Origin of the sequence: Paenibacillus dendritiformis, assembly GCF_015845845.1 — a bacterium.
Classification (GTDB): Bacteria; Bacillota; Bacilli; order Paenibacillales; family Paenibacillaceae; genus Paenibacillus_B; species Paenibacillus_B dendritiformis_C.
Genome location: NZ_LDIG01000218.1, coordinates 1 through 56124 on the forward strand (window position 1 = coordinate 1; position 56124 = coordinate 56124).

The 56124-nt window shown below is 53.0% G+C and carries 60 protein-coding genes and 5 pseudogenes (1 of these 65 only partly in view); 53 read left to right on the forward strand and 12 right to left on the reverse strand.

Going from position 1 to position 56124, the window contains the following annotated elements; genetic code table 11:
• Nucleotides 1-296: transposase (locus tag ABD76_RS21835; protein ID WP_197253959.1), on the reverse strand; the 296-nt coding region annotated here is incomplete at its 3' end.
• A gap of 514 nt (nucleotides 297-810) precedes the next feature.
• On the opposite strand from ABD76_RS21835, the gene ABD76_RS21840 reads away from it, so the two are divergent.
• The 4 genes and pseudogenes from ABD76_RS21840 (at nucleotide 811) to ABD76_RS21855 (ending at nucleotide 4060) form a co-directional block, all read left to right on the forward strand.
• Nucleotides 811-2136, forward strand: a complete 1326-nt coding sequence (locus tag ABD76_RS21840; RefSeq protein WP_197259198.1) for an anaerobic C4-dicarboxylate transporter family protein — start codon at nucleotides 811-813, stop codon at nucleotides 2134-2136.
• A gap of 41 nt (nucleotides 2137-2177) precedes the next feature.
• Nucleotides 2178-2516 (forward strand): annotated as a pseudogene (locus ABD76_RS21845) (transposase); the annotation flags it as partial.
• Between the two features lie 14 nt (nucleotides 2517-2530).
• Nucleotides 2531-2721 (forward strand): annotated as a pseudogene (locus ABD76_RS21850) (tyrosine--tRNA ligase); the annotation flags it as partial.
• 388 nt (nucleotides 2722-3109) lie between these two features.
• Nucleotides 3110-4060, forward strand: a complete 951-nt coding sequence (locus tag ABD76_RS21855; RefSeq protein ID WP_197259199.1) for a GNAT family N-acetyltransferase — start codon at nucleotides 3110-3112, stop codon at nucleotides 4058-4060.
• An 89-nt stretch (nucleotides 4061-4149) separates the two neighbouring features.
• On the opposite strand, the gene ABD76_RS21860 is transcribed toward ABD76_RS21855, so the two are convergent.
• Nucleotides 4150-4425: a histidine phosphatase family protein gene (locus tag ABD76_RS21860; RefSeq protein WP_275100846.1), complete on the reverse strand. Its 276-nt coding sequence runs from the start codon at nucleotides 4423-4425 to the stop codon at nucleotides 4150-4152.
• 4 nt (nucleotides 4426-4429) lie between these two features.
• On the opposite strand from ABD76_RS21860, the pseudogene ABD76_RS21865 reads away from it, so the two are divergent.
• Nucleotides 4430-4876, forward strand: a pseudogene (locus ABD76_RS21865) (LysE family translocator); the annotation flags it as partial.
• 5 nt (nucleotides 4877-4881) lie between these two features.
• Here the strand turns inward: ABD76_RS21865 and ABD76_RS31040 are convergent.
• Nucleotides 4882-5381: pseudogene (locus tag ABD76_RS31040) on the reverse strand (GlcG/HbpS family heme-binding protein).
• Between the two features lie 169 nt (nucleotides 5382-5550).
• Nucleotides 5551-6219, reverse strand: a complete 669-nt coding sequence (locus ABD76_RS21875; protein ID WP_197259200.1) for a DJ-1/PfpI family protein — start codon at nucleotides 6217-6219, stop codon at nucleotides 5551-5553.
• 144 nt (nucleotides 6220-6363) lie between these two features.
• On the opposite strand from ABD76_RS21875, the gene ABD76_RS21880 reads away from it, so the two are divergent.
• On the forward strand, nucleotides 6364-7254 hold the full coding sequence (locus ABD76_RS21880; RefSeq protein WP_197259201.1) for a LysR family transcriptional regulator: 891 nt from the start codon (nucleotides 6364-6366) through the stop codon (nucleotides 7252-7254).
• Nucleotides 7255-7344: 90 nt separating this feature from the next.
• Here ABD76_RS21880 and ABD76_RS21885 read toward each other — a convergent pair whose 3' ends face one another.
• Nucleotides 7345-7575, reverse strand: a complete 231-nt coding sequence (locus ABD76_RS21885; protein ID WP_242069731.1) for a dihydrodipicolinate synthase family protein — start codon at nucleotides 7573-7575, stop codon at nucleotides 7345-7347.
• Between the two features lie 397 nt (nucleotides 7576-7972).
• On the opposite strand from ABD76_RS21885, the gene ABD76_RS21890 reads away from it, so the two are divergent.
• Nucleotides 7973-9049 (forward strand): bifunctional 3-deoxy-7-phosphoheptulonate synthase/chorismate mutase, encoded by a 1077-nt coding sequence (locus ABD76_RS21890; RefSeq protein WP_197259202.1) that lies wholly within the window; start codon nucleotides 7973-7975, stop codon nucleotides 9047-9049.
• Nucleotides 9050-9325: 276 nt separating this feature from the next.
• Entirely contained in the window at nucleotides 9326-9874 is a 549-nt protein-coding gene (locus ABD76_RS21895) for a GNAT family N-acetyltransferase (RefSeq protein ID WP_197259203.1), read from the forward strand.
• Between the two features lie 229 nt (nucleotides 9875-10103).
• Here ABD76_RS21895 and ABD76_RS21900 read toward each other — a convergent pair whose 3' ends face one another.
• Nucleotides 10104-11594, reverse strand: a complete 1491-nt coding sequence (locus ABD76_RS21900; protein ID WP_197259204.1) for a sensor histidine kinase — start codon at nucleotides 11592-11594, stop codon at nucleotides 10104-10106.
• Nucleotides 11591-12274, reverse strand: coding sequence for a response regulator transcription factor (locus ABD76_RS21905; RefSeq protein ID WP_197259205.1), 684 nt, complete (start codon nucleotides 12272-12274; stop codon nucleotides 11591-11593). Before ABD76_RS21905 ends, ABD76_RS21900 begins: the two co-directional genes overlap by 4 nt.
• A gap of 208 nt (nucleotides 12275-12482) precedes the next feature.
• On the opposite strand from ABD76_RS21905, the gene ABD76_RS21910 reads away from it, so the two are divergent.
• From ABD76_RS21910 to ABD76_RS22000, 20 genes are all read left to right on the forward strand, one after another.
• Nucleotides 12483-12674: a hypothetical protein gene (locus tag ABD76_RS21910; RefSeq protein ID WP_197259206.1), complete on the forward strand. Its 192-nt coding sequence runs from the start codon at nucleotides 12483-12485 to the stop codon at nucleotides 12672-12674.
• 52 nt (nucleotides 12675-12726) lie between these two features.
• Nucleotides 12727-13314, forward strand: coding sequence for a hypothetical protein (locus tag ABD76_RS21915; RefSeq protein ID WP_197259207.1), 588 nt, complete (start codon nucleotides 12727-12729; stop codon nucleotides 13312-13314).
• A 68-nt stretch (nucleotides 13315-13382) separates the two neighbouring features.
• Nucleotides 13383-13709, forward strand: coding sequence for a four-helix bundle copper-binding protein (locus tag ABD76_RS31435; protein WP_478354328.1), 327 nt, complete (start codon nucleotides 13383-13385; stop codon nucleotides 13707-13709).
• 544 nt (nucleotides 13710-14253) lie between these two features.
• Complete coding sequence (locus ABD76_RS21920; protein WP_197259208.1) at nucleotides 14254-15291, forward strand: UDP-N-acetylmuramate dehydrogenase; 1038 nt, start codon at nucleotides 14254-14256, stop codon at nucleotides 15289-15291.
• Nucleotides 15292-15366: 75 nt separating this feature from the next.
• The gene (locus ABD76_RS21925; RefSeq protein ID WP_197259209.1) at nucleotides 15367-16656 is read left to right on the forward strand and encodes an amidohydrolase; all 1290 of its coding nucleotides are present in this window, start codon (nucleotides 15367-15369) and stop codon (nucleotides 16654-16656) included.
• Between the two features lie 245 nt (nucleotides 16657-16901).
• Nucleotides 16902-17903 carry a helix-turn-helix transcriptional regulator gene (locus ABD76_RS21930; protein ID WP_197259210.1) on the forward strand — a complete coding sequence of 334 codons (1002 nt, stop codon included), beginning with the start codon at nucleotides 16902-16904 and terminating at the stop codon, nucleotides 17901-17903.
• Nucleotides 17904-18071: 168 nt separating this feature from the next.
• Nucleotides 18072-18533, forward strand: coding sequence for an ABC transporter substrate-binding protein (locus ABD76_RS21935; RefSeq protein ID WP_338125172.1), 462 nt, complete (start codon nucleotides 18072-18074; stop codon nucleotides 18531-18533).
• A gap of 151 nt (nucleotides 18534-18684) precedes the next feature.
• Nucleotides 18685-19083 carry an NUDIX hydrolase gene (locus tag ABD76_RS21940; RefSeq protein ID WP_242069715.1) on the forward strand — a complete coding sequence of 133 codons (399 nt, stop codon included), beginning with the start codon at nucleotides 18685-18687 and terminating at the stop codon, nucleotides 19081-19083.
• Between the two features lie 402 nt (nucleotides 19084-19485).
• A complete protein-coding gene (locus ABD76_RS21945; RefSeq protein ID WP_197259211.1) occupies nucleotides 19486-19989 on the forward strand; it encodes a MarR family transcriptional regulator in 504 nt (167 codons plus the stop codon).
• Between the two features lie 19 nt (nucleotides 19990-20008).
• Nucleotides 20009-20464, forward strand: a complete 456-nt coding sequence (locus tag ABD76_RS21950) for a CBS domain-containing protein (protein WP_197259212.1) — start codon at nucleotides 20009-20011, stop codon at nucleotides 20462-20464.
• 278 nt (nucleotides 20465-20742) lie between these two features.
• The gene (locus ABD76_RS21955; protein ID WP_197259213.1) at nucleotides 20743-21165 is read left to right on the forward strand and encodes a hypothetical protein; all 423 of its coding nucleotides are present in this window, start codon (nucleotides 20743-20745) and stop codon (nucleotides 21163-21165) included.
• Nucleotides 21166-21540: 375 nt separating this feature from the next.
• A complete protein-coding gene (locus ABD76_RS21960; protein ID WP_197259214.1) occupies nucleotides 21541-22422 on the forward strand; it encodes a CPBP family intramembrane glutamic endopeptidase in 882 nt (293 codons plus the stop codon).
• 220 nt (nucleotides 22423-22642) lie between these two features.
• On the forward strand, nucleotides 22643-22780 hold the full coding sequence (locus tag ABD76_RS21965; protein ID WP_197259215.1) for a hypothetical protein: 138 nt from the start codon (nucleotides 22643-22645) through the stop codon (nucleotides 22778-22780).
• A 54-nt stretch (nucleotides 22781-22834) separates the two neighbouring features.
• The gene (locus ABD76_RS21970) at nucleotides 22835-23287 is read left to right on the forward strand and encodes a helix-hairpin-helix domain-containing protein (RefSeq protein WP_242069716.1); all 453 of its coding nucleotides are present in this window, start codon (nucleotides 22835-22837) and stop codon (nucleotides 23285-23287) included.
• 6 nt (nucleotides 23288-23293) lie between these two features.
• Complete coding sequence (locus ABD76_RS21975; protein WP_197259216.1) at nucleotides 23294-23674, forward strand: VOC family protein; 381 nt, start codon at nucleotides 23294-23296, stop codon at nucleotides 23672-23674.
• A gap of 57 nt (nucleotides 23675-23731) precedes the next feature.
• The gene (locus ABD76_RS21980; RefSeq protein ID WP_197259217.1) at nucleotides 23732-24220 is read left to right on the forward strand and encodes a GNAT family N-acetyltransferase; all 489 of its coding nucleotides are present in this window, start codon (nucleotides 23732-23734) and stop codon (nucleotides 24218-24220) included.
• Between the two features lie 2 nt (nucleotides 24221-24222).
• Nucleotides 24223-24603, forward strand: coding sequence for a hypothetical protein (locus ABD76_RS21985; RefSeq protein WP_197259218.1), 381 nt, complete (start codon nucleotides 24223-24225; stop codon nucleotides 24601-24603).
• 45 nt (nucleotides 24604-24648) lie between these two features.
• Nucleotides 24649-24948 carry a hypothetical protein gene (locus ABD76_RS21990; protein ID WP_197259219.1) on the forward strand — a complete coding sequence of 100 codons (300 nt, stop codon included), beginning with the start codon at nucleotides 24649-24651 and terminating at the stop codon, nucleotides 24946-24948.
• A 43-nt stretch (nucleotides 24949-24991) separates the two neighbouring features.
• Nucleotides 24992-25210 carry a hypothetical protein gene (locus ABD76_RS21995; RefSeq protein WP_197259220.1) on the forward strand — a complete coding sequence of 73 codons (219 nt, stop codon included), beginning with the start codon at nucleotides 24992-24994 and terminating at the stop codon, nucleotides 25208-25210.
• A 116-nt stretch (nucleotides 25211-25326) separates the two neighbouring features.
• Nucleotides 25327-26355: a Gfo/Idh/MocA family protein gene (locus ABD76_RS22000; RefSeq protein ID WP_197259221.1), complete on the forward strand. Its 1029-nt coding sequence runs from the start codon at nucleotides 25327-25329 to the stop codon at nucleotides 26353-26355.
• A 69-nt stretch (nucleotides 26356-26424) separates the two neighbouring features.
• On the opposite strand, the gene ABD76_RS22005 is transcribed toward ABD76_RS22000, so the two are convergent.
• On the reverse strand, nucleotides 26425-27006 hold the full coding sequence (locus ABD76_RS22005) for a manganese efflux pump (RefSeq protein ID WP_197259222.1): 582 nt from the start codon (nucleotides 27004-27006) through the stop codon (nucleotides 26425-26427).
• A gap of 425 nt (nucleotides 27007-27431) precedes the next feature.
• Here ABD76_RS22005 and ABD76_RS22010 point away from each other — a divergent pair, with 425 nt between their 5' ends.
• Both ABD76_RS22010 and ABD76_RS22015 read left to right on the forward strand, forming a co-directional pair.
• A complete protein-coding gene (locus ABD76_RS22010) occupies nucleotides 27432-27617 on the forward strand; it encodes a hypothetical protein (RefSeq protein WP_197259223.1) in 186 nt (61 codons plus the stop codon).
• 73 nt (nucleotides 27618-27690) lie between these two features.
• Nucleotides 27691-28260, forward strand: coding sequence for a YdcF family protein (locus ABD76_RS22015; RefSeq protein WP_197259224.1), 570 nt, complete (start codon nucleotides 27691-27693; stop codon nucleotides 28258-28260).
• A 19-nt stretch (nucleotides 28261-28279) separates the two neighbouring features.
• On the opposite strand, the gene ABD76_RS22020 is transcribed toward ABD76_RS22015, so the two are convergent.
• Complete coding sequence (locus ABD76_RS22020; protein WP_197259225.1) at nucleotides 28280-28774, reverse strand: nitroreductase; 495 nt, start codon at nucleotides 28772-28774, stop codon at nucleotides 28280-28282.
• A 233-nt stretch (nucleotides 28775-29007) separates the two neighbouring features.
• Between ABD76_RS22020 and ABD76_RS22025 the strand changes: the two genes are divergently transcribed.
• From ABD76_RS22025 to ABD76_RS22055, 7 genes are all read left to right on the forward strand, one after another.
• Nucleotides 29008-29622 carry a superoxide dismutase gene (locus ABD76_RS22025; RefSeq protein ID WP_197259226.1) on the forward strand — a complete coding sequence of 205 codons (615 nt, stop codon included), beginning with the start codon at nucleotides 29008-29010 and terminating at the stop codon, nucleotides 29620-29622.
• A 25-nt stretch (nucleotides 29623-29647) separates the two neighbouring features.
• On the forward strand, nucleotides 29648-30301 hold the full coding sequence (locus ABD76_RS22030) for a helix-turn-helix transcriptional regulator (protein ID WP_197259227.1): 654 nt from the start codon (nucleotides 29648-29650) through the stop codon (nucleotides 30299-30301).
• 333 nt (nucleotides 30302-30634) lie between these two features.
• Nucleotides 30635-31318 (forward strand): response regulator transcription factor, encoded by a 684-nt coding sequence (locus tag ABD76_RS22035; RefSeq protein ID WP_197259228.1) that lies wholly within the window; start codon nucleotides 30635-30637, stop codon nucleotides 31316-31318.
• A complete protein-coding gene (locus ABD76_RS22040; protein WP_197259229.1) occupies nucleotides 31315-32781 on the forward strand; it encodes a sensor histidine kinase in 1467 nt (488 codons plus the stop codon). Before ABD76_RS22035 ends, ABD76_RS22040 begins: the two co-directional genes overlap by 4 nt.
• 117 nt (nucleotides 32782-32898) lie before the next feature.
• A complete protein-coding gene (locus ABD76_RS22045; RefSeq protein ID WP_197259230.1) occupies nucleotides 32899-33612 on the forward strand; it encodes a VTC domain-containing protein in 714 nt (237 codons plus the stop codon).
• Nucleotides 33612-34304: a DUF4956 domain-containing protein gene (locus ABD76_RS22050; protein ID WP_197259231.1), complete on the forward strand. Its 693-nt coding sequence runs from the start codon at nucleotides 33612-33614 to the stop codon at nucleotides 34302-34304. The genes ABD76_RS22045 and ABD76_RS22050 overlap by 1 nt, the downstream gene beginning before the upstream one ends.
• A gap of 19 nt (nucleotides 34305-34323) precedes the next feature.
• The gene (locus ABD76_RS22055) at nucleotides 34324-36138 is read left to right on the forward strand and encodes a CotH kinase family protein (RefSeq protein WP_242069717.1); all 1815 of its coding nucleotides are present in this window, start codon (nucleotides 34324-34326) and stop codon (nucleotides 36136-36138) included.
• Here ABD76_RS22055 and ABD76_RS22060 read toward each other — a convergent pair.
• On the reverse strand, nucleotides 36117-36365 hold the full coding sequence (locus tag ABD76_RS22060) for a hypothetical protein (protein ID WP_197259233.1): 249 nt from the start codon (nucleotides 36363-36365) through the stop codon (nucleotides 36117-36119). The genes ABD76_RS22055 and ABD76_RS22060 overlap by 22 nt on opposite strands.
• A gap of 925 nt (nucleotides 36366-37290) precedes the next feature.
• Between ABD76_RS22060 and ABD76_RS29785 the strand changes: the two genes are divergently transcribed.
• The 3 genes from ABD76_RS29785 (at nucleotide 37291) to ABD76_RS22070 (ending at nucleotide 40953) form a co-directional block, all read left to right on the forward strand.
• Nucleotides 37291-37623, forward strand: a complete 333-nt coding sequence (locus ABD76_RS29785) for a hypothetical protein (protein ID WP_242069718.1) — start codon at nucleotides 37291-37293, stop codon at nucleotides 37621-37623.
• Nucleotides 37624-37814: 191 nt separating this feature from the next.
• Nucleotides 37815-40361: an ATP-binding protein gene (locus ABD76_RS22065; protein WP_338125173.1), complete on the forward strand. Its 2547-nt coding sequence runs from the start codon at nucleotides 37815-37817 to the stop codon at nucleotides 40359-40361.
• A gap of 250 nt (nucleotides 40362-40611) precedes the next feature.
• Nucleotides 40612-40953 (forward strand): DUF6508 domain-containing protein, encoded by a 342-nt coding sequence (locus ABD76_RS22070; RefSeq protein WP_197259234.1) that lies wholly within the window; start codon nucleotides 40612-40614, stop codon nucleotides 40951-40953.
• Nucleotides 40954-41125: 172 nt separating this feature from the next.
• On the opposite strand, the gene ABD76_RS22075 is transcribed toward ABD76_RS22070, so the two are convergent.
• Entirely contained in the window at nucleotides 41126-41884 is a 759-nt protein-coding gene (locus tag ABD76_RS22075; RefSeq protein WP_197259235.1) for a class I SAM-dependent methyltransferase, read from the reverse strand.
• Between the two features lie 545 nt (nucleotides 41885-42429).
• Here ABD76_RS22075 and ABD76_RS22080 point away from each other — a divergent pair.
• The 11 genes from ABD76_RS22080 to ABD76_RS22120 all read left to right on the forward strand — a co-directional run bounded on the left by ABD76_RS22080 (nucleotide 42430) and on the right by ABD76_RS22120 (nucleotide 53708).
• Nucleotides 42430-43545 (forward strand): saccharopine dehydrogenase family protein, encoded by a 1116-nt coding sequence (locus ABD76_RS22080; protein WP_242069719.1) that lies wholly within the window; start codon nucleotides 42430-42432, stop codon nucleotides 43543-43545.
• Nucleotides 43542-44234 (forward strand): MFS transporter, encoded by a 693-nt coding sequence (locus ABD76_RS30260; protein ID WP_275100847.1) that lies wholly within the window; start codon nucleotides 43542-43544, stop codon nucleotides 44232-44234. Before ABD76_RS22080 ends, ABD76_RS30260 begins: the two co-directional genes overlap by 4 nt.
• Nucleotides 44235-44251: 17 nt before the next feature.
• Nucleotides 44252-44968: an MFS transporter gene (locus ABD76_RS30265; protein ID WP_275100848.1), complete on the forward strand. Its 717-nt coding sequence runs from the start codon at nucleotides 44252-44254 to the stop codon at nucleotides 44966-44968.
• Nucleotides 44969-45463: 495 nt separating this feature from the next.
• Nucleotides 45464-47140 carry a proline--tRNA ligase gene (locus ABD76_RS22090; RefSeq protein ID WP_242069720.1) on the forward strand — a complete coding sequence of 559 codons (1677 nt, stop codon included), beginning with the start codon at nucleotides 45464-45466 and terminating at the stop codon, nucleotides 47138-47140.
• A gap of 125 nt (nucleotides 47141-47265) precedes the next feature.
• Nucleotides 47266-47817 carry a hypothetical protein gene (locus ABD76_RS22095; RefSeq protein ID WP_197259236.1) on the forward strand — a complete coding sequence of 184 codons (552 nt, stop codon included), beginning with the start codon at nucleotides 47266-47268 and terminating at the stop codon, nucleotides 47815-47817.
• Between the two features lie 439 nt (nucleotides 47818-48256).
• On the forward strand, nucleotides 48257-48535 hold the full coding sequence (locus ABD76_RS22100; RefSeq protein ID WP_197259237.1) for a GNAT family N-acetyltransferase: 279 nt from the start codon (nucleotides 48257-48259) through the stop codon (nucleotides 48533-48535).
• A 304-nt stretch (nucleotides 48536-48839) separates the two neighbouring features.
• On the forward strand, nucleotides 48840-49115 hold the full coding sequence (locus tag ABD76_RS29790) for a hypothetical protein (RefSeq protein WP_242069721.1): 276 nt from the start codon (nucleotides 48840-48842) through the stop codon (nucleotides 49113-49115).
• A complete protein-coding gene (locus ABD76_RS29795; RefSeq protein ID WP_242069722.1) occupies nucleotides 49112-49369 on the forward strand; it encodes a hypothetical protein in 258 nt (85 codons plus the stop codon). Before ABD76_RS29790 ends, ABD76_RS29795 begins: the two co-directional genes overlap by 4 nt.
• An 18-nt stretch (nucleotides 49370-49387) precedes the next feature.
• Nucleotides 49388-49750, forward strand: coding sequence for a VOC family protein (locus ABD76_RS22110; RefSeq protein ID WP_197259238.1), 363 nt, complete (start codon nucleotides 49388-49390; stop codon nucleotides 49748-49750).
• A gap of 25 nt (nucleotides 49751-49775) precedes the next feature.
• Nucleotides 49776-50240 (forward strand): aminoacyl-tRNA deacylase, encoded by a 465-nt coding sequence (locus ABD76_RS22115; protein WP_197259239.1) that lies wholly within the window; start codon nucleotides 49776-49778, stop codon nucleotides 50238-50240.
• A gap of 330 nt (nucleotides 50241-50570) precedes the next feature.
• Nucleotides 50571-53708 carry a DUF4855 domain-containing protein gene (locus ABD76_RS22120; protein WP_197259240.1) on the forward strand — a complete coding sequence of 1046 codons (3138 nt, stop codon included), beginning with the start codon at nucleotides 50571-50573 and terminating at the stop codon, nucleotides 53706-53708.
• Nucleotides 53709-53773: 65 nt separating this feature from the next.
• On the opposite strand, the gene ABD76_RS22125 is transcribed toward ABD76_RS22120, so the two are convergent.
• Entirely contained in the window at nucleotides 53774-54646 is an 873-nt protein-coding gene (locus tag ABD76_RS22125) for an AraC family transcriptional regulator (RefSeq protein WP_197259241.1), read from the reverse strand.
• A 183-nt stretch (nucleotides 54647-54829) separates the two neighbouring features.
• Between ABD76_RS22125 and ABD76_RS22130 the strand changes: the two genes are divergently transcribed.
• Nucleotides 54830-55939 carry a glycoside hydrolase family 172 protein gene (locus ABD76_RS22130; RefSeq protein ID WP_197259242.1) on the forward strand — a complete coding sequence of 370 codons (1110 nt, stop codon included), beginning with the start codon at nucleotides 54830-54832 and terminating at the stop codon, nucleotides 55937-55939.
• A gap of 42 nt (nucleotides 55940-55981) precedes the next feature.
• A pseudogene (locus ABD76_RS22135) lies at nucleotides 55982-56124 on the forward strand (FAD-dependent oxidoreductase) (it continues 1425 nt past the right edge of the window).

Genomic DNA, 56124 nt, shown 5'->3' on the forward strand with positions numbered 1-56124 from the left:
TCGAAATCCAGTCCGCAAAACCACAAATAGCCCGCATGCATGGGCAGCAGTTGATACAATTCCCGTTCGGAGTGGTTGAACAAATACGAAAGCAGCATCAGTCGAACCATTCGCTCCGGGTCAGCCGCCGGGCGACCGGTGCGTTCCGTATATAGCGGCGCTACCCAATCATGGACGATGGATAAATCAAGCGCCTCGTTGATTTGACGCAGGATGTGCTTTTTCGGCACGAGTTCATCCATATCCACGAATTGAAACATCTGAGGCTGGACAGCCGATGACTTATAGGCTTTCATGTTCAATCACTCTCTCGATATTTGTTACAGTACAAATTCGACAAAACCGTGGGAAAGACCTGTTTAAGCGGACTTTTTCACCAGACTTCTAGATAAAGCTTACTTACGATGTATTCGCTGGCACTAATGGAGCCGGCAAAAGCACAATCAGCTTTCAAATGTTTAAACTATTATTGATCCTAACCAGATTGCTAAAAGGATTAACCCGGAAGAAATTCTTCTTCTTGAACAATTTTGGCGGGGACTCAAGCGTAGAGCAGGCTTGGGTCCTTTTAATTTGATTGTTGTTAAATGTGCCAGTGGTATCTGGGGTATAGTGATATTTGATAATCAATACATCCTCCTCACCATGGTTAGAATCTATAACCATCGTTACATTCTAAGAACCTTAGCGAAGAATATACCGACTCTCTGAATAGCAATGTGACAGGTGCGACAAAATGTTGTATAATGATATAATTTAGATTGTGAAAAATAGCACCTAAGAATTAGCTGAAAGCGATGTGAAAGATTGATGTTCTGGATTCAACTCCTCATTGTATTACTCGCCATATTCGTCGGCGCAAGGCTAGGCGGGATTGGACTTGGGGTAATGGGAGGGCTTGGACTAACCGTTCTGACATTCGGATTCGGTCTGCAGCCAACTGCACCTCCGATTGATGTCATGCTCATGATCGCCGCGGTCATTACTGCTGCCGGCTCTCTTCAAACTGCAGGCGGGATGGATTATTTGGTCTCCCTAGCGGAAAAAGCTCTTCGCAAAAACCCCAGCCGCATTACGTTCATGGGACCCATCGTGACGTATATATTTACATTTTGCGCAGGGACAGGCCATGTATCCTATTCCATACTCCCTGTGATCGCCGAAGTGTCACGCCAGTCCGGTGTTCGCCCAGAGCGGCCCTTATCCATATCAGTTATCGCTTCTCAACAGGCGATTACTGCAAGTCCTATTTCCGCAGCAACCGTAGCGCTCGTCTCCCTGCTCGCAGGTTATCAAATCAGTCTGATAAACATTCTGATGATCAGCGTCCCTGCTACGTTTATTAGCTGTATGATTGCCGCTTGGTTCATGACCAAGGTCGGCAAAGACTTGAATGACGACCTTGAATATCAGCAACGCGTAAAGGATGGACTCGTCCAAGAAACGCTGGATTCTAATGCCGAGCAGCGAGAAGCGGCGGCAAAACCTTATGCCAAACGATCTGTGGTCTTATTCCTCTTCGGTGTCGTGCTGGTCGTGTTGCTCGGCTCGCTGCCGCATCTTCGTCCAGCTTGGGTAACAGACGGCAAGCTTGTCCCGCTGAGCATGGCCTATGCGATTGAGCTTGTGATGCTGTCGATTGCGGCGCTGATCCTGCTCTTCTGTAAGGTCAATGCGTCTCACTTAATCAAAAGCAACGTCTTCCTCGCCGGGATGCAGGCTGTCATTAGCATCTTCGGGATTGCTTGGCTTGGTGACACGTTCTTCGCGGGTCACATGGATCAGATCAGTGCATGGATTAAAAACAGCGTCACTGCTGCTCCGTGGCTATTCGCCATTGCGCTCTTCGTCCTTTCGATTCTACTGTACAGCCAAGCCGCAACGATACGTGCGCTCATGCCTCTTGGCATCGCCTTAGGTTTGCCGCCTGCCGCACTTATTGCCATGTTCCCGGCAGTAAACGGCTACTTCTTTATTCCGAATTACCCGACCATCATTGCGGCGATCAACTTTGACCGTACAGGAACGACGCGGATCGGCAAATACGTGCTGAACCACTCGTTCATGCTTCCTGGATTAATCGCAACCGTGCTTGCGGTCGCAATCGGATTCGGACTTGCGCAGCTTATTTTATAAGGCGAAAGCCCCTCCTATAACTCGGCTACGGAACAACTGAAGGGCACGATGAGCGCTCAGAAGAACGTGCAGGTTACCGTAATGGATCATATCCTCATCGGCTGACAACACGGGTGGGAAAATTAACCTTGCAAGTGCCGCGTTTCCGCAACGGTCGGTTCTCGACGGAACTTTTTTCTCGATACCAACGCAGTGAGCAAGCCCTTGTCTTAGCCATGATGGAGATGGTGCTCAATGGTGTCTCAACGCGAAAGGTAAGCAATATCACTGAAGAACTATGCGGGACGGAGTTCTCCAAATCGACTGTTAGTGAGCTCTGCAAGCAACTGGATTCCTTCGTAGAGGAGTGGAATAACCGAAAACTGGACAAAGCCTACCCATGTTCGTATCTTTCAGGCCGGCCGGCGGCGCGATCTGGCTCGATCCGAAGAAGACGACGCCGTATGAGTTCTACCAGTTCTGGGCGAACACCGATGACCGCGATGTCGTGAAATACTTGAAGTATACTTCACTTTCCTCGATAAAGAGGCGATTGAAGCGCTCTCGTATATGAAACGTATCCATCATCATGGAAGGAGCTTGCAATTGTTTATTTTTCAAAGTAGTATTGAAATAAGTATATATTTGTTCGTGAAGAATGTGTGTTAGTAATTGGAATGGTACCATCACTTGCACTTATAACGAGGAAATGGCGAAAGGAGGAGTATTCGTATGAAGAAGAGAGCTTTGAAGTCTTTGTCTGCAGGTACGGGGTACTCCACTGCTGTTTTCTTTGATGCTGCGCAATCACGGGAGAAGTGTGTCCAAAATTGGATAGAAGCGGCTACTTCCTGCAGCATTGCGCACGCTTACCTATAAGACAGCGGATAGAATGCCACAGGCCGCTTTCCTGTGGTTATGTTATATAGCTTGTGATAAGCGCCACAGGATTCCTGTGGCGTTTTTTAATTTTTTGCCAAAGGAGAAGAGAACTATGAAATTGATCGGAAGTAATGTGTACGTCAGACCAGTCGAGGAGTCGGATGCGGATATGCTGCTCGCTCTCGAAGTCAAGAACAGGGATTTCTTTCAACCGTTCACGGGGTTGCGGGAAGCGTCTTTTTATACGCTCCAAGGCCAGGCGGAGCGAATTAAAGAGGCGGTGGAACAAAGCAAAGAAGACAAAGCATACTTTTTTGTCATTTGCTTGCGGGATTGCGGCCAGGTTATTGGCGAAATGATGTTGACCGAAGTCGTCAGATACAACCTGCAAAGCTGTTGGCTTGGGTACTTTCTGGATCAGGATCACAATGGGAAAGGCTATATGACCGAAGCGGTTCAGCTTGTTGTCCGGTATGCTTTTGACGAACTGGATTTTCATCGCATCGAAGCGGGCGTCATGCCGCATAACATAGGTTCTATCAAAGTGCTGCTCAAGGCCGGGTTCCATAAGGAAGGGATTGCCAAGCAAAATGTGAAAATTAACGGACGCTGGGAAGATCATCAGACATTAGCCATCGTAAACGACGACGATGTTAAGGAAGGGAAAGAGGCCAAAAAGGTTCGACGCAGCAATCCGAATACGGTTGCCGCTCCGCTCGGCCCTTATACACATCTTACCGTTGTCCCGAGAGGGGCGGAGTTGTTAGTTCTGTCCGGACAAGTCGGGACCGACATGAACGGAGACATGCCCTCGGATATGAACGAGCAGCTGTATAATACGCTGCAAAATATTCTGCGCATTTTGGAAGAGGAATCGGTATGCGCCGATAATATTATCAAAATCAATATTTTGGCTACCGAAGAAATGGACTGGGACTACTTCAATGAAGTGTGGGAGAAGTTCCATGGGGGGACCGCTCCTTCGATGACGATGTCCTATGTGCCGGCTCTGGCGCTTCCTTCTCTCAAAGTTGAAATCGAAGCATGGGCCGCCAGATGGTAACCAAACCGTTGTAACAGTTAACCTAATAAATCTTACCGCCCCTCCTCGCAGGCGGGGCGGTTTGTTATCGCCGACAAGACCTGTGCTCCCTATTGATAATGAGATGTATCCCCGTACATTTCAATCATGGGAATAGGGTCCTCTATCGATATTTTGCTGAGGCTGGTCGACTGGATATCCGGCAGGCTTCCAAGCTCCTGCACTGTTTTATTTCCGTAGTAACCCATAATTGTCTTCAGGGTAATGCGATGAGTCACAATCAGCACCGTCTCGCCCTGGTGTCTGGAGATGATGCTGTCGATAGCGGGGATCACCCTGCTTATCAATTGCTCATAAGTTTCTCCTAAGCCTGTTGGCTGATACAAATCCGGGATTTCAGCGATTATTTATCAATCCGCGCTCGCATTTGCGGTCGTGAAGTATGCCGGAGCCGCCTATTTATTGTATTTGGCCTGGAAGTCGTTTCGTGAGAAGGGAGCGGTTCTCGCCTGGAATGAGGAGACAGCGGTAAACTATGACGCGTTATACAAAAAAGGAATTTTGATGAATCTTCTCAATCCGAAAGTATCCTTGTTTTTCTTGGCCTTATTGCCTCAGTTCGTCGATCAGGCCGCCGGTCATGTCCCGGCGCAAATGCTTGTGTTGGGAGCTGTGTTCATACTCCAGGCCATCATACTGTTTAGCGTGATCAGCTTTTTTGCGGAAAAGCTCCGTTCCCTTTTAGTAAAGAGCCCGTCGATTTCTCGAAAAATGAACTGCATTCAAGGGTCTTTGCTGGGGCTTATCGCCGCGCACATTGCTTTCAGCGAAAAGTGAATCGCTCATTCACGAATGAAGTAAGGCGAGGGATGCGTTGAATTGCTCGTGCCGATTCGTACGGTTGCGATTGGCGAGCCCCCTCGCTCATGGATGCTCTCGAACGCTTGCACGGCGGCATTGGCCACTTCAATGTCCTGCGCGCTTGTGCCGCCGCTTACGCCGATTCCCCCTACGATGATCCCTTTCTTGACAAGCGGGAGCCCTCCGCTCAAAATCACGATTTTTCCTTGATTCGTCGTGTGATTCCGAAGGACGGTCCGCCGGGAAGCGCCGCTTCCGACAGATTGGATGTCGGCATTTTCATCGCTGCACTCGTCCATGCTTTGTTGATGGCGATATCGATAGCGGCGATCCGGGCATTATCCATCCGGTGCAGCGCGAGAAGGTTCGCCCCCTCGTCCACGATAGCGATCACGTCGGACAGACCGAGTTCCCGAGCTTTCCGTTCCGCGGCGGCGATGAGCATTTTCGCGGCTTCCAATGTCAGTTTCATCAAGCTCATTCACTCCCAGATGTTCATCTGGTGTATTGTATGGTCATTCACCCAGATTCGTGATTGGGGTGAGCTTAAGGTGGAATTGCCAACCGCTCCCCGGTTCGAACCAGGGAGCGGTTGCTGTTGATGTCAACGGTCTTCCGGTGAAGGATATCGGATGGCCGGGCAGCTATTTTTATTTTCCGGCCGGAGTGTAATATTCAATATCCTCTTTATACATGCTGTATGCTTCGGCATATTCCATCACGCGGGCCACATCCGAGATGAAGGCTTCGTCATATCCGGCCCGCCGCAACAGATGGAAGCCCATTTCCATGCCGGAGGCGATGCCTGCCCCGGTGATGATTCGGCCGGCATCGACAATGCGCGCCCGGCTGATCGTGCAAGCCGGCGCGAGCTCGGCAAGCCGATCGATTGGCACCTTGCCCATGGCGGAAGCTTCCAGCCGATCCGGTTCTTTGCGGCTGGTCGCCGGCAGCCCGTCCAGCAGCCCCATGTTCCCATAGATCCAGGAGCCGGTGCAGACGCTGGTCAGCAAGGTCGTCTCGGGCAGCGAGCGTATAAAGTGGTGCAGCCGCTTGTTGTAGGTCTCCTGCCGGGTTCCGAACCCGCCGGGGATGAGAAAGGCATCCATATCCGGCATGTCGTTGAAGCTGTAGTTGGGGTGGACCGTAAGTCCGGCTTGGGTCTGGACGGGTCTTAGTGCATCGGCGACCAGAAAGGCGTCCAGCCCGGGATCCAGTCTGCGCGCTACCGAAAATACGCCATAAGGCGCGGCATAGTCGACGACCTCGGCATCCTTGAAAATATAGACACCCAATCGGAAGCCTTGTTTTTTACTCATGGTTCATCCTCTCGCTTTCCTATCGAATTTTAAAATCGATTTGTGATGTTCTTGCGAGATTTATGATATCATGGACTCAGCTATCGCAGTCATGAGGATATACGATATGACGTATTTCATTTTTCGATATCAGAAGGGGGAGCTATGATCGAATTGCTGGAAGGGAGAGTCATGAAAACCTTTATTGCCGTGATGGAGGAAAAAAGCTTCAGCCGCGCGGCGGATCGGCTCGGATATGTTCAATCGACGGTAACCACCCATATTCAGTCCCTGGAGCAGGCGTGCAAGCAGAAATTGTTCCATCGCTTGCCGCGCGGCGTGAAGCCGACGCCCGCCGGCGAAAAATTGATGAAATACGCCTATCAATTTGTTCATCTCGGATCTTCAATCGAAGAAGCGATGAATGAGCTGGAGCAGCCGAAGGGAACGGTTTATCTTCGCATGCAGGAATCTTTTTTTCTGACGCGCTTTTCTTCCTTTATGCCGTATTTTGTGACTAAGTACCCCGAGGTGAAATTGCGGATTGAAGCGGGATTTTATCAGGATATTCTCGATCATGTGCTGGAGCACGCGATTGATTTCGGCATAGTCCCGCGCGATCCGCAGCGGCATGACGTCGTCTTTTATCCGTTGGCGGAAGAAAAATTGATCTTTATTGCTTCCCGGGCGCTGATGAGAGAGGTGGAGACGGAAGGGCCTCAGCGGTTAAGCCAGGAGGTCTTGATCAGCTTCGGAACCGACTGCCTGTATCATACGCAGGCGAGCCAGGCCCTGCAGAAGGCGGGCATTGCCGTGAAGGAGGCGCTGGAGCTGCCAAGCCTTGACATGATTAAGCAATCCGTGAAATGGGGATCAGGCTTTGCCCTGATTCCGGAAATTGCGGTGCAAGCCGAGCTTGAGGCAGGTGAATTCGACGTGCTTCCCATCGGTTCGGACATCCGCTCAACGCATGGAATGATCGTTCATAAAAGCAGAGAATTAAGCTTCCCGGCCCGATTGCTGCTGTCGGAATGGACAGAATTCTCCAGTGGATGAACAAGGAACAGCCTCCGCAACCGGAACGGTGGGGAGGCTTGTTGGCGTTCGATGCTATGTTCCCGCGTGCTTTGGAATGAGACGGGTTCCCTATGTCTCCAATTCAAGCTGCGCCCCGGTGCGGTAAGGGATTTCGTACAGAATGACCGGCAGTTCCGCCCCGGCAAGCGCCTGAAAATGCTGGATGATGCCTTGCTGCGACGGACGATTGTAATAGGGCGTCACGATGAGAGCGGCATCCGCTCCATTTCTCCAAGTAAGTGATGAACGATGCATGAACATGCTTCTCGCCGCATGAATGTAATCAAGAATGTATAGCATGGCGTCCAAAAAGTATCCATCCACTTGGAAGGGATTGGGCCAATCCGGTGGGCGCAGGCAAGTGGATGGTGCAGAAATCGTCAGATTGGATGGTTACGGGTTGAGGCATTTCCGTTATATTCAAGGCGGCATGAAAGGGGGTTCTCCTGGCGGCCCTCGATCTTTCCGTGGGTGTCTGAAGCCGCTTTGATTGCGATGTGACGGGAATTACAGCCGTCCTGACGTCTTTCAATTGATCGCGAACGATAAAAAACAAGATGTCATACGGACGGCAGGCATGTCATAATATAGGCAGGCAGGTTCGCGCCGCTGCGAATCCTCGCTGGCCGCCCTCGGGCGCCATGAGTACACGACCTTGGGTCGTGTTTTTTGTAGACAAAGAAAAGGAGAGAACGCCATGACGGAACGAAATGTACATCAATTGCGGGAGCAATTGGATGCGATTAACGAACAACTGCTGGAGCTGCTGTCGGAACGGGCGCGCATTACCCGGGAGATCGGGAATGCCAAAGGGAAGCAGGGCGTACCCAAGTTCGATCCGGTTCGGGAAAAAGAGATGCTTGACCGGTTAGTGGGGAGCAATAAAGGACCGTTCGATGACAAAACGATCCGCCACCTGTTCAAGCAAATTTTTCAGGCGTCGCTGAATCTGCAGCAAGAGGAGCAGAAAAAGCATCTGCTGGTCAGCCGCAAAAATCAGCAGGAAAATACTGTCGTCATGCCGAATTCGATTGCGATTGGAGGAGGAACGCCCGTCATGATCGCCGGGCCGTGCTCGGTCGAGAGCTATGAACAGGTCCGGCAAGTGGCGGCGGCGCTCAAGGAAGCCGGTATTGCGGTCATGCGCGGGGGAGCCTTCAAGCCTCGAACATCTCCTTACGATTTCCAGGGTCTCGGGATAGAAGGCCTGAAAATTTTGAAGGAAGTGGGGAGCGAGTTCGGTTTGAAGACCATAAGCGAAATCGTGGACCCGTCCCATATCGAGATGGCCTGCGAGTATATCGACGTGATCCAGATCGGCGCCAGAAATATGCAAAATTTCGAGCTGCTGAAGGCGGCCGGAGAGGTGCGCACGCCAATTCTGTTAAAGCGCGGGCTGGCGGCCACGATCGATGAATTCCTCCACGCGGCGGAATACATTGTCTCGCGGGGCAATACCCAAGTGATGCTGATCGAGCGCGGCATTCGGACGTACGAGAAGGCGACCCGGAACACGCTTGACATTTCCGCCGTGCCGATTTTGAAGCAGGAGTGCCATCTTCCGGTGCTTGTCGATGTCACGCATTCCACCGGCCGGAAGGATATTATGGCGCCTTGCGCCAAGGCGGCGCTGGCCGCGGGGGCAGATGGCGTCATGGTCGAGGTTCATCCTGATCCGGCTACGGCATTATCCGACGCTGCACAGCAGATGAATATCGAGGAATTCACTCGTTTTTATACGGAAGTCCAGCAGTCAGGCTTACTGCGGCAGTAAGATAATAGAGCATAGAGAAGAGGTCATGTCTTTTCTTACTGCTTTGTTACCGGTATCGTGAGCATCGTCGTTGTGGTGTCGTTCTGGTTGTACATTGCGTAAAGAGCAAATCAATCAGCGGGGGAATGACGGCGTGTAGAAATCCGATCGGATGGTCTGCAGGCATTTCATAAACACAAACTTTTGAATTACAAAAATCAGCCAGGATGTGGTATAGTAGCGACGTGCGCGCGAGAGCTGCAAAACAAACCGTCGTACTTCATCCGGGGGTGTAAAATGATATATTTAGAAACAGCGAGACTGCTATTGCGTGATTGGGCAGAAGCAGACCTGGTGCCATTCCGGCAGCTCAATGCGGATAAAGAGGTAATGCGGTATTTTCCTAAAACCTTATTCCCCGAAGAGACAAATCTGTTCTATCAGTCGATTGTTGCCGAGTTTACAGAGCGCGGGTACGGGCTATATGCCGTGGAAGTAAAGGAAAATAAAGAGTTTATCGGTTTGATAGGATTTCATAGGGCAACATTCGAGGCTGAGTTCACGCCGTGCATAGAAATTGGATGGCGGTTGAAAAAAGAGGCTTGGGGAAAAGGATATGCGACCGAGGGGGCGGCCGCCTGTTTGCAATATGGATTTCATGAATTAGGTTTTCGCGATGTTTACAGTTTTACAGCCAAGATTAATAAGTCTTCGCAAAACGTAATGAAAAAAATCGGCATGAGTTTTATTCAATCGTTCAACCACCCGAAAGTTGAGGCAGGCAGTCCACTGAAGGAGCATGTTTTATTTCATATAAAGGCTTCACAGAAGGAGAATGATGACTAACAGTCCTAAGCTTCTTCACAGCACACCCGAAGAATCCAAGCATGTCCTGCACAAATGGATTGAGTTCATTGCCAAATGCGTGTCCAACGCGAACTCGAAGAGGTTGAATTTTGCGCCGATTGGATGCAAGCACTATTATTATAAGAAGGACCGGAACTGGCCGCATCCACCGTAAAATATGAATGGCAAAGGCTCCGTCCGCATTCGACAGCGAACGGAGCCTATTGCGTTACCTATGTTCCTCCCTTGTCTCCGTGAGGGGAGGAACGGCAGCCGGCAGCGCAACGGTAAAGGCGCTGCCCTGTCCCTCCGCGCTGCTGACGCGGATCGATCCGCCGTGCGCCTCCACAATTGATTTCGTAATCGATAAGCCAAGGCCGGCGCCGCCATACTTGCGGGTACGGGATGATTCGCTGCGGTAAAACCGGTCGAACAAATAGGGGAGATGCATCTTCCCGATCCCCGTTCCATTATCCCGCACCGTCAGCTCGACGCCGCCGGGCACCGATTCTGTTGCAATCCGAATCTCTCCTTTTTCCGGATCCGTATGCTGAACGGCGTTATGGAATAAATTGAGGACAACCTGCTTCATCTTGTCCGGATCATACATGCACTTCGCATCTTCCGCCAGAGCGAGCGCCACCTGCCGCTTCCCCGCCAGCAGGCGAAGCTGCGGCTCCAGTTCCCGAAGCACGCGATTCAAGTCGCCGTCGGAGAGCTCCATGACCGGAGCCCGGTCCAGCTTCGCCAGCAGCAAAAGATCCTGCACCAGCTTATTGATCCGTTCGGATTCCCCGTACATCGAGACAAGGGCTTTGCGAAGCTGCTCCGGCTGGTTCATGGCGCCGCGGAGCAGGACCTCGAGGAAGCCGTGAATGGATGTCAGCGGCGTCCGGAGTTCATGGGAGGCGTCCGCGACGAAGCGCCGCATTTGCTCTTTGGCTTCCTTTTCCGCTTCGAACGAGGATTCCAGTCTTTCCAGCATGCCGTTGAACGATAAGGCAAGCCGATCGATTTCGAGCTGGCCCTGACGGGACGGAACGCGTTCCGCCAGATTCCCCGCATCGATTTTTCCGACGGTATGCACCATATTGGACAGCGGGATAAGCGTTCTTTTCAAGACGGGGAGGAACGCGATCATGCCGCCGATCAACGCCAGGACGGACAGCGACAGAAAGGTCAGAAGCTGACTGGCGAGCATCTCCTTTAACGGCTTGGTGCTTGTATTGATCTGAATAAGTCCAAGCATCCGTCCTTTCCATTCAAACGGCTGCAGCACGATAAGCTGCTCCTCTCCCATGCTGTCGTTCATGACCCGGTAGTTGACTTCCTTCCGGCTCTTGATCATCGCCGCTTGATATTCATCCGGTGACAGTTCAGGCGGATCGGCCATCTTATCCCCCATGGATACGGCCTGTATCGTGCCGTTCGCATCGATAATGGCGAGCGACGCATCGGCTGGCAAAAACAGCATCGCCCGCCGTCCCGATACAACGGCATCTCTGTCAACCAGCAGCTGCCATGCCTCGCGCGGAAAGGACTTAATTTGGCTTTTCAAGCTTTCTGCCTTATTTTCATATACGAATTGCTGCATTACCAAATATTGAAATACGCCGATGAGCATCAGCAGCGCCGCGAGAATAAGGAGGGAACGAGATAATAGTTGAAACCGGAGCGAGCCCGGATGGATGAAGCGCCGGATCCGTTCCGCCGCCATCATGGCAGATCGACCCGGTATCCGGCACCGCGCAGCGTCCGAATCAGGCGATGCTCCCGGTCGTTCAGCTTCTCCCGCAATGAGCGGATATACACCTCGACGATATTTTCCTCGCCGCCGAAATCGTAGCCCCATACTCTATCCAATATCATCGCCTTGCTAAGCACCAGACCCTGATTGAGGACCAAAAACTTCAGCAGCTCATATTCGGTCGGGGACAGCTCCAGCACCCGGCTGTCGTAGATAATCTCCTTGCGCCGATCATCGATCCGGAACGGACCGGCCACGACCTCGCCGAACAAATGGGGGAACTGATTGCGAATTCGCGCGTGAATGCGCGCAAGCAGCTCCTCGAAGCTGAACGGCTTGATCATATAATCGTCCGCGCCGAGCGTCAGCCCTTTCACCCGATCGTCCACTTCGTCTTTGGCGGTGAGCATAATCACTGCTGCATTCTCGGATTTCTTGATCATCCGGCACACCTCGAAGCCGTCCATTCCCGGCATCATGACATCGAGGATGACGACGTGCGGCTGGAACTCGCTCACCGCCGATACGGCCGCTATGCCGTCCGTCGCGGTTTGCACCTCGAACCCTTCATTGGCCAGGCCAAGTTCGAGAAACTGCAGAATATTCGGTTCGTCGTCGACGAGCAGTATTTTGATGCCTTTCAATTGTCCCATCTGGTTCCTCCTGCCTGTAAGCCGCTTGCACACGCGGACATTCCTGCAATCAGTATAGCGGATGAAGCTGAAGCCGGTCTTAAAAAAATCTGAAAACAAGCTGAGAAACCGGAAACAGGTCGATCCAAATTAAGGTATCAGTGGATGCTGAGCGGACGGACAAGCTTTCTTCGACCATAGCCATGTCGGCGATACGGTGGTTACGGTCATGGCGATCGGCAATCTAGACGATTTCGATTCTGCGGCGTCCGCCGGCGTGTCCAGCGCCAAGGAGCGGTTCATCCCGATCGAGGCCCGCATGAACCAAGGGGACAACAACGACTTGGCCACAGCGCAGAAAGGAGAAGTGACTTATATTTTCAGGCAGTTTAAAGTCGGCATTCAGGGGGAGTTCAGGTGAACGGTATACACTCATACCTGCAAGACAAAAAAACATTTTGGAGGGAACTTGAATGAAAAAAATGAACAAATCGCTTGCAGTCACCGCCTTTGGAGCTATTCTTGCCGTCAGTGCAATGGGTTCCGCCTTTGCGGCGGAAGCCGATACAACCTCAACGCAAGGAGCAACCGCCAAGCCATTCGCGCTGCATAAAGATCGCGGAATCAATCTGGAACAGCTTGCGGCCGAGAAAGGAGTCACCGTGGATGAACTAAAAGCGCAAATGGAGCAGGAGCGCGAAGCGAAGCTGGAGCAATTGGCGGCGGAAAAAGGCATTACGGTGGACGAGCTGAAGGCGCAGATGAAGGAGCGCGGCGCCAAAGGCAAATTCGGGCACGGTGCTCTTGACCTGGAGCAGCTTGCTGCGGAGAAAGGCATCACCGTCGATGAACTGAAAGCGCAAATGGAGCAGGAGCGCGAAGCGAAGCTCGAGCAGATGGCCGCGAAAAAAGGGATCACGGCCGATGAACTGAAAGCGCAGATGGAACAGGAGCATGAGGCGAAGCTGGAAAAGCGGGCGGAGGAAAAAGGCATTACGGTGGACGAGCTCAAGGCGCAAAGGGAGGAAAACCGCGTCGTACGCGGAATCAAATCATTTTAATTGCAGCTTTTATCCAAAATGATTTTTAGGGGTCTGGCCAAGTGCAACCAATGATGGCTCATCCGATGATGTTTCCGCCGCTGTTACAAACGGTGCAAGACTGCTTGAATATGTGCGAGCATATGGTGACCGCCATGCTCGGCACACCCGATATTCATGCCAGAAGAAGGCAGATTCTTCTGCTCCGGGATTGCGTGACGATATGTGCGACGATGGCATGTTATTTGGCGAGCGGCAGCATGTTTTCCAAGGCGACGGCGGGATTGTGCGCTCAGATTTGTGAAATATGCGGGAATGAGTGCGCCCGATTCCCGGATCAAATGTCGCAAATGTGCAGCAGGATCTGTCTGAATTGCGCCCAGGAGTGCAGGGCATTTGCATCGATGCAAGGATAAGTTCAGGAGAACGTCGAATTTGAATAAAAACAGCCGGCTGTTCGTTTTTATGAGCAATCGGCTGTTTTTATGTGGCAGCCAAACTTAGGGGAGCATTGAATTTGGACCGGAACCTGGAATCAGACAGGATGAAATGAGAATGATTCTCGTTCTGGTTATCGCGAAAAGGAAAATGTCCGATGCAGCACCAGTTCAAAGTATATAATGTCCATGAATATATGGATCGTTATCGGAAGGAATAGATGACAAGCTGATTTTCTCAGGCTGGGAGCAGCGTTTCGATCTTCCGGAAAACGCGGGAAGCGGCTTGATTGCCGCGGCCCGCACGATGGTGTTAAATCCGGAGAACTATTCGCCTTAAAATCGGAGGAGATGGCCTGGATCCACGGCAGATGACCAGCAAACATTCATAAGTTATTTTGCAATACCCCCCCCAGTGGCTGAAATAAAGCTCGCGAACACTTTCAATACGGTAATGTATAATGAAAATGACCTGCATTGGTAAATCTAACGCGTCTTGTTCGAAAGGGGTTTTTTCACAGCGATGAATGATCGCCAGCAGCTTTTTCATACATTGTGCAAACGTCAAGTGCGGTTAGCGGAGCATTCTTCTTATGGAATCGGAGGGGAGGCGGATTATTTTGCGATGCCGGAAACGGCGGAGCAGCTTATGACCATCTTGGAAGGGTGCAAAACGTACGGGATGGAGTATTTCGTGTTCGGCATGGGGACGAACATTTTGTTTCCGGAGCGGCCGCGGAAGGGAACCGTCTTTATTTCATTGAAGAACTTTGCCGAGATCAGACAGGTTGACGGGTCCGCTTGGTTTATCTCTTCCGGATTGCCGCTGTCGATGCTGTCCGTCGCAGGCTTGATCTGGGGAACATCCGGGCTTCATTTTACATATTTGCTGCCGGGCTGCGTGGGCGCCGGTATTTATATGAACGCGAAGTATCACGATGATCAGATGGGAGACAAGATAGAGAAGGTTTATTATGTGGATGTTACCGACCCGGCGCTGTCTCTGCAAGTCATCCGTGCCGAAGATTGCCGGTTCTCCTATAAACAATCGATCTTTCAGCAGAAACCATGGATTATCGTCGGTGCGGAGATCCGGGTTCCCGAGCCTGATGAACCGGCAGAGAGCGAGCTTGGGGGCATCCTGGAGAGATATAAGGCAGGGAGCGGCCAGCTTTCGTCGCTGTCGCAGTTTTATTCTTTCTTTTCCAATGAAGTGAAGGGTCTTGAGCTTAGACATCGCGCCATACCCGGGCCATTGTCGGACATCGACCGGTACCGGACGGGGAACCGCCATTTTACTTCTCGCTCTTGCGGCTCTTTTTTTAAAAATAACTACGCGGCAGGAGCCTCGATTGGCGCTCTGGTCGACAGGCTGAACTTAAAAGGTCTCGCTCATGGCGGGGCGTTGATTTCGCCGTATCATGGCAATATGATTTTGAACCATCGCGATGCGACGGCGTCCGACATCCTTTATTTGAAGGATCTCATCTCTGAGGGGATTTACCGGCATTTCGGTTTTATTCCCGAACCCGAAGTGGTCATCGTTCCGGAAGATAAATAAGACGACCGCATTGACCTTTACGTAACGTCATAGTCTATCCTCGAGTTAGCGCGACTGTGAAGGAGGACTGTGCCGATGAATACGCTCATCAAAAATGTGCTCATTGTAACGATGAAAGAGGGCGACGCCCCGTTCCATGGCGATATCTATATCGCAGGGGATACGATTCAACAAATCGGGCCCGCTCTGGACGTGGAGGCCGGCCAAGTGATCGATGGGGCAGGCATGGTCGCCATGCCTGGCCTGATCAATGCGCATCAGCATACCCCGATGAGCTTGCTGCGGGGCTTCTCGGATGACCTGAAGCTAATGGATTGGCTTGAGCGAAAAATGCTGCCCGCCGAAGCGAATATGACGCCCGAGGATATTTATTGGGGCGCCAAGCTGTCGATGGCGGAAATGATCAAATCGGGCACGACCGCCTTTGCGGATATGTACATTCATATGGATGAAATCGCCGCTGCGGTGGACGAAGCGGGCATGCGGGCCTCTTTGTCCCGGGGAATGGTATTTCTGCAGGACGACGGGGGCCAGCGATTGACGGAAGCGCTTGGACTCATCGAGCGCTGGAACGGAAAAGCAGATGGCAGAATTACGACGATGCTTGCTCCCCATGCGCCGTATACTTGTCCGCCCGAGCCTCTGAAGCGCATCGTCAGGCTTGCTGAAGAGATGCGCCTTCCGATCCATATCCACCTGGCCGAGACGACCGAAGAAGTGAAGTCCATCCGCGAAAAATATAACGAGACGCCTGCCCAATATTTGTACAATATCGGTCTGTTCGAGAGGACCCATGTGCTGTTGGCGCATGGCGTGCATATGACGCGGGGAGACATCGGGCTGTTGAGAGGGATGCGCGGCGGCGTGGCGCATAATCCGGTCAGCAACTTGAAGCTGGGCTGCGGGATTGCGCCGGTCGCGGACATGATGAACCAGGGGATTGCGGTTGGTTTGGGAACCGACGGCGCCGGAAGCGCCGCCACGGTCGACATGTTCGAGGAGATCAAAGCGGCCGCTTGGCTGCAAAAGCTCGACTGCGGCGATCCGACGATGCTGCCTGCCGGCCAGGCGCTGCGCATGGCTACCCGGGAGAGCGCCAAGCTATTAAATATCGATCGGGAAGTGGGGACGCTCGAAGCCGGCAAGCGCGCCGACCTGATTCTCGTCGACATGAACAAGCCGCATTTGCAGCCCGTCCATCAGATCGAATCGCTGCTGGCCTATAGCGCCAACGGAGCGGATGTCGACACAACCATCGTGAACGGGAAGGTGCTGATGAGGCATCGGCAACTGGTAACAATCGACGAAGATGAAGTGCTTCGGCAGGCTTCCATCCGGGCCAAACGCATCGTAGCGGGAATATAAATTGTAAATAATCGCCTTCTATTCAGCAATTTCGACTGGGTAGTGGGCGATTTTTTGTGACCGGAAGGACGAAAAATTTGACAATGAGAATCATTATCAAATAGACTGAAGTTAAATGGCGAAGAGCATCATATTTTTCCTTAGGCAAAAAAATTGTGCATATACAATATTTATTCGGTATATTAAGTATAAGCTCCTTATGGAGAGCCTCCTATTTCTGATTCGAGGAAGAGAGGGAAACGAAGTTGAAGCTGCAATTGAATACGCGAAATTTAGACTGTGTCTTCCAGCAGTTAAGCGATATATCCCGCCCGGCCGATCCGCACGAGCAATATCGGTATAACGTACCGATTCTGGGCGGCGCGGGACATGTGCAGCGGGTTGTGCTGCGGCCTGGAATGGAGATCAATTGGTTCGAAGCGAGGCTGTCCGAGCCGGTGACGATGGATGTCGGGATCCAATATCCTCATTTGGAGATTACGTATACATTGTCAGGCCAAGGCTGTTGGGATACCGAGGGCCGAGCGTCAACCTACGCCTTGGCTCCCGGCGTGTCCAATTTTATCTTCATCCGGGATTCGAAGGTGCATGCGGAGCTGTATCCCCAGGAACGGTTATGGCATATGGAGCTTCGTCTGGATATCCGCCAGTTCCGGGAGCTTCATCCCGAGCTGGCTCGGTTGACCGATGAATCCTCCTATTGCAGACAGACGGCCGGTTCTCCCCACATTGCCCATATCGTGGAACAAATGAAGCAATGCCCTTATAGCGGAAGCCTCCGCAAGCTGTATCTGGAAGGAAAAGCGAATGAACTGCTGGTCCATCACCTGGACGGAGCGCATAAGGAAGAACGGGTCCGGACGGCGGTATCCAAGCTGAACGGGGAGGATATCCGGTGTCTTCACGAAGCGCGAGAAATATTGACGCATCGCTGGAGGAAACCTCCCAGCCTGCTTGAGCTTGCCAGATTGGTTGGTTTGAATGATTACAAGCTCAAGCTTGGCTTCAAGGAACTATTCGGCACGACCGTATTCGGTTATGTGCGTGCGCTGCGAATGAATGAAGCGCGGAAAATTTTGGAGCAAGGGAAAGGCAATGTGAGCGAAGCGGCCCTCATGGTCGGTTACCACAATATAAGCCATTTCGCCGCTCTGTTCCGCAAAACCTATGGGTATAACCCGAGCGAGCTCGGGAAGGCAAGCGCGGCCGCGCAAGCCCGTCATCGCCCCAAATCCGTCCAGTGTTAGAAGTCCGGTGAATTCGTGCAGTTGTAGCCGTCTGATGGACATGCAAAACGAGTAAAACAACTCAGCCAGCGCTGAAATGAGTAGGCGTGACAACGCCTCTGTCATCACGGATTTCGAATCCGTTTAGCTCTGTTTCGGATGTGTACTTCCTGGATTTTCGCCAACCGCTTGCGTTGTCGTTCCGGATCGTTCGACAAGGCCGCGAAGATGTGGGAGAACCTCCATGCCACGGTGCTGAAGCCAGGCGAGACGGCATCGGTCTTCACGTATTATCCCGGCGATCGTCTGTTCGTGATGGCGCGGGCCGGTCTTCCGCAGTTATTGTACGGTCCGGGAGGCTTGAAGCCGACGCCTCCGATTCAGGAGATTCTGGATGCGAGTGAGGGCTTCAGGTTGATTTCCCCCGAATCGCTTGGCGAGTTCGCGGGCGACCGCATCTTTATCCTCGATCCGGTTGACGATGAGGCCAAGCGGTCGACTGATGCGCTTCTGGAGAGTCCGATCTGGAAGGGGCTGCCTGCGGTTAAGAACGGACATGTGTACCGTCTGTACATTCAGGAGTCGGACTCGGATGCATTCACCTGCTTATGGCTGCTGGACAAGCTGCCGGAAATGCTGGGAAACAACTGATTTTGTAAGATGCACACTTCGCTGAGAGGCAAGCTTTCAATTTTCGGATTGATGGCTTGCTTTTGTTTCATTTCTATTGAGCACCGGCTCATCGTGGGGGATAATAGAATAATAGGCTGCAGCCAAGTCAAGAATAGAGCGAGGAGACGGAATGCTGAAATACACATTATGCTTAATCAAGCAAGGCAGCAAAATATTGCTGTTAAATCGAGAGAAGCCGGCATGGATGGGCTGTTGGAACGGAGTCGGAGGGAAGATCGAGAAGAATGAACAACCAAGAGCTTCCATGCTAAGGGAAATCAGGGAAGAAACAGGGATTGAAGCTCTTGATCTTACTTTTAAGGGCTTAATCACATGGACAACCGGGGAGAGAAGGGATTTTGGCGGGCTTTATTTGTATTTGGCCGATATTCCGCAAGAATATACATATCCGACACCCGTAAAGAGCGGAAGGAATACTGGATTGGAAAGAAATCGGATGGATAATGCATCCCGCCAACGCCGGAGTGGCCTCCAATATTCGGAGTTGTCTCGATCAGGTGCTGCATGAGGAGCAATGCTATAATCACCATTGCATTTTTGTTGGGGATTCGTTGCGCGAGCAAATAACGACCCCGGTCGATCCGAACATCGAAGACGATGAAGCGGCAAGGATAGAGTACCTCATGAAGTATATGAGCAGTATGCGGGAAGCTGCGGCAACGACAAGGTAAAAGGAGTGTTTTCCGGATCGGCGATTCATCTGAACGATGATAAGGCTCTTTGTTTTCTTTAGGAAAGCAAAGAGCCTTTTTCCTTATATGATATTGATAATCATTATCAAGTTGGTTATAATAAGTTCGTTTGCATCGTGGTCCAAAATTTTTTACTACAAACCCATATTGTTACCTAAGTAAATAAAATGACTTCGTCCTTGATAATGAAGAATAGAGAGAAAAGGGGGACTGCAGAAATGGAGCATTCCAAGCAAGTAAAAAAGCAAATTTATGATCTCCGTTGGAAGATGATGCACTTGATTGAGCAAGAAGAAAGCTGGGAAATCTCAACTTTTCGCAGGAAAGCAATGGAAGAAGGACTAAGCGAAGGGACTTACAACTTCACCATGGTTCATGTCATCGACTGCATCGGCCGTTATGAGCCAATCAATACGACTTCAATCGCAGAGAATATGGAGCTGTCGAAGGCAAGCATTACGAAGATGACAGCGAAGCTGTTCGATGAAGGATTTGTCAAGCGCACCCAACTCAATGACAACAAAAAAGAAGTATATTTTCGCCTGACTCCCAAAGGCCGGCGGCTCTTCGACCTGCACGAGCATTTGCACCAGGCGGAGGAGAATCGCTTTCTCCGGTTTCTTGATCGATATACGCCAGAACAGCTGGATTTCATCAAGCAGTTCTCGCGGGACCTGGTGGAGTATTATGAACAGAAACTGATAGAAGGCACAGACGTGTAGAAGGGAGCAGGAGCTGGCTATGTTAGCTTCCGATATTATGGTTCGGCGGGTCATCAAAGTGAAGGAAACCGATACGGTCGAGCAAGCGATCGAGCGATTTGCCGCTTATCGGGTTAGCGCGCTGCCTGTTGTCAACGAGCGCTACGAGATCTCCGGGTTAATCAGTCAACGGGACGTGATTGAGTATATTCGAAATTTTGACATAAATTTTTGGATGTTCCAAATGTACATGCCTCTGCCGGTATATATCGATGAGGAAGGGATCGGATCGAAGTGGCAGTGCTTGGCCGCCCGCAATGTGATGGAAATTGCCGCTCGCGATGTCGCAACGGTGCCAGTTGACTCTAAAATTGAAGAGGTGGCCGCGTTATTTTGCAATAGACGGGTTCTAAAAGTCATCGTGGAAAGAAACGGGGGATTGGCGGGAATGATTAGCCGCGGCGACCTTATTCGGTATTTGGCGGAATGCAGATAAATCGCGTGAGCAAGAATGGGAACAATTTTGAGTTCCGGTCTTGCTCTTTTTGTTACTATTTTAAGCTTTATCCATTTGATATCATATGATCAGATATATACATCGTCATTGCAGGAGGCTTGGCTCAAGCCTGACGGCATTGGTTGATGGAGCGTGTCATGATGGCGCCCGGTCCGATGTGTCAATTGGATTCGTGAATAAGATGGTGTTAGCGGAGCGGGATCTTGAACATCCCAGAGAATAAGTTCCGCGAAGCCAAAAGCTGGCTTCAATCCCGAGTGAGTTTGATCCAGGAGGACGGGGAGGACGAAGTGTTTTTTACCTCTTGGAATGCCCACTCCGTCTATTTTGAAGATCCTTCCGGCAATATCGTCGAACTCATCGCCCGACACAATTTATCCAACGCAATCTCGCATCCGTTCGGCAGTGCCGATATCCATGGCGTCAGTGAAGTCGGTGTCGTGGCCAATGAGGTGATTCCCTTCGTCAGGGCCTTGAATGAAGTGGGCCTGCCGAACTGGAGACCGGATAATGAAGGCCTTACACCGGTGGGAGATGAGCACGGTCTATTCATTGTCGTCAAGATAGGCCGAGAATGGTTTTTCTCGAATCGGAAGCGAGCGCGAAGCTATCCGGTGAAAGTATTGGTAAGAGGGATCGGATGGATAACATTCGGAGAAGCTTCACGGATCGATCATTAGAAATCTTATTCTCCGGTGGCGTTGTCTGGAACGAACAAGATAGATTCGGCTGATTGTCGTTACGACCGCTTACCATATGAGACGAACTCATTTAACGATGAAGACATACATGCCTCAGTGGATCTCATATTCACTATGTCCGGTAGACGATGAGACGACCCGGCGGGATAATTGGTGGCAGCATGACAGCGGGAGGAACCGAAAGCGGAAGCCAGAAAGATCATCGAGTACGTTAAATTGGGCGTCATTCAGGATTCGGAAATGTGAACAAATGAGGTACGTTGAGAACGAAGGTGCATCAAACTGGGGGGCCTGTCACATCAAAGAAGAAAGCGAATGAAGCCTCGCGCAGCACGCAATTTTGGAGGAAAATGCATGACATCGCTTTTTAGAAATGTATATTTCTATGTCTTGGCAGCGGCTTTTTTCAGTTCAGCATGGGTGCTGGATACTTTATATCAGAAAGCATCCTTGTCCAACAGCGTTGCTATGGCTCTTTTTGTCACGGTTATGATAGGCTGTATGGCCCTTTTTACGTGGAGGGCGAAGGGGCCGTCCATCGTTGTGACAGAGCCGAAGCAGGAATCGCTGCACTTTCTTGTTTATTTTGCCGTCTGGCTGATCCTTAATGTGGGGCTTTGGGACATTTTCTTTAGCAGGCATATCCTTTATTCGAATGGAATCAGTTTTTGGCTAGGTCTCGTCGTTATTCCCTGGCTGCTGCTAAGGAGACGAGGCTACAAACTATCTGATGTCGGTCTCGCGACTAGCGCGCTTCTCAGCAATTTGAGAGCCGCTCTTCTGTCAGGAGCATGCTTCGGAGGGATGATGCTGATTACGACGCCCGGCGGCAAATATCTGCTTGGATTGGAACAAAGCGCAGGCGAACTGGTGGCGGGATTGGCTCTCAGTTTTATTATCGCTTTCTTGTTTGCCGGCTTTCATGAGGAGTTTTTCTTCCGGGCGATTCTTCAGACCCGAATTTCTCAGGCACTGAACTCGAAAATAAGCGGCTTGATGATTACGACCCTATTATTTGCTATTTACCACCTGCCATTCCGGCTCTTTGATACCGGATTTACAGGGGATTTCGTGCATGCGCTTGCCGTCTGTTTGACGGAAGGTCTATTCGGCGGGTTGATCCTAGGCTTTCTGTGGCTGAGAACGAATAACCTGATTGCTCCCGTGTTCGTTCATTCCGTTATTGATGCGATAAGCGGATATGAATCGATCCTTTCCAAGTATCATTTTTGGTGAAAAGATACTTAAGGGTTTCATTGAAAAAGAGTTTAGAAGACCTTTAGGCAGAAGGAATGAGCTTTTTTGTATGTTTCAAATAGAAAATAAGCTCCATCAAAATATCATTTCCAGTAATTAGAGAGAGTGGTATATTTATTTTACGCGCTTTGTTTTCCGGCTGGAAGGGATAAGGGATTTGGCTCGTCCCTTGCGACGAGAACAAGGAGGGGAAGTTCTGATGACGATATTGATCGTGATTATTCTGATCGTGGGACTTGCTGGAATCATAGGAAATCAATACGCTGCATTGCGAAGAATGGAGTCCATTCAGCATTCGATAGAAGATATGAACCGGAAGCTGGAGGAACGGAATTGAATCGAAAAAGGATGGAGTAACCTTTGGTCACTTGAGAGAAAGCTGGTGATGCAAATGAACGGCAAAAAAACGCCCAAGCTTGAGCTGACGGCGGAGGAGCGGGCGGCGTTCAAGCGGCAAAAGATAAAAATCGCCGATCTCGCGGATTATTCCGTGGAGGAGCTCTGTTCGCGCTTGCGTTTGTCGCAGCCAAGAACCAGGGAACTGCGAGCCTTGGCCGAATTTCAACGAATTCCATCCATCGGTCCGCAATTCGCCCGCGATATGGTAGAGTTAGGATATTTTTCACTGGAAGAGCTGAAGCAGCAGGATGGGGCGCAGTTATTTGACGCCTTGGAGCAACGGTACGGCTTCGAGATCGACCCGTGCGTGGAGGATCAATGCCGGCTGATCGTTGATTTCGCCCGGCATCGCGATGGTTCGAGGCAATGGTGGGATTTCACCGCTGAACGGAAGCAATACCGAGATAGATACGGATATCCGCTGAATCGGCCGAAAAAGGAGTAGTTGACTATGAGCAGAGACTTCTCGCATTGCCTGCAAATTTTTCCGACGCCGGATATGGCGAAGACAGCGGCATTTTATGAGCTTGCCGGCTTCAGGGCGGTGTATTACCTTGAATCGTCAGAGCCGCATGTATGCTTGTATAGAGACGGTATCGAGATCGTGTTGACGCAATCGCAACATGACGCTGTCATCCCTAATCGAATCGTTCACGGGTACGGATATGACGCCTATTTCATCGCCTATGACCAACTGGAATTGGAACGCGAGCTGGCTGGCCAAGGAATTAAGATCGTGCGTCCATTGCCAACGACGGACTACAACAATCATGAATTCGTATTCGAGGATGTGGATGGCCGCTGGATCGCGGTGGGGAACAAAGCAGGATAAACATGACACGAAAAGTTGGGGAATTTGAGACAGCATGCATTCGAAAGGATGGCAAACATGTTATCGTTTGAAAAAACATCGGCGAAGCGAGTCGATATCGAAGAAGCTATTATTAATTCCAATCCTTTATTTAATCTGGCATCCAGAAATAAAGAGATCATACCAAGAGAAGAAGTGCTGGCAGATATCCAGCAGGCCCATCTCATCGGCGCCAAGCGGATGCTGGTCAAGGAGAATGAGGACTATATTGGCATCCTCGAATATTTGCCGGTGAATCCGGCCGATCAATGCACCTGGCTGGGGCTCCTGGTGATCAGCGGCGATCTGCAGTCGCAGGGATACGGCGCGCAGGCCGTGCAATTATTTGAAGAGCTCATGGAAAGTCAGAGCATAAGCAAGTACAGAATCGGAGTCGTGACGAAAAATACGCGGGCCCACCTCTTCTGGATGCGGCATGGCTTCAAAAGGATCGACTCGAAAACGAACGGCAATAACAAAGAAATATTAATCTATGAGAAAAGATTATATCAGCGAACAGAGGGATGAAAATGGTGAGACTGATGCCGCTGCGCATACCTCAAGGTTTTGCGGTAGGATATAACAAATTTTATGATGTCGATCCGGAAATGGCGGTGGACAGCGATATGCTTGGCAACTGGACATACTTCACCGAGGATCTGCTTCAGATTGACAAAATGGCGCTTCATCAGGGTCGTTGGGAGATTCCAAGGGAGGATAAATGCATCATCGATTTGGGCTGGTATCCCGATTCGAGCCGTGAAGGGCAGTACCGGCTGGTTATTGCCAATGAAGCATGGGAGATTTATAAAGAGTTCTCCTCGCGAGACAGATACGTCATCCGGGATACATTGGAAGCGTGGCTGATGGAATTGAGCGAACAAGGCTTCCAGCCAGGCAAAAGACACTAGCTGCGTGCATGGTCAGCTTAAGATGGCGAAGGAAGGGGATTGGCGATGACAAGATTAGGACAGAAGTTCCTGGAGCAGGAAGGCTTGCGGCTCGGGGACTATGTGGAAATGGAAAAGGAGGCGCTTGATCTGGCTGGCGGAATGCTCACCTTTTATCATTATACCCACGCAGATCGGGTCGACTCCATTTTCTCGCCTGGGGGAGGGCTCCATGCCCAGCGTCCCGTTGCTTGTCTTCAGGTTCCCGCGGCTATCAAGATCGTTATTTGGTGGAAGGCTTTCTTCAGCCGCTTCCGAAGTGGCTCACGAATTGCCCTTATTACGGCAATCAAGGCTACAAACTGATGCGCCAATATATTGGCGATGTGCTGCTGGAGGTTGTCCTGCCTTGCTGTATTTTGCAAACGAGGAGCAATTCGAAGTCGCTGGATTAGCGCGGCAGTTGAGGGAGACAGGGCGGACACGCGTTGAGGTCATTCCGGCCGGACACGGGTTTATGAATCCTTTTCATCCGAGCTATCAGCGGGAACAGGCGGAAGCGTGCATGACAGGATGCGTCGAAATTCTGCGCCGGGAGAAGCGAACGCTTCCAAGGGCAGCAAAATAGTTCAGGTAATACCGATATCATTCATGGGCAGTTCCGCCATCCCGAGATATGATAGAGGTGAATCATCTGGTTGCAGCGTTCCAGTCGAATGCGATACAAGGATGGAGGGACGATTCATGACAAAAAAACGTGTTGGCATCGTGGGTTGCGGCAATATTTTTCCGATGCATGCCAAGTCTGTAGAGTTAAATGAACTTGCTGAGCTAGTGGCTGTGTGCGATGTCAAAGAGGAGCGGGCGCAAAAAGCGGCGAAGCAATATAACTGCGGCTATTATTTGGACTATAAACAAATGATTGATGAAGCCGGCCTGGACGTTGTTCATGTGTGCACGCCGCACCATATGCATGCGCCAGTCGTTATGTATGCGGCAGAAAAAGGCAAGCATGTCATCACGGAGAAGCCGATGAGCATTACCGTGGAAGATGCGGAAGCGATGATTGATGCGTGCCGCCGGAACAACGTTACCTTTGGCGTCATCTTCCAAAACCGCTACAATCCCGGATCGGTGCTGATTAAGGAAGCGCTTGACAGCGGCAAGCTGGGCCGCGTCCTGGGAGCCCGCTGCTCGGTTACATGGAAGCGATCGGACGAGTACTACAGCTTAAGCGACTGGAAGGGCACCTGGGACAAGGAAGGCGGCGGGGTCATCATTGACCAGGCGATTCACACGCTGGACTTGATGAGATGGTTCATTGGCGACGATATTGCGGCCATTTCCGCTCATATTGAAAACCGTACGCACGAAAAGATTGACGTTGAAGACGTGGCTGACGGGGTGATCCAGTTTAGAAACGGGGTCATGGCCTCCTTCTATGCCATGAACTATCACAGCTATGACGCTCCTGTCGAGATTGAGCTGCATTGCGAGAAGGGGAAAGCGTATATCCGGGCCGAGAAAGGCAGTATTTTCTATGACGACGGCACGGAAATCAGCCGCGATTCGGATCGCACCAACCTGATCGATTATGGCGAAGGGGTCAAATCGTATTGGGGCATTAGCCATATTCATCAAATCGGCAATTTCTACGATGCGGTCGTTAACGGCGCTCCGCTGCATATTACCGGGGAAGAGGCATTGAAGACGCAGAAAATGGTTGCGGCGATTTACCAATCCGGGAAAACGGGGCAAAAAGTTCATTTTTAAATCTAATCCCATATGGGCCAAAGGCTTTGGTTGGGCAAAGCCTTTGGCTTTTTTATGGAAGCGGGATTGCTAGTCTAGGAACGCGCCAACGGCCACCAGCAATAAGAGCATCCCGCTAATCAAGGTCCCGAATTGCCCGACGGTAAATTTGCCGATGCGGACATGCGTCAGTCTGATGCCGAAAGCCACTCCGGCCCATACGGTGACAAAGCTTCCGACCGCCGCCAATATCGAGATCAGCAGCGGGGAAAAACCGAGCAGGCCGGCTCCGACGCCATTGGTCAATGCATTGGCTGACAGGGCGACGCCGAGCACCGCGGATTCAACGAAGCCAATGCTCTTGGGGCTGGGTGCTTCCTGGCGGCTGCCAGGATGTTGATTTTTGCGCGGAACGGCCATCAGGATGATGCGCAGACCGATCACCACGAGCAGGAAGGCGCCCAGCACGACCGGAAGGATTCCGGGCAGCACGGTGGCAATGAACATCCCGAAATAGATGCCGCACATGCTAAAGAGAAAACAGATGACGGCTATAAAGAGATTGGAGAGCAAATTGATGCGAATATTCCGCACGCCATAGGACAAGCCGACTCCCAAATTATCGATGCTCGACGAAAAGGTTAACGCCGCAATCATAAGCCATGATGTCATTTTTTGTTAGCTCCTTTTTTCATGTAGTCATCATCAAAGCAAAGCTTGGTTTACATTCTAATCTCACCACGCCTTTCCTCTATCGGTTCAAACTGGCTGTTGCTTTATGTTTCTTCAACACCTCCTAGTCATTTCCATCCAGTTATGAGCATTATAATTCACCTTTGTTGCAAAAAGTGCTTGCCTGCTCAAAATTTTGTTGAAGAAAATGAAACAGATGCCTCCCTTCCTTCATGGCCAGCCTGGGCGGGCTCAAGCACAGCTTCCTTTTCTGTTTCTATTTCCTCAACGGACTGATGATTGGATTGCACCTTTTCTCAACAGTTGAATAAGGTGAAGAACAAATCAAAGCCATGGGGAAAGGCCGGAAGAGAAACCGTGAACAGGGATTCTGGTTGGCGCCGTGCGGAAAGGAGATGGAGCGGATGATGAAGGTGTTGAAGTGGCTCGGTTATGGTGAAATGGGGATCGGGGTTCTTCCGTTTTTGTTCATTCAAAGTGTCGTAGAAGAAATGGAAATGAAGTATGATAAAACCAAGCGATGCCGGCAACAACACAAACAATCCAAGGAGGATACGCATCCGTATCCCGATGAAGCGAGTGATGAATAAGATGAACAAGATGAGTATTGCCAAGGTGCAAAGGATAGGCTATGGGGCATGTGCATACAGGAGGTAACGCAGGTTGAACTATCCGTTTGATTGTCTCACCGAGCTTGTGTTCGTTCCGGAAGAAGAGCCCCAGCCTGCTGATATCATACTGGTTCCGGGCGGCAGTCATACGCAGCCGATGGCCATCGCCGCGCAATTGTATCACGAGGGATATGCTCCCTTCGTCCTGCCGTCCGGAGGCTATAATCCGAAGCTGGATCGGACCGAGTGGGAGCATTTGCGGCAGATTGGCGTCTCGCTGGGGGTTCCCGAGCATGCCATCCTGCGGGAAGACAAAGCGAAAAACACGTTCGATAACGCGAGGAATTCCTGGAGGGTGATTCAGGAGCGCCAGTTGAAAGTAAACCGGGCCATCCTCGTTTGCAAAGCGTATTTCTCGAGACGAGCGCTGATGACGTATCAGGCCGTCTTTCCGCCAACCGTTCGATTCTGTGTCCAGCAAGACGGCACGCGCGTGAACAGAGCGGACTGGTACAAGGAAGAGACCGGGATCAAGCTGGTACTGACAGAGGCTCGAAAAATTGCAACCTACTTCGAACCGCATATCCCGAAATGGGTGGAGCGGCAGGTATCATCACGATAACTGCCGCTCCTTGACTTCTCTATAAATACGTTATAGCCACTCGCAGCCCCGCAAGCAGCAGGCAGAATATCGCCGACATAACCGCCCCCTTCAGGAAGCCGATGAAATGGAACCGGTAATCCTTATAGCCTGCCGCGCCCCGCGTTCCCGGTATTACAATGAAGTTCGGTGTAATCGCGCAAAAAATAAGCCAGTCGAGAATAATCAAGTCAGCCAAGCTGACCATGTTGAAGACAAGGAACAGATGAAGAAAAGCGCTCCAAAACGTAACCTCGTTTCCATAGAAATAAATCGAAGTGACAAACGGAACGAAAATGAGCAGCATGACGAGTGTTCCGACTGCCGTAAACTGTTTTCTCTCCGTCGGAGTACGGGGCGGGGCCGCCCGCTGAATATCTGGCGGATAATCCTGAAGCCATATTCGCGGATTGTAGGCAAGAGAGAGAAGCAGGACCGTCAAAAAGACGGCAGACAATAAAGCGCCTTCGATCAGAATGCGCGGCAAATCCAGCATAACGCCAACTCCTTTTCCCAATACATCGTAAACTTAGTTCATCATAATCAAAAAGTGTTTCCCTAGCAACAAAATTTTTCATCAGGTAAAAATCAATGCGATTTCTCCTGTTTGACAGGAAGGATCTTGCCTATAAAGTTGCATTAAGCAAAAATATTTAGATATGTACAAAATATTTCCCTTGCTATATAATCAGAGGTGAATTCTGTTAATTGGGAAAGGAGACCAAGCGAATGGAACAATTCACTCTGCCGGAAATGTCCTATGGATATGATGAACTGGAGCCTTACCTGGATGCCAGAACCATGGAAATTCACCATAAGAAGCATCATGCGGCGTATGTCGCGAACTTGAATCAGGCGCTGAGCCATTCCCCTCAATTCAAGAACGCCACGGTCGAAGACTTACTCAGTAACCTGAATGATATACCGGAAGACATACGCACCGCGGTCCGCAATCATGGAGGAGGGCACTACGGGCACAGCCTGTATTGGTCCATCATGAGTCCGACGGGCGGAGGAGAGCCCAAAGGGGATATCGCCAAGGGGATCGAGAAGCATTTTGGATGCTTTGAGCAGTTGAAGGAAGATTTGACCAAGGCCGCGTTAAGCCGATTCGGTTCGGGGTGGGGCTGGCTCGTCGTCAATGGAGACAAGTTGGAGGTCATGAGCACGCCGAATCAGGATACGCCGTTGGCGGAGAACAAGACACCGATTCTGGTCGTCGATGTATGGGAGCATGCCTATTATTTGCAGTACCAGAACAGGCGGCCAGACTTCGTGTCTTCCTGGTGGAATGTCGTCAACTGGGAGGAAGTGAACCGCCGCTATAACGAAGCTGTCCGCTAATTCCGTCTGCAGAAGGGAGATACCGATGCGACAATGTCAAGCTCCTGAACGGGAACAGAAGACGAGACGGAAAATATTGCTGCTGCTGAAGAAGCATGGCTCGATCCGCGTCCAGGACATATCGCAGCGTCTCGGACTAACGGAGATGGCGATTCGGAAACATCTCTACGCTCTGCAGGAGGAGCGGTTCATTGAGGCGGCCGTGCAGCGGCAGCCCGTCGGCAGGCCGATTCACGTATACCGGCTTACGCTTTCCGCCGAGGCGCTGTTCCCGAATCAATATGATGCGCTGGCGACAGATTTGCTTGACGAGATGAGCGAGATGTTCGGGGAATCCGTCATCCGCGAGCTGTTCGAGCGAAGACAGGAGAAGCTGGAGCAGAAGCATCGCGCCGCGATGACCGGAGGCAGCCTGGAAGAACGGGTTGCCAGCCTGGCCGCCATCCAGAACCGGGAAGGCTATATGGTCACGGTCGATAAGCTGGATGACGGATCGTTCTTGTTCGAGGAAGCGAATTGCCCTATTGCCCGGATAGCGTGCCGTTACCGTCAGGCATGCCATTGCGAGCTGAGCTTGTTCCGGGAAGTGCTGGATGCCAAGGTGGAGCGGCTGGAATGCATGGCGGACGGGGATGTCAAATGCTGTTACCGGATTGAGGAAAAGCCTACAAAAGCATAAAATTGTGACTGTCATTCATAATGGCCCGGCTTGATGCCGGGTCTCTTTTTTGCGCATGTCGTGATTTTTTACAATAGCAGGATCGGGAAAAGCGCCGGCATGCTTTTTTTGTCATGAGCTGGTTCATCATGTCGGCAAAATGCTGTCATGGCCGCGAATCTCCTGTCAATTTCTGCGGTTGCCGGGGAAATAATAAGAAGGAAATAACCCCATTTCCCGCCAACAATTCATCTGAATTTCACATTGCGATCGTATAATGGGGGCGACACGGCGGCGCGCAGCCGGCCATGCCGCTTCCCGCCGCCACTAGTATGCAGAAAGAAGGTACAGGCCATGTCGCAGCATATTCTTGTCGTTGAGGATGACGGATATATTCAGGAATTGATTAAAGAATTTCTCACTGCCCATTCCTACCGGGTCGATGTTGCGGATAACGGCTTGGAGGCTTGGCGGATGATGGAGCGGACCGGCTACGATCTGGTGATTCTGGACGTGATGCTTCCGAATATCGACGGCTTCTCGCTCTGCCGCATGATCCGCAGGGCCCAATCTGCGGTTCCGATTATTATACTGACGGCATTAAGTGAGGAGCAGGATCAAGTGAAGGCGTTCGAGTTGGAGGCGGACGATTATATTTCCAAGCCCTTCTCCTTCAACGTGCTGGTCAAGCGTGTGGAGGCGGTGCTGCGAAGAGCGAAGAACGGTAATCCGGCGCTGCCGGTGAACGACTTGACGTTCGAGCGGCTGCGCATCGATTTGAACAGCTATAAGGTGTATGTCAATGAGGAATGGATCGATATGACGATGAAGGAATTCGAGATTTTGCAGGCGCTGCTGGAGAACATCGGCCGAGTGATGACGAGGGAGATGCTGCTGGAGCGAATCTGGGGCTACGACTATTATGGCGACAGCCGTATTGTGGATGCTCATATTAAGAACATTCGCAAAAAAATCGGGCTTCCCTATATTAAGACGGTGAAAGGGCTGGGCTATATGATGGAGAGGGAGAACGGATGAGGAAGCGGGGGATCGCCTTCAAAATTTTCGGCATCACGTCGGCATTGCTTATCGTGTCCGCCCTCATTTTATATTTGACCCTGTTTTTCCTCCTGCCCAGTTACTACTATAAGTATAAGGAAGCCAACGTAAGCAGCAAGGTCCAGTCCTTGATCGGGAGCCTGGACGCCGTGAATGCAAATGAGGCGGCCAATCTGCTGCTTCAATTTGAATTTGCCAACAATGTGCGCGTCGTGCTGCGCGATCCGGCGGGGGAGGTGGTCTATCCAGCCAATCCTGCCTCGATGGATCCGGCGTTCATTGATGAATTGATGCGCGGGCCGAAGCCGCCCGGGGCAGCTCCCTTTCGCCCGGACGGACCGCTCCGGCCCGGGGAGCACGGAGGCAAGGATGGCGGGAACTTTATTTCGCTTGAGGAGACGGTGCAGTTCGCCGATCAGGCAGGGGACTATAAGCTGTCCGTCTACTCTCCCGTTCAGCCGATCGATGAAGCATCCCAGGTCATTCTGATGTTCCTGCCCTATATGTCCATTGTCATCCTCGGAATTGCGATGATTGGCGCGGCGATCTATTCGAAGCTGCTCTCGAAGCCGCTGATCCATCTGAATCAGGTGGCTTCCAAGATGGCCCAGCTTGATTTCACCTTGCCGTCCACCATTCATTCTAATGACGAGTTGGGCGAGCTGTCCTCCAATCTGAACATTCTCGCCGGCAATCTGCAGACGAGCATGAGCGAGCTGAAGCAAGCCAATGAGAAGCTGCGGGATGATATTCTGAAGGAGCGGGAGCAGGAGCAGAAGCGACGCGAATTCGTCGCCACGATCTCTCATGAATTGAAGACGCCTATCACCGCCGTATCCGGCCAGCTGGAGGGGATGCTGCATCAGATCGGTTCGTACAAGGATCGGGATAAATATTTGCAGCAGTCGTATGAGATTATGAAGGAGATGGAGAAGCTTGTTCACGAGATTTTGAACATTTCCGAGTTGGAGAGCTTTGATTTCAAGCCGCGGATCGGCAAGGTTCATTTGTCGGCCCTGATTCAGCGCAGCCTCGACCAGTTCCTTTATTTCCGTGACATCAAGCAACTGGAATTCGATATCGACATCGAGCCGAATCTGTATATTCAAGCGGATGAGAAGCTTATCTCCCGGGCGGTAGCCAATCTGTTGAGCAATGCGGTCAAATATTCCGGGGATGGAGAGACGGTTGGCGTCTCGCTGCGGCGGAGCGGCAGGGATGGCCTGCTGCTCAGTATATTGAATACAGGGGCGCATATAGAGCCCTCCCAGCTTGAGCGCATCTTCGAGCCTTTTTACCGGGTAGAAAAATCAAGAAACCGCAAAACCGGAGGCAGCGGCCTCGGCTTGTATATTGTCCAAAAAATACTTGATATGCATGGACTGCGCTATCACATCCGCAATGTGTCGGAAGGCGTGCGGTTCGACATCCATTTTATGTGAAAGACTCGGATATCCGGGTCTTTTTTATCTTTCTCGTAAAATTCATGCGGCCTTCACAAGAAATTCAAACGGCGTCTCTATACTTGCCCTATACAGATAAACAAGGAGGTGAAGGAAGTGGGAACTGCATTGAAATTCCGCCAAGAGCAGAAGTTCTACGCCAACGCGCATCAATACATGGTCATCCGGCAGCGGCTGAAGAACCTAATGCAGACGGATCCGCATGCCGGGCCGTCGGGCGAATATCATATTCGGAGCCTGTACTTCGACGATATTAACAACAAAGCCCTCCATGACAAGCTGGGCGGCATACGGAATCGGGAGAAGTGGAGGATCCGCATCTATAACCTGCAGGGCAACCGGATTCAATTGGAAAAGAAAATCAAAAGAGACGATTATATCGCGAAGGTGAAGGAAGAGCTGTCGCCCGGCCTGCTTCAATCGATCATCGCGGGCGATATCGAGGCGCTCAACCAGCCGGACAGACCGCTGCTCTATGAGATGTACCGGCAGATGAAGCATCGGCTTCTCCGGCCGAAGGTCATCGTCGATTATGTGAGAGAAGCATACATCGCCTGGACGGGCAATGTTCGAATTACGTTCGATAAGCAGCTGAAGACAGGACTGAATGCCACGGATCTGTTAAGCCGGGATGTGGCTGTCATCCCTGCGCTCGATGAGAACTTCGTCGTTATGGAAGTGAAGTATGACGAGTATCTCCCGGAGTATGTGCAAGCCGCCTTGCAGCTGGAAGGCTTGAAGCGGCAGTCCGCATCCAAGTATGTGATTTGCAGGAAGTTCATCAAAACGAGTATATGGGAGGACCAATAATGGATTCAACGACGAAAATAACCTTTTCCGATATGATAAAAAACAGTTTTCTGAAAAATTTTCAATCGGACATCAGCGTAATGCAAATGGTGATTACGCTGGCCATCGCCTTTGCGCTCGGGCTGTTTATTTACATGCTGTATAAGCGGACGTTCAGCGGGGTGCTCTACTCCAAAAGCTTCAACATCTCCCTCATTGGCCTATCATTGATTACGTCGCTCATTATTATGGCGATCAACTCGAACCTGGTCTTGTCGCTCGGGATGGTTGGCGCCTTGAGCATCGTGCGGTTCCGGACGCCGATTAAGGATCCGGCGGATCTGATCTTCCTGTTCTGGTCCGTATCGGTCGGGATTGTGACCGGGGCCGGATTCTATACGCTGGCTATTGTCGGTTCGATTGTCGTCGGTCTTGTGCTGTTCCTGTTCTCGAAGAAAACGTCGCTCGAGACGCCTTATCTGCTCGTCGTCAACTGCGATGGCGAACAGGCGGAATCCGAGCTGTACGGCTGCATGTCCCGGTCCGTGAAGAGACATAGCGTGAAGCAGAAGACTGTGACGCCCGGCAATATCGAGCTGACCTTGGAGCTGAGACTGGCCGGCAGCGAGCCGCGGTTCGTCAATCGCGTCACGGAAATTAATGGCGTTAAGAATGCGGTGCTGATCAGCTATAACGGAGACTATGTATCATGACCGCGGGAGGTGGATGAACATGATTCGAAAATCATTCGTTCCCCTGGGGATGATACTGCTCGCTTGGATGATGCTGCTCGCCGGATGCAGCACGGCATCGGATTCGAACGTGGTGCAGCTCTCGGAGGAGCTGTTCCCGAAGGACAAGGTAATCGAGGTGAACCTCGCCATCGATGCCGATGATTACCGCGACATGCTGGAGCATCCGACGGATAAGAAGGTGAAGGCGGCCTCCGTTCAATACAACGGCTATGAATTGGACAATATCGGCATCCGGACGAAGGGGAATTCCAGCCTGACCGGCGTCGCCTCGTCGGATTCGGACCGGTATAGTCTCAAGCTTCTGCTCGATGAATATATCGACAGCCAGAATTTGCTTGGCGTGACGAGCATCAACCTGAACAATGGCTACAGTGATCCGTCATTCATCAGAGAGTATTTGACGTATGAATTGTTGGAGGAAATGGGGCTTCCTGCGCCTGAATTCGCTTTTGCCAACGTATCGATCAACGGCGAGCCGGCCGGATTATTCCTGGCCGTCGAACAGATTAACGAATCGTTCCTGAGCCGGAACTTCGACACGTCCTACGGCGTCTTGTATAAGCCGGACGGGCAAGGAAGCGACCTGAGCTGGCGCGGAGACGACATCTCCTCCTACAGCGGGCTCAATCGCAAATCGAAATCGTCCGATGACGAGCTTACGATCAGGATGCTCGACGAACTGAATAATGGGACGGAGTACGAGAAATATCTCAATGTGGACGGCATCTTGCGCTATATGGCCGTCAATGCGGCGACCGTCAACATGGATAGTTACCAAGGGAACTTCAACCATAATTATTACCTGTATGAAGAGAACGGCGTGTTCTCGCTCATTCCGTGGGACATGAATATGGCCTTCGGGGGATTCGGCGGCAGCAAGGAGAGTTTGATCGGGATGCTGATGGACGAGCCGACAATGGGCGCGGTCGCGAACTACCCGCTGGTCGACAAGCTCCTGCAGATCGACGCGTACAAGGAGCAGTATCACAATTATATCAAGCAGATTATCGAAGGATATTTGTCGCCGGAGCGGCTGACAGCGAGGGCGCAGGAGATCGCGGATATGATCGATACGTATGTCGAGCAGGATCCGACGAAGTTCTATACGTATGAAGAATTCAAGCAATCGCTCACCAACGACGTGAAAAATATCCCCGGCCTTCTTGCCTTTGCCGAGGATCGGGTCAACAATCTGAAGCAGCAGTTGGACGGCACGCTCCCTTCCTATGATAAAGGGGAAGGCATCCAGGGAGGAATGCCGGGACGGGGCGGCATGAGAGAGCAGGGCAGCGTCGCGGGCGAGAATCCCGGCGGAGGCGGGCCGGCGAACCCGGATGGCGGGGCACCGCCGGATGCGGGCCAGCGGCCGCCGACCGGAGGGGAAGGGCAGGACGCGCAGAATGGATCGCCGTCGAATCCCGGCGAAGGCGGGGCGGCGAAGCCGGACGCCGGGGCAATGCCCGACGCGGGCCAGCCGCCGACCGGAGGAGAAGGACAGGACGCGCAGAACGGAGCGCCAGGGAATCCCGGCGGAGGCGGGCAGGCGACCCCGGGCGGCGGGGCACCGCCGGACGCGGACCAGCAGCCGCCGGACTTCGGCGGGAAGAGGCCGGATATGGGCAATGGCCAGATGCCGATCAACGGCGGCGGCAGACCGGGAGGCAATCGCGAGCAAGACGATGCGGCAGCGATGAATGATCGGTTACAGGAAGCGATAACGGTCGGCATCGTCCTGCTGCTGCTGATCGGAGCTATCTTCTTTGTCCGGAATTATAAAAAGAGAAGCCTATAATGCAGTGCCGCGCAGAGCGCCCTCATCCGAGGGCGCTCCAGATCGAAGACAATGGCTTTGCCGAGATAGACCGCCTTGTAGACGGTGTCATTCGTCAATTCCCTGATAGGCGGTCGGTTCCATTCCGTGAGAACCAACTCCTTGTCAGACAACTCTTGCTCGGCCAGCAGCCTCATCTCCTGCGCAAGCATGTCCCGCAAATACACCGGATTCGGAGAGATACCCATGAACTCCTCCAATATTCGGCGGTACCGATGCAAAGGGAGCCCCAGCGGAGCGGCCGGTTCGGCGGGAAGCACCCTCCTCGATATGGTCATGCGGATAGAAATGAAGCGGGATGAAGTCCGGCAAACACGGATTGCTGCGGCAGAACGCAAAAAATTCATCATTCAGCCGCGGCGTGCGGATGGTGATGATCCGCCCTGGCGCGCAGCCGCTCCGAAATACATCTCCATATCATCTTCCATCGTTCCCGGCCAGAATGTCTGCAGCTCCGGTCATCCACTCCACTAAAGCTGCAGTATCTCCCGCCACTCTAGTCATCTGCTCCACCAATACTGCAAGAATGCAGCAATTTCATTGACACGAGGTTGCGAAAATACGATTACTGCAAAAATACAGCAATTACCGTGCGACGAGGCATAATTAGCGTTTAAAATGGCGAAATAATGTAATTTTGCAGGATTTTCTCGGAATTTAGCCTATTGAGGTTAAAAATGCTGCGCCTGTGCAGCAATTTCATGCGGGGAACAGCTTGCTTCATGCGCGGACCAACTTGCCCTAACCTAACCTGTTCTGCCTTCCCCGGCCCCGCCCTTCCTAAGAAAAAAGACTGTCGACAGGACTTTGTCGACAGTCTGGAGCGCCCTCATCCGAGGGCGCTCTTGCTTGTATGAAGGAGATTATCCGCCGGTGAGAAGCGCTTTTGGCCTAGGGGGATTGGTATAGTTTTGGTATAGTCCGGAATGGTAATCTTATGTTCATTCAAGGCTCTTCTTTTCCCCGATATCTCGCCCCTGAACCTGCACAATTTATTCCCGCGCAATCGTCTGGCAAGCGCTGACAGGCCGCGTTTCAAGCGCATTTTGACCGCGTGAGCAGCAGTCAACAGCGAAGGAAGCTTCGCAATATGATACAAGGAAGATGCATCAAATGATGTCGCTGCGTAAATTAATTGTCATTATCGTACTTGTCGTGCTGTCGCTATCCGGCATTCGTCTTGTTTTTATCGCTTTGGTGTCGAATGCTTCCGGCTTGAGCCCGGCTCAGGGCCTGCTCGATCTGCGGGGACAGGATCTGGATTCGATACGCACAATCCCGTTGAATGGGGAATGGGAGTTCATTCCTGGGGTACTTCTGATGGATGATGTGCGCGGTGACGCTTCAGCCGGCGGCGAGCCAAGCTACGTTCAAGTTCCCGGAGCTGGAAGACGGCGACGGGATCCCCGATCGGGTATGGTTCATACCGGCTGCGCATCTTATTAAGTCCCGGGCAAGAAAGGTCTTTCGCTCTTCGCGTTCAAGGAACGGCCAGCTCTTCCGCGCTGTATGTCAATGGAAAACGGCTTGCGCATGCAGGATGGCCTGCGCAGAACGAGGCGCGGACCGAATCCCGTGATCTTCCTTATTCCGGTTACTTCGTTTCCGGCGGCGGGGAGATAGAGATTGTCATTCAGGTGGCGAACTATTTTGACGGGGTGGATGGAGGGATTTCGCGCCCTCTTTATTTCGGGGCTGCGGAGAGCGTAAATAAGGCGGCATCGATAAGCATCGGCTCCCAGCTTGTCGTCTGCATCGTGCTCATCATGCACTTCATCTATGCTGTCGTCTTATTTTGTATCGGGGTTCGGGACAAGAGCTTGTTCTATTTCTCGATGTTAATTCTGAGCGCTATTTTTGCGACGCTGACGGATGACGACAAGCTGCTGCTGGACTGGCTGCAGCTTGATTATGCGTGGAACATCCGGCTTCTGAATAGTTCCATGCTTTTGGTGGCAGGCTTCATGCTCCAATTTGTCAAGTGTATATTGCCGGAAGGCGCCGGAGCTAAATGGTTCAGGGGTTATACGGCGCTAAGCGCCGCGTCTATCGCCATCATATTGCTCGCTCCGCCTCAGTTTACGCTCGATGCCATGCCGGTGTTTGATATGGTGCTGTTTATTCCTTTTTTGGCCATGCCGGTTCTGATTATATGGGTTGTGCGGAGGAAGGAACACGACAGTGTCTACCTTCTGATTGCAGCCACCGCCTTAACCGGGAATATGATATGGGGCTATGTCAAAAACACGGTGTGGAAGGAACTGGGGTATTATCCGATCGACTTTATCGTCACGTTTCTTGCCTTTGCCACCTTCTGGTTCAAGCGGTTTTACCGGACTTCGGCCCGGATGGCGGATGTGAATACGCAGCTAATCAAGGCCGATAAGGTGAAGGATGATTTTTTGGCGAATACTTCGCATGAATTACGCACGCCGCTTCACGGGATTATTAACATGGCTCAGAGCGTGCTGGAGAGTCAGCGTTCGTTGAAAGAGGCGAACCGCAAAAACTTGAAGCTGATCGTATCCGTCGGCCGCCGCATGTCGCATCTGCTGAATGATTTGCTTGATGTCTCCCAACTGAAGCAAGAGAAGCTGCGGCTTCAGCTCGATTGCGTGCCCGTTCAACCGGTGGCGAACAGCGTCGCGGAGATGCTCTCCTTCTTGACGGAAGGCAAGCCGATACGGGTGGCGCTCAATATTCCGAAGGAGCTTCCTCCGGTCATTGCCGACGAGGATCGCCTCGCTCAAATCTTGTTCAACTTGCTTCACAACGCCATCAAATACACCGACGAAGGCATCATCATGATCGATGCCTATGTCCGCAAGGGGTATGCGCATATTCGCGTCTCCGATACCGGCCGCGGCATGGATGAGGCGACGATGCGGAGGGCGTTCCAGGCCTATGAGCAGGGAGAAGCGAGCGCAAGTGTCGGGGGGATCGGCCTCGGATTGAGCATTACGAAGCAGCTGGTCGAGCTGCATGGCGGAACGCTGAAGGCCGATTCTCAGAAAGGAGCCGGTTCCGTCTTCAGCTTCACGCTCCCGCTGGCCACGTCGGCAAGCGCGGCCGGGAAGCGGGTGGAGCTGAAGCCCGCCCTGCATGGAAGCCAAGGCATCCAGCCTGCAGACAGCCGCGAGCTGCCTGTTCGGGCGGTTGACGACAGCTCGGCCGAAACCGCCGCTTCCGCAGCCAATATAAAAATACTGGCTGTCGACGATGATCCGGTGAATCTGAACATACTGTCCAACCTGCTGCTCGCGGAAGGGTATAGCGTCACGACGGCTATGAGCGGCCGGGAAGCCGCGGTTCTGGTGGCCAAGGAGTGGTGGGATCTCGTTATCGCCGATGTCATGACGCCGCACATGTCCGGCTACGAGCTGACCCGCGCCATTCGCGAGCGTTTCTCCATGTCGGAGCTTCCGATCCTGCTGGTCACGGCGCGAAGCCGGGCCGAAGATATCTATTCCGGCTTCCGGGCCGGAGCGAACGACTATGTGACGAAGCCGGTCGACGCCTTGGTACTGAAGTCGCGGGTACGGGCGTTGACTGATTTGAGACGTTCTATCGCGGAGCTGCTGCGTATGGAAGCGGCCTATTTGCAGGCGCAGATTAAGCCGCATTTCCTCTTCAATACGCTGAATTCCATCGTGGCCTTGAGCAAGCTTGATACGTTCAAAATGCGCACGCTCATTGAATCGTTCAGTAAATATTTGCGGTTGAGCTTCGATCAGTGGAACGCCGAGCATCTGGTTCCGCTTGAGCATGAGCTGGACCTCGTGCGCGCTTATCTGACGATTGAGAAAACGCGCTTCGGCGACAGGCTGGCCGTAATCTGGGACGTGAACAACGGACTTCATGTAGAGCTTCCGCCGCTGACCATTCAGCCGCTCGTAGAGAATGCGCTCCGCCACGGCATATTAAGGCGCACCGAAGGCGGCATGCTTCATATTCGAGTCGCGGCGGAGGAGGACGGTACGCGAATCATCGTAGCGGATGACGGCGTCGGCATGGATCCGGATACGGCGGAGCAAGCGCTGCATCGCGAGCAGCCTCCGCACGGCGGCATCGGTCTGTTCAATACGGACAAGCGCTTGCGGAAGCAGTATGGACAAGGATTGAACATTCAAAGCGCGAAAGGGGAGGGAACAACGGTGTCGTTCTTCATCCCGAAGAGACCGTAACCGGCAACGCTCCGCGCGGAACCCATTCAAACCGTCCATGGAGCAACCGTTTCCCGGAATGCCAGCCGCCGGGAAGCGGTTGTTTTTTCTCATACCGGGCGGGCATGGGGAATCGCTCATTTCCAAATTGAGGTATAATGTTCTGGGAACGGTTCTTATCGCCCAGGCGGATGGAAATCAGCCGATATTTTTGACTGAATGGAGAAATAAGGCAGGATCCGTTCATCGATACAAGAAAGAGAGGCCTGACATGGACCTGAACAAGATGTTAAACGGAAAATCCGCGCGAGATCAACTGCTGTCCTACGGCGATTATTTCCGCAGCACGGATCAGCCGTATTTTGAAATAACGTCATCGCATTATTATAAATATTCCGATACGGTCAGTGAATTTATTGATGTTTTAAGCAACACTGAATTTCTGATTGACGGTCTGGATTGGAAGGCCTGGATCATAGAAAATCAGCTTCAAAGCGTCGATGAGCATGGCCGGTTTATTGAGCGGGCCAGCGTCGAGGAGTTGCGGAAGCTGATGACGGCTTATGTGCGGCAGGAACGCTTCTGGGAAGGCTTTCTGGGAGAGGATGGGTAGGCAAGGCGCTCGAACGATTACAGGCACTGACGGGGGAGTGAGGCGAGCCGATTTTCGTCCTATTGCTGTTCATCCCGATACAGTCGATTGCTCTTGATGCCTTTCCATATATCGCTGCAGAACGGCAAAAAAAGGTCTTGGCTACACCGCCAAGACCCGATGAATTTGCATTTTACTTCCGAACCGCTTCAAAAGTGAATATTTGATTGCCTTCCGCCGGTTGCTTTCCATACGTATAATCGCTAGAGACTACGATGTCTGAGAAGCCAATGTTTTTTAAGACGAGCTTGAATTCCTCATTACCGTACCAGCGGAGCGCAAAACGTTGAAGCTCGGATTGAATTAACGTTCCTTCGCGCCACTTTTCGTATTTTAGATAGGATACGGAATATTGATGGATCATACTAAATTCCACCAGTTTGTCTTCTACGGTAATGACATCGCCTGTAGGAAAAGGGAATGTTGATGTAGAAGTTGTCCCTATCTCCATGCGATCAGGCAAAATAAGGTCAATAATTATCCGTCCTCCAGGAGTCAGGTGCTCGTAAAAACGTTTAAGGGCGTTAATGGACTCTTGACGGTTATCAATCAAACAGAAAGACCCGGTTGGAATAATGATGGCATCGTATTTATGGGGCAACGCTAAATTTTGTAACTCCCCTTCATACAACATCGGCTCTAAATTCCGCTCTTCACAACGCTTCCGGCAAGAAGCCAACATTGCAGGGGAATAATCAACCCCGTCCACAAGCAGTCCGGCTTCAAGAAGCGGGATGAGCATGCGTCCTGAGCCTACAGCCGCTTCTAGAATTCGGCCGCTGCATGATCGGAGTCTATCGAGATAATACTCGATATCGCCGCCGACGGAATGCCCGACAGGTTTGGTAAGATCATATACTTCCGTGCATAGATTACTGTAATAACTAAACATTCATTTTGTCCTCCGTTTCGTAAGATACGGAAGATTGCGGTATGGGGACTGATATTACGCCTTCCGTACCTCTGATTTTGTTGTGGTTAAGTTATAAGAGCTGACTGTCATCATAATCGCCTCTTTCATTTAGATTAAGCCAAATTCTACCACGATCAGATGCTTGTTGCAATAATAGAATGGAAGAAGTCTCTTTGATAGTCGATATTTTGGAGGGAGGCAGCCCAAGCGGCGCGCCCTCATATCAGCGCGAGACTGTACGCGGACAGGCAAGAAGCAATCCCGGATGGCGTCGAAGCGATGATTCGGGCTTCAGTTTCGCAGAGGAAAACAGGCTGGACCTTGTTGAGGTAGACGGTCACAAGCCAATGGCGCAAATGGGTGCCGCAGAGATGCGCCTTACCGTTATCATTAACGCAACTAACATTTAATGATATTAAACAAATAAATCATGCAGCAATCCCTGAAATATGGGATGGTAAAATTATCCTGATCCTGTATAATTGAGAATGTTTCTTAATAACTCAATTCCACAGGATATGGTGATGGAGATGCATGCAAAAGAGGATATTGTTGTCATCGGCGGCTACGGCCATGTAGGGAGGACCATTTGCGCGAGACTGGGGGAGCGATACCCGGGCAAGTTGTATGCGGCCGGGCGGAGCCGCGAACGGGCTGAGCGCTTCTGCCGATCCGCCGGAGGAAAAATCAGGCCGCTGGAGCTCGATATCCGTAAGCCGATACCTTCTGCCATGCTTAACGGCGCGAAGCTCGTTATCATGTGTCTGGATCAGACCGGCACGGGCTTTGTCCGCGAGTGCTTCCGGGCTGGCACGCACTATATCGATGTGTCGGCGAACGCCTCCTTTCTCCGCCAAGTGGAGCAATGCCGGGAAGAGGCGGCGGCTCATGGGGCGACGGCGTTGTTGAGCGTGGGGCTGGCTCCCGGTCTGACCAATCTGCTGGCGCTGGAGGCGCACCGGCTGTTGGGCGAGACGGATCAGATCGATCTCGCGATTATGCTTGGGCTTGGTGATGCCCATGGGGAGGCGGCTATCGAATGGACGGCAGACAATATGGGCGCCCGCTTCGACATAACGCAGAACGGGAAGCAGGTGGAGGCGCTGAGCTTCACGGACGGCAAAAGGTTCGATTTCGGGGCAGACATCGGCAGCCGCCTGGCCTACCGCTTCCCGTTCTCCGACCAGCAGACCCTTCCGCAAACATTGGATGTTCCTTCCGTCGCGACGCGCTTCTGCCTTGATTCCTCCCTGGTCACCGGCCTATTGGCAGGGGCCCGAAGGACGGGGGCCGTCCGTCTGCTCCAGGCGGGCTGGCTGCGCCAGCGGATGATCCGAAGCCTCGGGGCGGTTCGCTTCGGCGGAGACCGGTTCGCCGTCAAGGCGGAAGCTCGGGGGAGAAGCCGAGAGGGGAAGCCTGCCTTGGCGGAATGCTTCCTCCAAGGCAGGGATCAATCCGCCGTGACGGCGCAAGTCGCGGCTGCGGCCGCCACGATGCTGGTTGATTCGCCCATTCCGGCCGGGGTCTATCATATCGAGCAGTCGACCGATATGGCAACGATGCTAAAGGCTCTGGGGCCGGACATCAAGTTCGATACCCGGCAATCCGCGCTTCCTCCGGAAGGGAGGGAAGCCTGTTGAGCGCTTCCGCACACGGCAAGCCCGGAACAGCCGGCAACCAGCGGGCATGGATGATGACGGCCATTTGCCTTAGCGCATTCTTGTCTCACTTCACTGCCGGGGTCGTGAACGTATCGCTTCCCAGGTTCATCACCGTGTTCCAATCGGATATCGGGACCGTCCAATGGATGACGACGGGGTATTTGCTCGCCATTACGTCGCTTCTTCCCTTGATGGGCAAGTTCGGCGACCGTTGGGGGCATCGCCGCATTCACAACTGCGGCATTGCCCTGTTCACGATTAGCTCAGTCCTGGTCGCGCTCTCGCCGAATCTCCCCGTCCTCCTCTTGATGCGGATTGTGCAAGCGACAGGCGCGGCGATGTTCCAGGCGACGAATATGGCGATCATCACGTTTCATATGCCGGGCGCGCATAGAGGGCGGGCGCTCGGGTTCGTGAGCACCGCCGTGGCCCTGGGGGGCATGGCGGGACCGGTTGCCGGCAGCTTCACCGCGGCCTGGCTGAGCTGGCAGTGGGCGTTCCTGATTCATGTGCCCGTGGCGGTCGTGGCAACCGGGCTGGCGGTGCGCTATATCCCTGCGGATCAGAAGGAAGAGACGAGGAAGTCCTCGATGGACCTGGTCGGAGCCATCCTGTTCATGGGCGGCATCGGCGCAGGAATCTACGCCATTGTGAACGGAGGGCCTTAGGATGGGGCTCCCCGAGTATGCTTATACTGTACGTTGTCTTGCTTGTCGTCTGGCCGTTGAGCTGGCTGTGGCAGTCCCGGCAGGAAGAGCCTTTTTTGCCGCTCGCGGCATTCCGCATTCCGGCCGTGGCCTGCGGCCTGGTTATTAGCTGCGCATCGTTCCTGATGGCCAATATCGCGCTGGTCCTCATGCCGTTCTATATTTTGGAGACAACTGAGGTATCCGCGGCGGATACAGGCTATGTCATGCTGGCGTATCCGCTCCTCTTGGCCGTTATCGGTCCCGTCGCCGGGCATCTGTCGGATCGGATAGGCTCGCGGCGCTTGATGTGTCTTGGGCTGTGCGCCATGGCAGGCGGATTCATGCTGTTCTCCGGGTCATTCGGCGAGCTGCCGCTGTGGGGAATCATTTGCACGCTGGCATTAATCGGTTCGGGAATGGGATTGATCGCCTCGCCGAATAACAGCTTTATTATGGGCTATGCCGTGAAGGGAGACGCAGGCTCGATCGGGAGCATGATTGCATTGACGCGCAACGTGGGCTTGGTGCTCGGCGCCGCGCTCGGATTGGGGCTAATGGACGACGGCGATCCCGCCAAGCCGTTGGAGGCGTATCTGCACATCTTTGGTCTCGGCGCCTGGATCGGGGCTGCCAGCCTGCTGCCGCTCGGATACAGCTGGTACGCGGGGAGAAGGATGATGAAGCGGAGGCCTGGCGTCAGTGCAGAGAAATGACGGCAGGTCCCTGTTCCTGCCCCGTGGCGCCGTTCGCTCTTGACTTCTGAGGGAATTCGCGGTATGGTCAGGAGAAATCCAATGCGGAAGACAGGAAAAGCAAAGACCAAAGACATGAGCGCCACGGAACGCATGCACAGAGAGGGAGCCCGCGGGCTGGAAGGCTCCTCTTGCGGGTGGTTGCTTCCTCCTTTGCAGCCGCGGACTCCGGCAAGCTGCCGGCGGCCGCCGGGTTACGCCGTTATGCGTAAGAGGAATGCCGGCTTCGGCTGGCGTTCGAATTAGGGTGGTACCACGACGCATTCGTCCCTTCTGGGGCGGATGCGTTTTTTGCGTAGCTCGGCCCGTCAACGGAGCACAAGGCGGGGCTGTCCCCGACCGATAAGAGATCCGATGCGCCGGAAGCGGCCAGGCGTACAAGAACAAGGCGTTATTCCGCGCTTGGGCGAAGGGGCGGGCATGCTTTTTTTTGTCAAAAAGGGAGGTTGTGGAATTATGCGTCAAACTCAAATATTGTCTCCAACGCTGCGGCAAGCTCCGGCGGATGCCGAGGCGGCAAGCCACCAGATGCTTGTGCGGGCAGGATACATCCGGCCGCTGGCGTCCGGCGTCTATTCGTACCTGCCGCTCGGCTGGAGGGTGATGCGCCAGCTGGAACGCATCATTCGGGAAGAGATGGACAGGGCCGGAGCCCAGGAGCTTCATCTCCCCGCGCTGCTCCCTGCCGAGCTGTGGAAGCAATCGGGACGATACGGCGTGTACGGGCCGGAGCTGATCCGCCTGCAGGATCGCCATGGGCGGGAATTCGCGCTCGGCCCGACGCATGAAGAAGCCATTGCGTCGCTTATCCGGGACGAAGTAAAGTCCTACAAGCGCGTGCCGCTTACGGTGTACCAGATTCAGACGAAATACCGCGATGAGCGGCGCCCGCGCTTCGGCCTGCTGCGCGGCCGCGAGTTCTTGATGAAGGATGCCTATTCGTTCGATATCGATGCGGAAGGACTGGACGCCAGCTACCGTGCCATGTTCGATGCCTATCACCGGATCATGCGGCGGTTGGGCCTGCGCTACCGCGCCATCGAGGCGGATGCGGGAGCCATCGGCGGGGATGGGGCCACGTATGAGTTCACGGCGCTGGCAGATGTCGGCGAAGATACGGTCGTATCCTGCACGGCATGCGAGTATGCGGCCAATCTGGAGCGGGCGGAGAGCGGAAGCGCAGCGAGGAAGGGAGCCGGAGCGAAAGAAGCCGGCCAGTACGGGAACAGTCCTGCCCCGGAACGCTTTCCTACGCCGGGGATGCGGACGATCGATGAACTGGCCTCCGGTTTGGGGCTCCAGCCGTCCGCTTTTATCAAGACGCTTATTTATACGGCCGACGGTGCGCCGGTTGCGGTACTCGTCCGGGGTGACCATGAGGTGAACGAGGTCAAGGTGAAGAACTGCCTTGGCGCGGCTGCGGTTGAATTGGCGGACGAGGAGACGGTCGCCGCCGTGTCGGGCGCGCCGACCGGCTTCGCCGGCCCGATCGGGCTTCGGCCGGATGTGCGGGTGCTCGTCGACCGGGACGTGGCCGCGATGAGCGAAGGCATCGCAGGCGCCAACGCCGCGGACACTCACGTGAAGCATGTCGTCCCCGGCCGCGATATCCCGCTCGATACGGTCGGCGATTACCGCAACGTCATTGAAGGCGAAGCCTGTCCGCATTGCGGGGACGGCCGCCTGCAGTTCCATCGCGGCATCGAGGTCGGCCACGTGTTCAAGCTCGGCACGAAGTACAGTGCCGCGCTCGGCGCCACCGTGCTCGACCCGAACGCCCGCGAGCAGCCGCTGCTCATGGGCTGCTACGGCATCGGGGTCTCGCGCCTGATGGCGGCGATCGTCGAGCAGCACCATGATGAGCGCGGCATCATCTGGCCGCGGGCCGTCGCGCCGTTCCAGGTCCACCTCATTCCGGTGGCATGGAAGGATGAGGCGCAGCGGCAGGCCGCAGAGCGGCTGTATGCGCAGCTCCAGCAGGCCGGCATCTCCGTGCTGCTCGATGACCGTGAGGAACGGGTCGGCGTGAAGCTGGCCGACGCGGATCTGTTCGGCATGCACCGAAAAGATTCCCATAAACTTTTTTCAAATAGGCCAAAAGACTGCTGCCCCTTCAATCCTGAGAACCTATAATAAACACATCATTCCCGATTCCCAATTTTTTATATGGCGTATGGCGGTGCAATGGCAGCGAGCCCGCCAGAGTACGCGGGGGAATGAATTAGTTTTGCAATCCGATATGTAAAGGAAGTGTTGCGGTGAATTTTGTGGCATGGGCAATCGTTGCCAGTGAAATCGGCTTCTGGGTCATTATCCTGCTCGGCTTATTCGCGCGTTATGTGCTCAAGAGACAGAAGCTTGGCCTGATTCTGCTCGCTCTCACCCCGGTCATCGATCTGATCCTGTTAGTGGCGACAAGCATCGATTTATACGGCGGAGCCACGGCGACAACGGCGCATGCACTCGCTGCGGTATATATTGGGGTCTCAATCGCATTCGGCAAAGACATGATTAAGTGGGCGGATGAACGATTCCGGTACTATGTCGCCAAGCAAGGAGCGAAGCCGCTGAAGCGGTATGGCATCGAGCATGCGAAGCATTACTTGAAGAGCTGGATCAGGCATGTGCTGGCCTATCTGATTGGCGCCGGGCTGTTGTTCGGGCTCATCTATCTCATCAATGACGCCGCCCGGACCGAAGCATTGAGTGGGGTGCTGCGGCTGTGGACAGCCATATTGGGCATTGATCTGATTATTACGACTTCCTATTTTATATGGCCCAAGAAAGAAAAGGCATCGGAATCACGATAAAAGCAGCCGATGGTCCTGATGTATGGAATGCGTGGATAGCCGTGAAACACACGTTCGGGCAGTTGCCCGGATCCAAAAGAAGCAGAAGCAATCATCATTGCATCGGATTCTATTTGTATGCTTTGATCAAGACACCTACGATATTCAGGAGCTATTGCGAGAGAGGAAGTCGTCACGATAAAATCTCCGGGATGTTTCCTGTCGGCAATCAGAATGGAGTGTAAAGGATGAAAACAGATGAGAATTTGTAGTTTCAAACTATTTTGGAAGAGGATGTGGCCGGTCTGACAGAAATCATGACCCGCGCTTTTGACACCGATACGAAGCAATTTCTGGGCCGGGAAAAGGGGGGCCTGATGGATATGCCACAGGCGAATTTATAACACGATGGGCGATAAATTCATCGGCTCAGTCTTATAAAGTACTGTTGGATGAAAAGTTGATAGGAGCTGTCATTGTGTGGATCAATGAAAACAACGAAAATGTTTTAGGTTGTTTGTTTGTCGATCCATTAGTGGAGAATCGCGGAATCGGACTTGCCATATGGAGATACATAGAGCAGAAGTACTCCGACACGAAAAAGTGGATAACGGAAACCCCTGGATACTCCAAAAGAAATCATCACTTTTATGTCAATAAATGCGGGTTCAAAATCGTAAAAATAAAAAATCCGATGAGTAGGGATGACGAGTGCTACGTTCTGGAAAAAGAAATGTAGGTCCGTCTGCCAAGGGTACTACCAGCGAATGTCGCTTCACTGGTAGTACCGCAGTTCGGAAGAGGCGCCGTTTTAATCTTAACGTTCAGAGGGTTGGGCATCAAAAAACTTCGATTGCTCCACATCCTTTACAAAATTTACATGGTACCAGATTTCCTGATCGATCTATATGTGACAGGTCGATCGATTTTTTGCCGGGCCTGCCTTATGACCTCCAGAACATGCCAAATGTGGTATAGTAGGTATATGCGTTTGCGGCAGCTTAGGGAGGCATCGATATCACTTTGAAGAAGGAGTTATCGTTATGAGCCTGCGGATCGTGGAAATTTACCCGGATCAAAAAGAAACCTTTTTGAATTTGTACAATCTCTATTTATATGAGCTATCCGCCTATACCGGTGAAGAGATTCAGCCTGATGGGACATTCGAAGTGAGCGATTCGCACCTGTACCTTGAGCGGAATGAATTGCATCCTTATTTCATCACATACGATGATCAATTGGCAGGTTTTATTTTGATTTGTTCGCCGCCCTATGTACCGAGCGGCATCGATTACACATTCAAGAATTATTTGTATTGAAAAAATACAGAGGCAAAAATCTGGCATCCGAAGCGGTACATGCGGTGTTGAACCGATTACCGGGCAGCTACAGCGTGGAGCAACTAAAAAATAATATAGCCGCCGTGCGCTTTTGGAAGAAATTCTATAAAGAACAGAAGATTGACTTCCGGGAAAGGGAGGACAGCATCGAATTGGAAGGCTTACCCGGAACCTATGAAATGTTGTCCCAGACCTTCGTTATTTCTAAATCGCAACCAGTCAAGAAACATTAAAATCGAGGGGGATTGGCCATGATTACCCGCTTCCATCATGCCCAGATTACGATACCGCGAGGCGAAGAAGAACAAGCCAGAGACTTCTATTGCGGCGTACTCCAGTTGAAGGAAATCGCCAAGCCCCGCTCTTTGGCCGGAAGAGGAGGATTCTGGGTCCAGGTCGGCACGCAGGAGCTGCACGTCGGGACCGAAGATGGCGTCGATCGTTCATTGACCAAAGCCCACCTGGCATATCAAGTGCAGGACATCGAGGCGATGAGAGAACGGTTACTACGCCATGGCATTGAAAATCTGGAATCGGTTCCGATTCCGGGGTATGAACGGTTCGAATTTAGGGATCCGTTCGGCAATCGCGTTGAGTTTATTCAACCTGACTAAATCAGAAAGCAGAGTGGAGACAGAAATGAATGCCTATGAAACAAAAATAAAAGAGTATATGACTTTGCATCATATCCAGGCCGAGCACCTCGTGTTGGAGCAATCCTGCCACTCCGTTCAGGAGGCGGCCATGGCCGTTCAGGGCTCGGCCGATCAATTCGTCAAGAACATCTGCATGATCGACGAACAGGATCGGTTCATCGTCGCGATTGTCAAAGGCGAAGACCGAGCAAGCACGACGAGAGTCGGCAAAGCGTTGGAAATCGCCAAGCCGCGGCTCGCGAATGAGACGGAGGTGCTCGAGCGGACAGGGTATCCGGCCGGCGGGGTGCCGTCGTTCGGGTTCGATGCGCTGTTCCTGATCGATCCCAAGGTTGCCGGGCAGGATGCAGTATACACGGGCGGCGGCTCTCCTCATTCCCTAATCAAAATAGCTGTACCCGAATTGCTCCGGGCAAGCGGGGGAGAAGTGGCGAGAGTACGGAAATAGGGCAGGGGAGTTGAAAATAAATCACAGGATCGTCTGCGATCGCATGACGGTCTTTTTTTGTTCAGTAAAGCACCTTCTGCGCATCCGGAATTCATCGTGATGGCTGCCTTCAAATTTGCAGGAACGGTTAACATTTTGCTAATTTCAGCTAAATCCATTGCGGTTCTTTCCTTTTACGATGAGAGTAGATGCGGCTCCGGCAGGACGGCCGAAGCGAATCGCACTGGCGACTTGTGCCGAATGGCGCCGCAATCCTGGAACAGAAGGAGGGGAACTGAGCTGCTGCACTAGCGGTTATGTATCTCTCGAAGTCAAAGGAGAGTGAAGTTGATGTATGGCAGACAAGGGTTAATCCTGATCGTTGCGCTCTGCATGTGCTTGACAGGCTTAGCGTCTACGGCTCAATCTCTTGAGCGGACCGGGCAAGCTGGCAATCGGATGAACCTTGCGCTCGGTCATGTTCCGGTTATTCGTACACCGGATGCCGATGTTCAGGCTCAACTGAATATTCCGGACACCGGCTCCCCCGCCACCGACGCCTATAAATTGACGGATGGCGTACTCGCCGATGGGAACGACTGGAGCGATCCGGCATGGTTCAAGTTCTATCGCAATTCGATGCGCGAGGTCATCGTTGACATGGAAGCAATCCACACGGTCGACAGCATGTCCATGACTTTCGCCCAGCGCAGCGACGCCGGCATCAGTCCGCCGCTCCATGTGCGGTACTATGCCTCCAATGACGGAGTCGATTATGCTTTCTTGGGCAAGGCGGATCCGGACGTCCCGCTCTACTTCGAGCATGTAAAGCCGGAAGGGACAAATAAGGACGTTCATAAAAAGACGTACAAGCTCGATCGCATCGCAGGCAAGCCGATGCATATTCAGGCCCGCTTTATTAAGATGACGTTCGTGGTCGAATTCAACTGCTGGGCCGATGAGATGGAGATTATGGGACAGCCGGGCATTGCCGCCGGAGCGGAGGTTCCCGTCTCCCAGCCGGATCCGGACAGCCCGATCATGCAGGCGTACCCGGAGCCGGGCTCGGAGGCGGCTTCACGCATCCGCGATCAATTCCTGCTTCCGACGGGGGCTTACCGGGTCCCTGAAGTGACGAACTGGACGGTAGAAAAAATGAAGTCCGTGCTTGGATATAAGGACATATACGGGAACTATTCCGACTGGCTGTTCGATGATATTTTGTTCGCGACTGTAGCGGCCGTCATTACGCCTTCCGGCTTCGACGGGAACGGTATGGGCATCTTCGCGAACATGGCCGATTATCACTCGTTCCTCGACTTTTCGTTCCAGCGGGAAACGCAGCTCGGGGCGTTGAACGAAGCGGCCGGCGAGTTGAATGCGCTGCTCGGCACGAACCGGAAGGTCCGCATCAACATGGTTATTCCGAAGCTGACGCCGAGCGCCGACTTCGGAGACGTGCGGGGCGATGGCAGCCGGTTCAGTCTGCTGCCAGCTGATTTCCGCGGCGAGGTGGCCAATCCGGACAGCGAAGCGGGACAGATGGAGATGGCGCGTCTGGCCATGGAGAATCAGAAGGCGGCGCTGCGATGGTATATCGATGAAGTGGAGCGGCGCTTCCAGGAAGCCGGCTACGCCAATCTGGAGCTGAACAGCTTCTATTGGAACCCGGAGCGCCTATTCGGCGGCGGCGATATCGAATTGATCCGGGGAACGGCGGAATATTTGAAGAGCAAATCCTATTACTTTACGTGGATTCCGTATTTGTCCTCCTTGTCACCGTACGTCTGGAAGGAGCTTGGATTCACATCCGCCTCCATACAGCCGAACTATGCATTCAATTTCTATAAAAAGGGCGTTCTCCCGGCTACCGCCGCATTCGCCAAAAAAGTGGGCGCCAGCGTCGAAATCGAGTACAACGACTATCATACGCTGGCTCAATATATGAACTTCGGCGTCACGTCGGGGTATATGAAGGATACCTTCAATACCTATTACTTGGCTACGCCCCCGATTGTGGACGGGGCGAACGCCTTTGTTCCGCTCGATCCGGCCAAGCATGCGGACGGCATGTCGATGATACGGCGTTCCGTGTATGATCGTCTCTATGAATATATCTCGGACCGGTATGAGCTTCGGTATACGATGCGATTGAACGTGAATACGACGGATGCGGGCAGCATCGTCGTTACTCCGGGTGTTGCGCTGGCGAATGATTATGTCCGCGGGGAGTATACGGTTCACTACGATCCGGCGAAGGTGACCTATGAAGCATGGTCCATAGCCGACGGTCTGGCCGGGCGGGGAAGCGCTGCAGTTGAGGAAGCGGAGCCCGGATTGCTTCGCGTCCGCTTCCGGGTTGACGATGAGAAGGATGCCTTATCCAGCGACCTGGCCAAAAAGCAGGACCCGGACAGCAGCGCGGTGACGACGGTCAAGCTCGTTTTTGCCAAAAAACAAGGCGTGCCGGATGCGGAGGTTACCGGAAGGCTGTTCGTGATCGGAGCGGAAGGCCTGATGACGGACAGGGCAGGACGCGCGTATCGGAATTGGAGCGCGACCGATATCGTGCCCGGATCTCCCGAAGATATTGTCGTGAAGGCCGACGAAGCCGTCAGAAGGGCGGAGGAGGGCAAGCGGCCGGCCGATATCGCCGCGGCACGCCAGGCGGCCGCTCTCCTGCCGGATAGCCCGTTGAAGACGAATTACATCGAGCGGTTGCAGGCGTTGAACGGCGGGAACGACCATACCCCTCCGGTGACGACGGCTCTCGTCACGCCTGCACAGCCGGATGGGCGGAACGGCTGGTATCTGTCTTCGCCCACGGTTGAGCTGACGGCGGCGGACGATCAATCGGGAATCGCCGCGACGGAATACAGCCTCGATGGGGGAACGGTGTGGGAGGTCTATACGAAGCCCTTGACGCTGCCGGAAGGGACGCATACGGTGCGCTTCCGTTCGGCGGACACGGCAGGGCAGACGGAGAAGGCGAAGTCGATTGTCGTGAAGGTCGATGGAACGGCGCCTGTCGTCTCCATACGGGAGCCGGAGGCAAGAAAGTATACGGTAAGCGAGACGCTCCGCACCGACTTTGCTGTGGAAGACGGCGGATCCGGCCCGGATCCGTCCGCCACAGTCCTTCAACTGGACGGGGCGGAGCGGCCCGCAGGCCAGGCCATCGAGCTGTATAGGCTGCAGCCAGGCCGTCATGAGTTGACGATCAAGGCGGCCGATCTGGCAGGGAACGAGACCGTCCGTTCGGTTCCGTTCGAGATTGCCGTTACGTTGGGGAGCTTGAAGGAACTGGTGGCCCAGTTCTCCGAACAGGGATGGATCGGCAACCGGGGAATCGCGAACAGCTTGACCGTCAAGCTCGATGAGGGAAATCTGAAGGCGTTCATGAATCAAGTGTCGGCACAACGCGGCAAGCATATCGGCATCGAAGCGGCCGATTGCTTGCTGAGAGCCGCCCGTCATGCGGCGGGCTAACCGTTGCGCAGCCAGCTTTTGTGTTCTCTGACACGGCAAGTGACGCATTCCGCCAGGCGGAAGCGTCACTTTTTTTTGCTGCGATAGAAGGAGGGGGGAACCCCCTCCACTTTTTTGAACGCGCGGCTGAAGGCGTGAATGCTGCCGAACCCGACACGCTCCCCAATTTCGGTTAAAGAGATATCGGTGAATTGGATCAGCCGCTTCGCTTTCTCGATTCTCGCCAACTGATGATAGCGAATCGGAGAGATGCCGAACGCATGCTTGAACAAGTGGATGAAATAGTAGGTGCTGAGATTGGCCATCGCCGCCAATTGCTCGACCGATATGTCCGTATCCAGGCGATGGTTCAAATAGTTTTTGGCCGTGGTCAACTGCTGCCAATGGGAGTGCAGATGGCGATTCTGGTTCCACTGATGCTCCCGGAGCAGATGAATCCACAACTGGATGAAAGCGCCCTTGGCAGAGATCTGGTTGTACGGAAGCGCCAGATTGAAATCGTGGACGACATCAAGCAGCATCTTTTCGAACGCGAGCGGATTCTGCAGCCGGATATAGGTCGGCAGTTCGAAGGGCGGCGCCGAGCACAGGTCTTCCCGGAACCATGACATTTCATGGGAAGCGATTTCATTTAACGGCTTGAAGGAGACCTTCACATCCGGGCTGTCCGGCTGGTAGTACAGATCGAAATGAATATGAGGCTGTCGCATCGGGACGGGCCCCCGGCTCAGAATGGAATGCGGCTGCTTCGGCTTGAACAGGAATATGTCTCCCGGCTTGCCTTCATATACCTCGCCCATCACCGTAATGCGCGCTTCGCCCTCCTTGATGTACAGCAGCTCGTAATCGAACAGGACTCGCTCTTTGATCAGCCATCCCGGGTTCAGCTTATTATCCAGCGCGACCCGGATATAAGGAGATAAGCCGTTCAGATCCAACGCCGATCACCGCCTTTGCACGGAATTGATTTCCATTATATTTGCAGGACCGGCCAATCGCAATACCGGTCAACGGCGAGGCCGCCGAATTCGCAATAATGGTTAACATCTTGCTAATCCGGGCTAAATCCAAGCGGCGGCATTTCGATTAGCATAGGGGTAACACAATGGATGGAGGTTGACATGATACGAACATCAAGCGGTCTGGCATATCACTTGCCCGGCGCCGCGCTTCTGACCCATGGCCTGTCCCGTTCCATCTCTGCCGAGAATCCGACAGGGGCGAAGGGACAGGGCGGAAGAGCGGCCAATCATTTGGGCGCAGGGCGTAAGGGCAGCCCGTTCATCAAACTGAAGCAAGGGGAGACGGCGACCATCGCCGAGATCGAGGGGCCGGGCGTCATCCAGAGCATGTGGTTCACGATTCCGGATCGGACGGGAGCCGGGGATTATGTGCTGCGCGATCTGGTGCTGCGCATGTATTGGGACGGCTTCGATCAGCCTTCGGTGGAAGTGCCGTTCGGCGATTTCTTCTGCAACGGATTCGGAGTGCGCTGCAACGTCAATTCGCTGCCGATCGCCGTGAATCCGACCGGAGGCATGAACTGCTACTTCCCGATGCCCTTCCGTTCAACGGCGGTCATCACCGTAGAGAACCAGCATCCGGGGGATATCCCGCTCTTCTATTATCAGATCAATTACATGCTGGTCGGCGAGCTGCCGGAGGAAGCGGCTTATTTCCATGCGCAGTGGAGAAGAGAAAGCATTACCGTGCCGCAGCGCGATTTCATTATCCTTGACGGCATCCGGGGAAAGGGACAATATATCGGCACCTACCTGGCCTGGGCCTCGCTGGAGCGGTATTGGTGGGGCGAAGGCGAGATCAAGTTCTACCTGGACGGGGACGAGGAATGGCCGACCATTTGCGGGACGGGAACGGAGGATTATTTCGGCGGCGCCTGGTGCTTCTATGAGCAGCGGGACGGCAAAATGCACGAGACGACGTACTCGACGCCGTTCCTGGGCTATCCATTCTACTCCAAGTCCGATACGACGCGCCCGGGGCAGTTCCCGGAGGATGCGGCGCCGATGCACGGTCTGTACCGCTGGCATCTCCCCGATCCGATCTGCTTCGAGCAGGACATCCGCGTCGAGATTCAGCAGATCGGACATAACGGGCGAGAGCTATTTGAGCGATCCGACGATATCAGCTCGGTCGCGTATTGGTATCAAGACCGGCCGCAAGCCGCTTTTCCCGCCTTGCCGGCGGCCGAGCGGCGAAGGCCGCGCTAAGGGTGGGCGAAGGGAGAGACGGATGTGAGTAACGGTCAAGAATTGAAGTGCGACATCGCCGTCATTGGCGGCGGGACGGGGGGCTGCGCCGCTGCGCTGGCCGCCTGCCGCATGGGCAAGCGCGTCGTCATGACGGAGGAGACGGCCTGGATCGGCGGACAGCTCACATCCCAGGCCGTCCCGCC

Excerpts from the sequence above, each read along its gene's own strand:
- ABD76_RS21840 (WP_197259198.1), top strand. The coding sequence starts at position 811 with ATGTTCTGGATTCAACTCCTCATTGTATTACTCGCCATATTCGTCGGC.
- ABD76_RS21855 (WP_197259199.1), top strand. The coding sequence starts at position 3,110 with ATGAAATTGATCGGAAGTAATGTGTACGTCAGACCAGTCGAGGAGTCG.
- ABD76_RS21875 (WP_197259200.1), bottom strand. The coding sequence starts at position 6,219 with ATGAGTAAAAAACAAGGCTTCCGATTGGGTGTCTATATTTTCAAGGAT.
- ABD76_RS21880 (WP_197259201.1), top strand. The coding sequence starts at position 6,364 with ATGATCGAATTGCTGGAAGGGAGAGTCATGAAAACCTTTATTGCCGTG.
- ABD76_RS21885 (WP_242069731.1), bottom strand. The coding sequence starts at position 7,575 with ATGCTATACATTCTTGATTACATTCATGCGGCGAGAAGCATGTTCATG.
- ABD76_RS21890 (WP_197259202.1), top strand. The coding sequence starts at position 7,973 with ATGACGGAACGAAATGTACATCAATTGCGGGAGCAATTGGATGCGATT.
- ABD76_RS21895 (WP_197259203.1), top strand. The coding sequence starts at position 9,326 with ATGATATATTTAGAAACAGCGAGACTGCTATTGCGTGATTGGGCAGAA.
- ABD76_RS21900 (WP_197259204.1), bottom strand. The coding sequence starts at position 11,594 with ATGATGGCGGCGGAACGGATCCGGCGCTTCATCCATCCGGGCTCGCTC.
- ABD76_RS21905 (WP_197259205.1), bottom strand. The coding sequence starts at position 12,274 with ATGGGACAATTGAAAGGCATCAAAATACTGCTCGTCGACGACGAACCG.
- ABD76_RS21910 (WP_197259206.1), top strand. The coding sequence starts at position 12,483 with ATGGCGATCGGCAATCTAGACGATTTCGATTCTGCGGCGTCCGCCGGC.
- ABD76_RS21915 (WP_197259207.1), top strand. The coding sequence starts at position 12,727 with ATGAAAAAAATGAACAAATCGCTTGCAGTCACCGCCTTTGGAGCTATT.
- ABD76_RS31435 (WP_478354328.1), top strand. The coding sequence starts at position 13,383 with ATGTTTCCGCCGCTGTTACAAACGGTGCAAGACTGCTTGAATATGTGC.
- ABD76_RS21920 (WP_197259208.1), top strand. The coding sequence starts at position 14,254 with ATGAATGATCGCCAGCAGCTTTTTCATACATTGTGCAAACGTCAAGTG.
- ABD76_RS21925 (WP_197259209.1), top strand. The coding sequence starts at position 15,367 with ATGAATACGCTCATCAAAAATGTGCTCATTGTAACGATGAAAGAGGGC.
- ABD76_RS21940 (WP_242069715.1), top strand. The coding sequence starts at position 18,685 with ATGCTGAAATACACATTATGCTTAATCAAGCAAGGCAGCAAAATATTG.
- ABD76_RS21945 (WP_197259211.1), top strand. The coding sequence starts at position 19,486 with ATGGAGCATTCCAAGCAAGTAAAAAAGCAAATTTATGATCTCCGTTGG.
- ABD76_RS21950 (WP_197259212.1), top strand. The coding sequence starts at position 20,009 with ATGTTAGCTTCCGATATTATGGTTCGGCGGGTCATCAAAGTGAAGGAA.
- ABD76_RS21960 (WP_197259214.1), top strand. The coding sequence starts at position 21,541 with ATGACATCGCTTTTTAGAAATGTATATTTCTATGTCTTGGCAGCGGCT.
- ABD76_RS21965 (WP_197259215.1), top strand. The coding sequence starts at position 22,643 with ATGACGATATTGATCGTGATTATTCTGATCGTGGGACTTGCTGGAATC.
- ABD76_RS21970 (WP_242069716.1), top strand. The coding sequence starts at position 22,835 with ATGAACGGCAAAAAAACGCCCAAGCTTGAGCTGACGGCGGAGGAGCGG.
- ABD76_RS21975 (WP_197259216.1), top strand. The coding sequence starts at position 23,294 with ATGAGCAGAGACTTCTCGCATTGCCTGCAAATTTTTCCGACGCCGGAT.
- ABD76_RS21980 (WP_197259217.1), top strand. The coding sequence starts at position 23,732 with ATGTTATCGTTTGAAAAAACATCGGCGAAGCGAGTCGATATCGAAGAA.
- ABD76_RS21985 (WP_197259218.1), top strand. The coding sequence starts at position 24,223 with ATGGTGAGACTGATGCCGCTGCGCATACCTCAAGGTTTTGCGGTAGGA.
- ABD76_RS21990 (WP_197259219.1), top strand. The coding sequence starts at position 24,649 with ATGACAAGATTAGGACAGAAGTTCCTGGAGCAGGAAGGCTTGCGGCTC.
- ABD76_RS22000 (WP_197259221.1), top strand. The coding sequence starts at position 25,327 with ATGACAAAAAAACGTGTTGGCATCGTGGGTTGCGGCAATATTTTTCCG.
- ABD76_RS22005 (WP_197259222.1), bottom strand. The coding sequence starts at position 27,006 with ATGACATCATGGCTTATGATTGCGGCGTTAACCTTTTCGTCGAGCATC.
- ABD76_RS22010 (WP_197259223.1), top strand. The coding sequence starts at position 27,432 with ATGATGAAGGTGTTGAAGTGGCTCGGTTATGGTGAAATGGGGATCGGG.
- ABD76_RS22020 (WP_197259225.1), bottom strand. The coding sequence starts at position 28,774 with ATGCTGGATTTGCCGCGCATTCTGATCGAAGGCGCTTTATTGTCTGCC.
- ABD76_RS22025 (WP_197259226.1), top strand. The coding sequence starts at position 29,008 with ATGGAACAATTCACTCTGCCGGAAATGTCCTATGGATATGATGAACTG.
- ABD76_RS22030 (WP_197259227.1), top strand. The coding sequence starts at position 29,648 with ATGCGACAATGTCAAGCTCCTGAACGGGAACAGAAGACGAGACGGAAA.
- ABD76_RS22035 (WP_197259228.1), top strand. The coding sequence starts at position 30,635 with ATGTCGCAGCATATTCTTGTCGTTGAGGATGACGGATATATTCAGGAA.
- ABD76_RS22040 (WP_197259229.1), top strand. The coding sequence starts at position 31,315 with ATGAGGAAGCGGGGGATCGCCTTCAAAATTTTCGGCATCACGTCGGCA.
- ABD76_RS22050 (WP_197259231.1), top strand. The coding sequence starts at position 33,612 with ATGGATTCAACGACGAAAATAACCTTTTCCGATATGATAAAAAACAGT.
- ABD76_RS22055 (WP_242069717.1), top strand. The coding sequence starts at position 34,324 with ATGATTCGAAAATCATTCGTTCCCCTGGGGATGATACTGCTCGCTTGG.
- ABD76_RS22060 (WP_197259233.1), bottom strand. The coding sequence starts at position 36,365 with ATGGGTATCTCTCCGAATCCGGTGTATTTGCGGGACATGCTTGCGCAG.
- ABD76_RS29785 (WP_242069718.1), top strand. The coding sequence starts at position 37,291 with ATGATGTCGCTGCGTAAATTAATTGTCATTATCGTACTTGTCGTGCTG.
- ABD76_RS22070 (WP_197259234.1), top strand. The coding sequence starts at position 40,612 with ATGGACCTGAACAAGATGTTAAACGGAAAATCCGCGCGAGATCAACTG.
- ABD76_RS22075 (WP_197259235.1), bottom strand. The coding sequence starts at position 41,884 with ATGTTTAGTTATTACAGTAATCTATGCACGGAAGTATATGATCTTACC.
- ABD76_RS22080 (WP_242069719.1), top strand. The coding sequence starts at position 42,430 with ATGGAGATGCATGCAAAAGAGGATATTGTTGTCATCGGCGGCTACGGC.
- ABD76_RS30265 (WP_275100848.1), top strand. The coding sequence starts at position 44,252 with ATGCTTATACTGTACGTTGTCTTGCTTGTCGTCTGGCCGTTGAGCTGG.
- ABD76_RS22090 (WP_242069720.1), top strand. The coding sequence starts at position 45,464 with ATGCGTCAAACTCAAATATTGTCTCCAACGCTGCGGCAAGCTCCGGCG.
- ABD76_RS29790 (WP_242069721.1), top strand. The coding sequence starts at position 48,840 with ATGAGCCTGCGGATCGTGGAAATTTACCCGGATCAAAAAGAAACCTTT.
- ABD76_RS22110 (WP_197259238.1), top strand. The coding sequence starts at position 49,388 with ATGATTACCCGCTTCCATCATGCCCAGATTACGATACCGCGAGGCGAA.
- ABD76_RS22115 (WP_197259239.1), top strand. The coding sequence starts at position 49,776 with ATGAATGCCTATGAAACAAAAATAAAAGAGTATATGACTTTGCATCAT.
- ABD76_RS22120 (WP_197259240.1), top strand. The coding sequence starts at position 50,571 with ATGTATGGCAGACAAGGGTTAATCCTGATCGTTGCGCTCTGCATGTGC.
- ABD76_RS22130 (WP_197259242.1), top strand. The coding sequence starts at position 54,830 with ATGATACGAACATCAAGCGGTCTGGCATATCACTTGCCCGGCGCCGCG.